The organism is Microbacterium sp. Marseille-Q6965, assembly GCF_946151065.1.
Lineage (GTDB): Bacteria > Actinomycetota > Actinomycetes > Actinomycetales > Microbacteriaceae > Microbacterium.
The window spans coordinates 1,183,951-1,241,080 of record NZ_CAMGZA010000001.1 but is presented as its reverse complement, the minus strand read 5'-3'; the positions used below and the strand labels follow the sequence as shown (position 1 = coordinate 1,241,080).

General features: G+C 71.9%; 48 protein-coding genes and 1 tRNA gene. 27 read left to right on the top strand and 22 right to left on the bottom strand.

All coding sequences use genetic code 11. The features are described from left to right. The first annotated feature begins 115 nt into the window (after positions 1-115). Positions 116-7,849, top strand: a complete 7,734-nt coding sequence (locus N8N77_RS05885; protein WP_261165378.1) for a DUF11 domain-containing protein — start codon at positions 116-118, stop codon at positions 7,847-7,849. A gap of 113 nt (positions 7,850-7,962) precedes the next feature. Here the strand turns inward: N8N77_RS05885 and N8N77_RS05880 are convergent, their stop codons facing one another. Then, positions 7,963-8,859 carry an isoprenylcysteine carboxylmethyltransferase family protein gene (locus tag N8N77_RS05880; RefSeq protein ID WP_261165376.1) on the bottom strand — a complete coding sequence of 299 codons (897 nt, stop codon included), beginning with the start codon at positions 8,857-8,859 and terminating at the stop codon, positions 7,963-7,965. A 100-nt stretch (positions 8,860-8,959) separates the two neighbouring features. After that, the gene (locus N8N77_RS05875) at positions 8,960-9,799 is read right to left on the bottom strand and encodes an AAA family ATPase (protein WP_261165374.1); all 840 of its coding nucleotides are present in this window, start codon (positions 9,797-9,799) and stop codon (positions 8,960-8,962) included. 901 nt (positions 9,800-10,700) lie between these two features. Between N8N77_RS05875 and N8N77_RS05870 the strand changes: the two genes are divergently transcribed. The 3 genes from N8N77_RS05870 to N8N77_RS05860 all read left to right on the top strand — a co-directional run bounded on the left by N8N77_RS05870 (position 10,701) and on the right by N8N77_RS05860 (position 12,937). Then, a complete protein-coding gene (locus N8N77_RS05870; RefSeq protein ID WP_396652803.1) occupies positions 10,701-12,134 on the top strand; it encodes a glyceraldehyde-3-phosphate dehydrogenase in 1,434 nt (477 codons plus the stop codon). A gap of 78 nt (positions 12,135-12,212) precedes the next feature. After that, on the top strand, positions 12,213-12,806 hold the full coding sequence (locus N8N77_RS05865; protein WP_261165370.1) for an asparagine synthase: 594 nt from the start codon (positions 12,213-12,215) through the stop codon (positions 12,804-12,806). 58 nt (positions 12,807-12,864) lie between these two features. Next, a tRNA-Arg gene (locus N8N77_RS05860) sits at positions 12,865-12,937 on the top strand. A gap of 140 nt (positions 12,938-13,077) precedes the next feature. Here N8N77_RS05860 and N8N77_RS05855 read toward each other — a convergent pair. After that, positions 13,078-13,509, bottom strand: coding sequence for a MarR family winged helix-turn-helix transcriptional regulator (locus tag N8N77_RS05855; RefSeq protein ID WP_261165368.1), 432 nt, complete (start codon positions 13,507-13,509; stop codon positions 13,078-13,080). A 117-nt stretch (positions 13,510-13,626) separates the two neighbouring features. Here N8N77_RS05855 and N8N77_RS05850 point away from each other — a divergent pair, with 117 nt between their 5' ends. Beyond that, entirely contained in the window at positions 13,627-15,438 is a 1,812-nt protein-coding gene (locus tag N8N77_RS05850) for a DUF2207 domain-containing protein (RefSeq protein WP_261165365.1), read from the top strand. A 217-nt stretch (positions 15,439-15,655) separates the two neighbouring features. Here N8N77_RS05850 and N8N77_RS05845 read toward each other — a convergent pair whose 3' ends face one another. The 4 genes from N8N77_RS05845 to N8N77_RS05830 all read right to left on the bottom strand — a co-directional run bounded on the left by N8N77_RS05845 (position 15,656) and on the right by N8N77_RS05830 (position 18,230). Next, positions 15,656-15,850 (bottom strand): hypothetical protein, encoded by a 195-nt coding sequence (locus N8N77_RS05845; protein ID WP_261165363.1) that lies wholly within the window; start codon positions 15,848-15,850, stop codon positions 15,656-15,658. A gap of 79 nt (positions 15,851-15,929) precedes the next feature. Continuing rightward, the gene (locus N8N77_RS05840; protein WP_261165361.1) at positions 15,930-16,757 is read right to left on the bottom strand and encodes an NAD(P)-dependent oxidoreductase; all 828 of its coding nucleotides are present in this window, start codon (positions 16,755-16,757) and stop codon (positions 15,930-15,932) included. A 71-nt stretch (positions 16,758-16,828) separates the two neighbouring features. Further along, on the bottom strand, positions 16,829-17,416 hold the full coding sequence (locus tag N8N77_RS05835; protein WP_261165360.1) for an RraA family protein: 588 nt from the start codon (positions 17,414-17,416) through the stop codon (positions 16,829-16,831). A 34-nt stretch (positions 17,417-17,450) separates the two neighbouring features. After that, the gene (locus tag N8N77_RS05830) at positions 17,451-18,230 is read right to left on the bottom strand and encodes an IclR family transcriptional regulator (RefSeq protein ID WP_261165357.1); all 780 of its coding nucleotides are present in this window, start codon (positions 18,228-18,230) and stop codon (positions 17,451-17,453) included. A 123-nt stretch (positions 18,231-18,353) separates the two neighbouring features. Here N8N77_RS05830 and N8N77_RS05825 point away from each other — a divergent pair, with 123 nt between their 5' ends. The 7 genes from N8N77_RS05825 to N8N77_RS05795 all read left to right on the top strand — a co-directional run bounded on the left by N8N77_RS05825 (position 18,354) and on the right by N8N77_RS05795 (position 26,262). Beyond that, positions 18,354-19,340 carry a tripartite tricarboxylate transporter substrate binding protein gene (locus N8N77_RS05825; protein ID WP_261165355.1) on the top strand — a complete coding sequence of 329 codons (987 nt, stop codon included), beginning with the start codon at positions 18,354-18,356 and terminating at the stop codon, positions 19,338-19,340. After that, positions 19,337-19,978 carry a tripartite tricarboxylate transporter TctB family protein gene (locus N8N77_RS05820; protein WP_261165353.1) on the top strand — a complete coding sequence of 214 codons (642 nt, stop codon included), beginning with the start codon at positions 19,337-19,339 and terminating at the stop codon, positions 19,976-19,978. Before N8N77_RS05825 ends, N8N77_RS05820 begins: the two co-directional genes overlap by 4 nt. Next, positions 19,978-21,486, top strand: a complete 1,509-nt coding sequence (locus tag N8N77_RS05815; RefSeq protein ID WP_261165351.1) for a tripartite tricarboxylate transporter permease — start codon at positions 19,978-19,980, stop codon at positions 21,484-21,486. The genes N8N77_RS05820 and N8N77_RS05815 overlap by 1 nt, the downstream gene beginning before the upstream one ends. 2 nt (positions 21,487-21,488) lie before the next feature. Further along, positions 21,489-22,697 (top strand): CaiB/BaiF CoA-transferase family protein, encoded by a 1,209-nt coding sequence (locus N8N77_RS05810; RefSeq protein WP_261165633.1) that lies wholly within the window; start codon positions 21,489-21,491, stop codon positions 22,695-22,697. Then, positions 22,694-23,509, top strand: a complete 816-nt coding sequence (locus tag N8N77_RS05805) for a citryl-CoA lyase (protein ID WP_261165349.1) — start codon at positions 22,694-22,696, stop codon at positions 23,507-23,509. Before N8N77_RS05810 ends, N8N77_RS05805 begins: the two co-directional genes overlap by 4 nt. A 123-nt stretch (positions 23,510-23,632) precedes the next feature. Next, positions 23,633-24,598 carry a TIGR03885 family FMN-dependent LLM class oxidoreductase gene (locus N8N77_RS05800; protein WP_261165347.1) on the top strand — a complete coding sequence of 322 codons (966 nt, stop codon included), beginning with the start codon at positions 23,633-23,635 and terminating at the stop codon, positions 24,596-24,598. Continuing rightward, on the top strand, positions 24,595-26,262 hold the full coding sequence (locus N8N77_RS05795; protein WP_261165345.1) for an alpha-amylase family protein: 1,668 nt from the start codon (positions 24,595-24,597) through the stop codon (positions 26,260-26,262). The genes N8N77_RS05800 and N8N77_RS05795 overlap by 4 nt, the downstream gene beginning before the upstream one ends. A 15-nt stretch (positions 26,263-26,277) precedes the next feature. On the opposite strand, the gene N8N77_RS05790 is transcribed toward N8N77_RS05795, so the two are convergent. Then, a complete protein-coding gene (locus N8N77_RS05790; RefSeq protein WP_261165343.1) occupies positions 26,278-26,868 on the bottom strand; it encodes a DUF1992 domain-containing protein in 591 nt (196 codons plus the stop codon). A gap of 57 nt (positions 26,869-26,925) precedes the next feature. Here N8N77_RS05790 and N8N77_RS05785 point away from each other — a divergent pair, with 57 nt between their 5' ends. Further along, positions 26,926-27,762 carry an aldo/keto reductase gene (locus tag N8N77_RS05785; protein ID WP_261165341.1) on the top strand — a complete coding sequence of 279 codons (837 nt, stop codon included), beginning with the start codon at positions 26,926-26,928 and terminating at the stop codon, positions 27,760-27,762. 27 nt (positions 27,763-27,789) lie between these two features. Here the strand turns inward: N8N77_RS05785 and N8N77_RS05780 are convergent, their stop codons facing one another. After that, complete coding sequence (locus N8N77_RS05780; RefSeq protein WP_261165339.1) at positions 27,790-28,587, bottom strand: siderophore-interacting protein; 798 nt, start codon at positions 28,585-28,587, stop codon at positions 27,790-27,792. Positions 28,588-28,703: 116 nt separating this feature from the next. On the opposite strand from N8N77_RS05780, the gene N8N77_RS05775 reads away from it, so the two are divergent. The 4 genes from N8N77_RS05775 to N8N77_RS05760 are packed head-to-tail and all read left to right on the top strand — an operon-like array spanning position 28,704 to position 32,537. Continuing rightward, positions 28,704-29,726 (top strand): siderophore ABC transporter substrate-binding protein, encoded by a 1,023-nt coding sequence (locus tag N8N77_RS05775; protein ID WP_261165337.1) that lies wholly within the window; start codon positions 28,704-28,706, stop codon positions 29,724-29,726. A gap of 30 nt (positions 29,727-29,756) precedes the next feature. Continuing rightward, positions 29,757-30,779, top strand: a complete 1,023-nt coding sequence (locus N8N77_RS05770) for an ABC transporter permease (protein WP_261165335.1) — start codon at positions 29,757-29,759, stop codon at positions 30,777-30,779. Beyond that, the gene (locus tag N8N77_RS05765; protein WP_261165333.1) at positions 30,769-31,785 is read left to right on the top strand and encodes an iron chelate uptake ABC transporter family permease subunit; all 1,017 of its coding nucleotides are present in this window, start codon (positions 30,769-30,771) and stop codon (positions 31,783-31,785) included. Before N8N77_RS05770 ends, N8N77_RS05765 begins: the two co-directional genes overlap by 11 nt. After that, positions 31,782-32,537: an ABC transporter ATP-binding protein gene (locus N8N77_RS05760; protein ID WP_261165331.1), complete on the top strand. Its 756-nt coding sequence runs from the start codon at positions 31,782-31,784 to the stop codon at positions 32,535-32,537. Before N8N77_RS05765 ends, N8N77_RS05760 begins: the two co-directional genes overlap by 4 nt. A 107-nt stretch (positions 32,538-32,644) precedes the next feature. Here N8N77_RS05760 and N8N77_RS05755 read toward each other — a convergent pair whose 3' ends face one another. The 4 genes from N8N77_RS05755 to N8N77_RS05740 form a co-directional block, all read right to left on the bottom strand. After that, complete coding sequence (locus tag N8N77_RS05755) at positions 32,645-33,505, bottom strand: phospholipase (protein ID WP_261165330.1); 861 nt, start codon at positions 33,503-33,505, stop codon at positions 32,645-32,647. A gap of 347 nt (positions 33,506-33,852) precedes the next feature. Beyond that, positions 33,853-34,047: a hypothetical protein gene (locus tag N8N77_RS05750; protein ID WP_261165328.1), complete on the bottom strand. Its 195-nt coding sequence runs from the start codon at positions 34,045-34,047 to the stop codon at positions 33,853-33,855. A gap of 37 nt (positions 34,048-34,084) precedes the next feature. Next, a complete protein-coding gene (locus N8N77_RS05745; RefSeq protein WP_261165326.1) occupies positions 34,085-35,053 on the bottom strand; it encodes a DNA-3-methyladenine glycosylase in 969 nt (322 codons plus the stop codon). 53 nt (positions 35,054-35,106) lie between these two features. Beyond that, a complete protein-coding gene (locus N8N77_RS05740; protein WP_261165324.1) occupies positions 35,107-35,799 on the bottom strand; it encodes a winged helix-turn-helix domain-containing protein in 693 nt (230 codons plus the stop codon). Positions 35,800-36,185: 386 nt separating this feature from the next. Here N8N77_RS05740 and N8N77_RS05735 point away from each other — a divergent pair, with 386 nt between their 5' ends. Together N8N77_RS05735 and N8N77_RS05730 are read left to right on the top strand one after the other, a co-directional pair. After that, the gene (locus N8N77_RS05735) at positions 36,186-36,476 is read left to right on the top strand and encodes a GNAT family N-acetyltransferase (protein WP_261165322.1); all 291 of its coding nucleotides are present in this window, start codon (positions 36,186-36,188) and stop codon (positions 36,474-36,476) included. Positions 36,477-36,522: 46 nt separating this feature from the next. Beyond that, positions 36,523-37,239, top strand: a complete 717-nt coding sequence (locus N8N77_RS05730; RefSeq protein WP_261165320.1) for an alpha/beta fold hydrolase — start codon at positions 36,523-36,525, stop codon at positions 37,237-37,239. A gap of 8 nt (positions 37,240-37,247) precedes the next feature. Here N8N77_RS05730 and N8N77_RS05725 read toward each other — a convergent pair whose 3' ends face one another. From N8N77_RS05725 to N8N77_RS05715, 3 genes are read right to left on the bottom strand one after another with little or no spacing between them, the layout of a single operon-like run. After that, positions 37,248-38,033, bottom strand: a complete 786-nt coding sequence (locus N8N77_RS05725) for an SseB family protein (protein WP_261165319.1) — start codon at positions 38,031-38,033, stop codon at positions 37,248-37,250. A 9-nt stretch (positions 38,034-38,042) separates the two neighbouring features. Then, on the bottom strand, positions 38,043-38,822 hold the full coding sequence (locus N8N77_RS05720) for an alpha/beta fold hydrolase (protein ID WP_261165318.1): 780 nt from the start codon (positions 38,820-38,822) through the stop codon (positions 38,043-38,045). A 54-nt stretch (positions 38,823-38,876) separates the two neighbouring features. Further along, a complete protein-coding gene (locus tag N8N77_RS05715; RefSeq protein ID WP_261165316.1) occupies positions 38,877-39,182 on the bottom strand; it encodes a DUF1905 domain-containing protein in 306 nt (101 codons plus the stop codon). Positions 39,183-39,266: 84 nt separating this feature from the next. Here N8N77_RS05715 and N8N77_RS05710 point away from each other — a divergent pair, with 84 nt between their 5' ends. The 5 genes from N8N77_RS05710 (at position 39,267) to N8N77_RS05690 (ending at position 44,918) form a co-directional block, all read left to right on the top strand. Further along, a complete protein-coding gene (locus N8N77_RS05710) occupies positions 39,267-40,445 on the top strand; it encodes an exonuclease SbcCD subunit D (RefSeq protein WP_261165314.1) in 1,179 nt (392 codons plus the stop codon). Then, positions 40,442-43,429 (top strand): SMC family ATPase, encoded by a 2,988-nt coding sequence (locus tag N8N77_RS05705; protein ID WP_261165312.1) that lies wholly within the window; start codon positions 40,442-40,444, stop codon positions 43,427-43,429. Before N8N77_RS05710 ends, N8N77_RS05705 begins: the two co-directional genes overlap by 4 nt. 27 nt (positions 43,430-43,456) lie before the next feature. Then, complete coding sequence (locus tag N8N77_RS05700) at positions 43,457-43,636, top strand: hypothetical protein (protein WP_261165310.1); 180 nt, start codon at positions 43,457-43,459, stop codon at positions 43,634-43,636. Between the two features lie 8 nt (positions 43,637-43,644). Beyond that, on the top strand, positions 43,645-44,256 hold the full coding sequence (locus tag N8N77_RS05695) for a nucleoside deaminase (RefSeq protein ID WP_261165308.1): 612 nt from the start codon (positions 43,645-43,647) through the stop codon (positions 44,254-44,256). A 101-nt stretch (positions 44,257-44,357) separates the two neighbouring features. Next, a complete protein-coding gene (locus N8N77_RS05690) occupies positions 44,358-44,918 on the top strand; it encodes a hypothetical protein (protein ID WP_261165307.1) in 561 nt (186 codons plus the stop codon). Between the two features lie 3 nt (positions 44,919-44,921). Here N8N77_RS05690 and N8N77_RS05685 read toward each other — a convergent pair whose 3' ends face one another. Beyond that, positions 44,922-46,394, bottom strand: a complete 1,473-nt coding sequence (locus N8N77_RS05685) for a lipase maturation factor family protein (protein WP_261165304.1) — start codon at positions 46,392-46,394, stop codon at positions 44,922-44,924. A gap of 40 nt (positions 46,395-46,434) precedes the next feature. After that, positions 46,435-48,498 carry an NAD(+) synthase gene (locus N8N77_RS05680; protein WP_261165303.1) on the bottom strand — a complete coding sequence of 688 codons (2,064 nt, stop codon included), beginning with the start codon at positions 48,496-48,498 and terminating at the stop codon, positions 46,435-46,437. A gap of 67 nt (positions 48,499-48,565) precedes the next feature. Here N8N77_RS05680 and N8N77_RS05675 point away from each other — a divergent pair, with 67 nt between their 5' ends. After that, entirely contained in the window at positions 48,566-52,186 is a 3,621-nt protein-coding gene (locus tag N8N77_RS05675; RefSeq protein ID WP_261165301.1) for a bifunctional RecB family nuclease/DEAD/DEAH box helicase, read from the top strand. Positions 52,187-52,236: 50 nt separating this feature from the next. Here the strand turns inward: N8N77_RS05675 and N8N77_RS05670 are convergent, their stop codons facing one another. Together N8N77_RS05670 and upp are read right to left on the bottom strand one after the other, a co-directional pair. Then, positions 52,237-52,443, bottom strand: a complete 207-nt coding sequence (locus tag N8N77_RS05670; RefSeq protein ID WP_261165300.1) for a hypothetical protein — start codon at positions 52,441-52,443, stop codon at positions 52,237-52,239. A 1-nt stretch (position 52,444) separates the two neighbouring features. Next, entirely contained in the window at positions 52,445-53,083 is a 639-nt protein-coding gene (upp, locus tag N8N77_RS05665) for a uracil phosphoribosyltransferase (RefSeq protein ID WP_261165299.1), read from the bottom strand. A gap of 85 nt (positions 53,084-53,168) precedes the next feature. On the opposite strand from upp, the gene N8N77_RS05660 reads away from it, so the two are divergent. Together N8N77_RS05660 and N8N77_RS05655 are read left to right on the top strand one after the other, a co-directional pair. Further along, positions 53,169-54,212 (top strand): NAD(P)-dependent alcohol dehydrogenase, encoded by a 1,044-nt coding sequence (locus tag N8N77_RS05660; RefSeq protein ID WP_261165297.1) that lies wholly within the window; start codon positions 53,169-53,171, stop codon positions 54,210-54,212. A 53-nt stretch (positions 54,213-54,265) separates the two neighbouring features. Continuing rightward, complete coding sequence (locus N8N77_RS05655; protein ID WP_261165295.1) at positions 54,266-54,727, top strand: nucleoside deaminase; 462 nt, start codon at positions 54,266-54,268, stop codon at positions 54,725-54,727. A 26-nt stretch (positions 54,728-54,753) separates the two neighbouring features. On the opposite strand, the gene N8N77_RS05650 is transcribed toward N8N77_RS05655, so the two are convergent. After that, positions 54,754-55,686, bottom strand: coding sequence for an LLM class F420-dependent oxidoreductase (locus N8N77_RS05650; RefSeq protein ID WP_261165293.1), 933 nt, complete (start codon positions 55,684-55,686; stop codon positions 54,754-54,756). 20 nt (positions 55,687-55,706) lie between these two features. After that, on the bottom strand, positions 55,707-56,894 hold the full coding sequence (locus tag N8N77_RS05645) for a class I SAM-dependent methyltransferase (RefSeq protein WP_261165292.1): 1,188 nt from the start codon (positions 56,892-56,894) through the stop codon (positions 55,707-55,709). Positions 56,895-57,130: the final 236 nt, after the last annotated feature.

Sequence of the window (57,130 nt, the reverse complement as noted above, 5' to 3'; positions counted from 1 at the left end):
GGAGTGGACCGGAATTCTGGTAGGAAGACTTCAGAGGCGGCGCGCTCCCGGTTCGGGAGGCGCCGCTCGAGCTGTGTGAGGGCGCCAGGCGTCCCGCGTCTGGAGTGGGGGAAGTGTGAGTCGTTTCGGCTGGCTGCGCAAGGGCGGGAACTCGAGCGAGAGCGGGCGTCGCCGCGGCACTCGTCGCAGACTGGCGGCGCCGAATCCCGGCACCGCGGCGCTCGCCGTGGTCGCGGTGGTCGCGGGGCTCCTGACGCCGCTCGCCGCGGTGGCCATCGGCGAGCCGTCGCCGGCCGCCGCCGCGACCGCGCCCTCCCAGCAGTGGGTGACGAACGTGTCGACGGTCACAGGATCCGGCGTCGGTGCCACCAGGACCCTCACGTTCAACAGCGGAGTGACGGCCACGGAGAGGATCACCCAGCTCACGGGAAGCTGCAACCCGTTCGGCGCGGGAAGCGCCGGATGGAACAACGTGCCGGCGTTCCTCGAACCGGATGCTCCGGCCGAGGCCCGCGGAGCGGACGGCAACTGCGCCGGCCCGCCGTCGGGTGGGGGTTCCCGCACGTCATCCGTGGAGTTCAGCAAGCCGATCATCGCCCCGGTCATCCACGTGACGAACCTCGACGCGTCTCGCCTCGGTGTGACCGGAGGTGGCACGCTGACTCAGCTCGCCAAGAACAACGCCCTCGAGGTATCGGGCACCACGCTGAACTCCGGCCTCCAGGCGGCGCTGAACACCGGGTGCGCCGGAAACGACGGCAGCAACCCGAACGGAGGCTGCGGCTCCTTCCGCCTCACGTCGGCCAGCCCCATCACGACGTTCAACCTGGTCAACAACACCGCGAACAGTACGCTCACGGGCGCGGGACACAACGACTCGTGGAGCTACACGCTGTCGTACCCCACGGCCCCGCTGACGAAGGCGTTCAGCCCGGCCAGCATCACCGTCGGCCAGACCAGCCAGTTGACGTTCACGATCAGCAACCCGAACGAGCCCACCCAGCCCACGCTGACGCCGCTCGGATTCACCGACTCCCTGCCTGCAGGAGTCACCCTCGCCAACGGCACCGTGTCGAACAACGGCGCCTGTGGCGCTCCCACCGCGAATGCCACGCAGGGAGCCACGCAGTTCTCCGTGTCGGGCGTCAGCGTCGCTCCCGGCGCAACGTGCGAGATCACCATCAACGTCACGTCCGACGCCCCCGGCAGCTACACGAACGACACCAGCAACCTCACGACGACGGTCGCCAACCTCGTCCCCAACGCCAACACCACGCTCACCGTGACGGAGCCCGCGCCGTCCCCGTCGCTGTTCGTGTGCACGAGCGACCCGTACGGCTACCTGTTCCAGACTCCGTCGGGCGCCACCGCGACCGACGCCTTCGCCGTGAACCTCGTCACGGGGGAGTTCACCACTGAGGCAGAGGACTTCGCCGCCGTCTCGAACGCGTTCGGTTACAACCCGATCGACGACTACATGTACGCCATGTCGCTTTCGTCGGGCGAGTTCACCGTGACGCGCGTAGGAGCCAACTACGCCGTCGAATACATGGGGATGCCCGAGAACTGGGAAACGTTCCCTGGGATGCCCTCGCAACTGGTCTCCAGCCTTCCCACAACGGGTGAGTTCGACGCGGACGGCAACTACTGGGTGGCCATCAACTCGAACACGATGCCGTGGGCGAAGATCGACATGGACCCCGACTCGCCCACGTTCTTCCAGGTCGTGGCCGCCGGAACGGCGGCTCTTCCGAGCGGGGTGACCGCCGGAATGCCCGACTGGGCGTACAGCGTCGATGACGGCAACCTCTACGGGTTCGGCTCGGGGCCGGCAACGCAGTCTCCCCGGCAGTACTCCCTGCTGAGGTTCAACACCACGACCAACGCCGTCGAGCTGGTCGACGCCGTGGGGCCCATGCGGCACCCCAACGGCACCTACGCGTCCGTCGGGTTCGGTGCCACTTATGCGGATTCCGACGGATACATGTACGCGTCCGAGAACACGACCGGCGGCATCTGGCGGGTCGACATGTCGAACGGCGACGTGCAGTACTTCGCCGACGGGCCCGCGAGCGCCGGCAACGATGGTGCGCGCTGCTTCAACGCGCCGACGCCGATCGACTTCGGTGACGCGCCCGACGACTACGGCACGACACTCGCCTCCGACGGGCCCCGCCACGCGGTGCCCGGCTACGACGAGCCTGCGCAGACCGCGCCGGTGATGCTCGGTTCCTCGATCGACATCGAGACCGACGGCCAGCCGGGTCAGGCGGCGGACGGCGACGGCGCGGACGAGGATGGTGTGGCGTTCAACCCGGCGCTGGGGTACCCGAATTCGACGCTGCGGACGGGGCTGGACCCGGCGTCGCTGCAGGCGGTGCAGAACACGCTCGAGGTGGAGGCGTCGGCGGACGGCTTCGTGAGCGTGTGGGTGGACTGGAACCAGGACGGCGACTTCGCGGACGACGGCGAGCGGGTCGCGAACGCGCAGCCGGTGGTGGCCGGGGCGAACGATGTGACGTTCACGCAGGGCACGAACCCGGCGGGGATCTCGTCGTATGTGCGGGTGCGGTACTCGACCGACGCGGCGGCGATCGCCGAGCCGACCGGTGCCGCGCCGGACGGTGAGGTCGAGGACTACCGGGTGCTGTTCGAGCGCCTCGTGCAGTCCGACACCTGCACGACCACCGGGGCGGAGTACTACGCCTTCACGTTCGCTCAGCCGGTCGACTTGACGGGCACGGGCGGCATCGGATCGAGTGCCCGATATGAAAACGTGACAGTCGTCAATGGCGTTCCCGTTGACATGGTTGCCACAACAGTGGCGGGCGCGATGTACAACGGTGCGTGGCCCCCGAACGGGTATACCGTCCTCGAGGACGACGCAGCGTGGAACGTCAGGTTCAACGCAACGATCTCCTATGCGTTCTACGAAGCTGGTACGACAACGCCTGTCGAGGTGAACGCCGTATGGACAGTCAACGACATGGACGGGCCGCCTCTCACTCAGGAGCGCGCCACGTTCCAGGCGGCCGATCTTGCCGCATACAGCGTCGCCGAGGGCAGCCTCGTCGAGGTTGTGGCGTCTGACGACACGGTGGCGTTCAACGGAAACGGCAACAACAACGGAGACATGGCGAGCCGCTTCCAGGTCCTCATCGAGGACCGCAGCGCTCTCGACGTGGAGTGGGACGGATTCGGAAGCTCCGGCTTCGGCTTCGACGGCGACGGCGACCTCGGTATCCAGCCCCCCGCGTGCGAGGACTTCGGTGACGCACCGAACTCGTACAGCACCGACCGCGGAAGCGACGGTCCGCGGCACGCGATCTCTCCGGGGGTATATCTCGGCGAGACGGTCGATATCGACGCGGATGGCCAGCCGACAGCTGCGGCGGATGGCGACGACACCACGGGTGTCGCGGACGAGGATGGTGTGGCGTTCAACCCGGCGCTGGGGTACCCGAATTCGACGCTGCGGACGGGGCTGGACCCGGCGTCGCTGCAGGCGGTGCAGAACACGCTCGAGGTGGAGGCGTCGGCGGACGGCTTCGTGAGCGTGTGGGTGGACTGGAACCAGGACGGCGACTTCGCGGACGACGGCGAGCGGGTCGCGAACGCTCAGCCGGTGACGACCGGGGCGAACGATGTGACGTTCACGCAGGGCACGAACCCGGCGGGGATCTCGTCGTATGTGCGGGTGCGGTACTCGACGGACGCGGCGGCGATCACCGAGCCGACCGGTGCGGCGCCGGACGGTGAGGTCGAGGACTACCGGGTGCTGTTCGAGCGCCTCGTGCAGTCCGACACCTGCACGACCACGGGGGCGGAGTACTACGCCTTTACGTTCGCTCAGCCTGCTGCGGCCGACCTCACGGGAACGGGCGGCGTCGGATCGACGGCGCGCTATCGCAACGTGACGGTCGTGGGCGGCGTGGCGGTCGACATGTTCGTCCGGGTCGCCGCCGGCGACATGCGTGAGGCCGGAGGCGGCGGCGCGCCGCCGAACGGCTTCCACGTCTTCGGCGACGACGCGGCATGGCAGATCGACCCGGCCGCGACGCTGCAGTACTCGTTCTACGAGGCGGGCACGACGACGCCCGTCGAGATCAACGGCGTCTTCACCGTGAGCGACATGGACCGGAGCGCCGACGGGACCATCACGGAGCGCGCGATCTTCGACGCTGACGACCTGGCCGCCTACGGCGTGAGCCAGGAGAGCTCGGTCACCATCACGCAGACCGGCGGCAACATCGTCTTCACCGGCACCGAGCCGGCCAACAGCGACCCCTGGAGCCGCTTCCAGGTCGTTCTCGAGGGGAAGAGCTCCTTCGAGGTCCGCTGGGAAGGCGGAGCGGGCTCCGGCTTCGGCTTCGACGGCGACGGCGACCTCGGCATCCAGCCCCCCGCGTGCGAGGACTTCGGCGACGCGCCGAACTCGTACCGCACGGACCTCGCGACCGACGGCCCGCGTCACACCATCGTGCAGGGCCTGACCATCGGCACGGCGATCGACTTCGATCCGGACGGGCAGCCCGCGTCCGGCGCCGACGGCGACGATCTCAACCGCATCGCGGACGAGGACGGCATCGCGGAGCCGATCGTCGTGACGGTCGGCGACGAGACGACGGTCACGGTGTCGGCGACGAACGCCACCGCCGCGGCGGCGACCCTCGCCGGCTGGATCGATCTGGACGGCAGCGGCACCTTCGACGCCGGCGAGCTCGTCACCGTCGCCGTACCCGCGAACTCGGGAACCGCCCCGTACGAGCTCACCTTCCCGGCGGGCACGGTCACGGCCGACACGTTTGCGCGCTTCCGCCTCTTCCCGGCCGACGTGACGACGTTCGCCCCGACCGGCGCGGCAACGGCCGGCGAGGTGGAGGACCACCCCGTGACGGTGACGGCGCGTCAGCTCGCCGTGACCAAGACCTCCGACGCGACCGCCGACTCGCGCCAGGGCGACACGATCACGTACACGGTCACGGCCGAGAACACCGGCACGGCCGACTACACCGACGATCACCCGGCCGTGGTGCTCGACGACCTCTCCGGCGTGCTCGACGACGCGCGGTTCAACGGCGACGCCGAGGCCTCGGTCGGGCCGGCGCCGTTGTTCGCCGAGCCGATCCTGAGCTGGGCCGGTGCCCTTGAGGCCGGCGAGACGGTGACGATCACGTACTCGGTCACCCTCGCCGCGGGCGGCGACGGTGTCGTGCGCAACGTGGCGTTCGGTCCGGACTGTGACCCGGCCGACGCCGAGTGTGACACGACCACGCCGTCGTGCGACCCGCCGGTCGACGGCATCGATCCCGACACCGGCCGGCCCTGCGCCACGACCGAGCTGCTGCTGCCGCGCCTCACGCACACCAAGGTCGCCGACACCACCGAGCTGCCCGTCGACGGCGGCACGGTGACGTACACGGTCACGGTGGAGAACGTCGGCCCGGGCGACTTCACGGCCACGGCGCCGGGCGCGTTCACCGACGACCTCGGAGCGGTGCTCGACGACGCCACCTACAACGACGACGCCAGCGCGGACGTCGGGACGGTGACGTTCGACGAGGACGGCCAGACGCTGGAGTGGTCGGGCGCACTCCCGGCGGGCGAGGCCGCGATCGTGACGTACTCGGTGAGGTACGACGCGTCGACCGGAGACAACGTGCTGCTGAACGTGGCGTGCCTGCCCGCGGAGCTGGCGGCCGATCCGGCCGACCCGTGCCGCTCGGTGCAGATTCCGGGTTCGGCGCTGCAGGACCGCAAGTCGGTGAGCCCGGCCTCCGGCACCTCGGTGGTCGCCGGGCAGGAGGTCACCTACACGCTGTACTTCGAGAACACCGGTCAGGCGGATGCCACCGTGGACACCTTCGACGATCTGTCGGCGGTGCTCGACGACGCCACGCTCACGGGCGGGCCGACGACCTCGAACCCGGCGCTGACGGCGGTGCTCAACGGCACGCAGCTCGACATCGACGGAACGGTGCCGGCGGACGAGATCTACACCGTGTCGTACACGGTGACGGTGAACCCGTTCGATCAGCAGGGCGATCACATCCTCGCCAACGTGCTCGGCGGCGAGGACGGCTGCCACCCCGACGACCCGACCTGCCGCACGCAGAACCCGATCCGTCATGTGTCGGTGGAGAAGACGTCCGACGCCGTCGCGGGCGTCAACACCGGCGACGAGGTGACGTACACCGTCACGATCGAGAACGACGGCAAGGGCGACTACACGGCCGAGACGCCGGCGAGGGTGAGCGACGACCTGTCGGGCGTGCTGGATGACGCGGTGTTCAACGACGACGCGGAGGCGTCGGCGGGCGAGGTGTCGTTCGAGGCGCCGACCCTGGCGTGGTGGGGCGCGCTGGCCGCCGGCGAGCGGGTGACGCTGACCTACTCGGTGACCGTGACGAACGCGGGCGATCACGTGCTCGAGAACGTGGCCGGCGCCGTGTGCGCCAGCCCGGAGGTGTGCGAGCCGCCGGTGACGGTGACGACGCCGCTGCCGCACATCGTCCCGGCGAAGACGTCCGACCCTGCATCGGGGGAGGCCCTGCAGGCGGGTGATGTGGTCACCTACACGCTGTCGTGGACCAACGACGGCCAGGCCGCCGGCGCACTGGACTCGACCGACGACCTGTCGGACGTGCTGGACGACGCCGAGGTGACGGGCGAGCCGGTGCCGTCGGACGCCGCCGTGACGGCGGTGCGCGAGGGCGAGCGCATCCGCGTGACGGGCACCATCCAGCCCGACCAGACAATCACGGTGACGTACCAGGTCACGATCCGGGCGGACGGCGACCGCGGCGACAACGTCGCGTCGAACATCCTGACCCCCGACGTGCCGCCCCAGGAATGCGACGACTGCGACCCGTTCGAGCCGCCGACGACCACGCACCCCATCGGGGAGCTGGACGACTGGAAGACCGTGGACCCCGCCTCGGGAACGACGGTGCGACCGGGACAGGAGGTCACGTACACCCTGCACTTCGAGAACATCGGCGAGGCCGACGTCGACGTGGCGCGGGATGACGTGCTCACGCAGGTGCTGGACGACGCGACGGTGAGCGCGCAGCCGGTCGCCTCGGACGATGCGCTGGCCGCGTCGACCGTGGAGGACGAGCGGTTCTCGGTCACGGGCACCCTCGCGCCGGGGCAGCGGGTGACGGTCACGTACACGGTCACCGTCAACGAGGACGGCCAGCGCGGCGACGACCGCCTCGGCAACGCGCTCGTGCCGGCCGGGACAGACCCCGCAGACCACTGCGCCCCGGTCGATCCGCAGCGTTCGGACTGCACGGTGAACCCCGTGTCGAACGTCGTGGCATCGAAGTCCGCCGACCCGGCGTCGGGCACGACGCTGCAGCCGGGCCGCCAGGTGACGTACACGCTGACGTTCGAGAACGTCTCGACCAACGCGGAGGCCGCCGACGCGGAGATCGACTACACCGACCACCTGGTCGATGTGCTCGATGACGCCACGGTGACGGACGAGCCCCGGTCGTCGGATGCGTCGGTGACCGCCGTGCGTGAAGGCGACACGATCCGCGTGACGGGCGCCGTCTCGTCCGGCGAGACCGTGACGGTCGTCTACACGGTGACCGTGAAGTCGTACGACGAGCAGGGGGATCACCACCTCGGCAACGTCATCGCGGTCACGGGCGAGGAGCCCATCTGCGCCCCCGAGTCGTCGCTGTGCACGAGCCACGACCTCGCGGAGCCGCCGGGGCTGGCGGCCACGGGCGGCACGATCGCCTGGATCGCGGCGCTGGGAGCAGCGATCCTGCTGCTCGGGGGCGGGGCGATCCTGATCGCCCGCCGCCGCGCCAGGGACTCCGAGCCCGCCGCCTGATCCACCGCCGACCGTCCCACGCGCGGAAGAGCCCCCTCTCTCGGGAGGGGGCTCTTCCGCGTGGCGACCGCTCAGCGCCGTTGCGGCACGGCCTCCGCGCTGCTGCCGGTGATCTACAGAGCGGAAACGGATGTCTCGTCGGCGCCGCGGTCGGCGCGGGCGGAGGTGAGACGAGCGGGACGACGTCGCCATACCGGCCACCAGCACCTCACCGCGCTTCGGTAGTGGCGGTACTCGTCACCGAACCGCGCCTCGAGGTCCGACTCCTCCAGGGGGCGGACGAAGACGTGCCAGAGCACAGCGCCGCACAGCGCGTAGGTGACCGTCAGCCACGACGACAGGAGCAACCCGACGGCGACACCCTGCAGGATGCCCGCAACGGCCATCGGGTTGCGCACGAGGCGGTAGGGACCCGCCACGACGAGTCGGTTCGGCATGGCCGAGGGCAGCGGAGTGCCGTCGCCGCGGGTTGCGATCGACCAGGCCGCCCAGAGCCCCAGGCCGCTGGCGAGCAGGAGCAGGGCGAGTCCCATGGGCGTCGCCACGGGCGCGAAGGCGGCGTCCAGGCCCCAGCGCCGTTCGATGAGCGCCACGGCGGGCGGAATGACGGCCAGGAAGAGCCCCCAGAAGCACACGGTCTGAGCGGCCGTCAGCGCAAGGTGGCGCAGCGCACCCGCGCGCGGTCGTGCCGCGCGGAAGGCGAGGGGACCGCGCAGGAGCCGGTCGACGGGTACGCGCCCGAGCGTCGCCAGGCCGGCCGCCGCGCCGGACCCGCATGCCGCCGCGATCATCGCGAGGGCGCCCCAGCCTGCCAGGCCGGTTGCGGTGGCGTAGACGACCATCCCCGCCGCGACGAGACACGTCCAGCCGGTGGCGATCACCACCGCCACTCGTGAGCCCCCGGCCGCCGCGGCGGAGGCGAGCACGAACAACGGCACGTCGAGGATCGCGAGAAGCACCGGGTCGAGGTGCCCGAGGGTCGCCTCTCGAAGCCACGGCAGCGTCGCCACCGCCAGCCACCATGCGCCGCCGCCGGCCGCTTGGGCGGCGAAGTACCACCGCCCCAGTGACGCGCCGCGACCGATCCGCGGCGACGACGACGTGCGCGTCTCAGCCCCCGAGGCCGCGAGCGATCGCGGCGGCCGCCGCCAGCCAGGCGCGCTGCGTGTCGGGTCGCAGCACGCGGTAGTGGAGCTGTGCCGCGCCCATGCCGGGGTCGTAGGGGATGCGCACGACCTCGCGCACCAGCTCGCTGTAGCCGTCCTCGATCCGGCGGATCTCGGACGCCGTGGCCTTCTCGTCCGATTGGCTCACGATGGCCACGGCGTTGCGCGAGAGGGCGGCGGAGCGCTCGTCGCGCTCGGCGAGCGCCTCGAGCAGCAGGGCCCCGGCCTCGGCGTGCTCGGCGCGTGACGAGGTGGCAACGACCAGCTGATCGGTGTGGTCGATCATGCGCAGCCACATCGGGTCGGACTCGTCGTTGCCGGAGTCCATGACGATGAGACGGTAGTACTTGGCCGCCACCGCGTGGATGCGGTCGACGTCCTCCGACGAGACGCGCTGCTGGCTGGCCAACACCATCGGCTGCGAACGGAGCACGTCGTAGCGGTCGCGCGACTGGTGGTGCACGAAGCGCGCCAGCTCGGCGGACTGCGCGTTCGTCGACAGCAGTCGCTCGGTCTCGGGCAGCAGGTCGTGCAGCGTGGCCTCGTGCGGGCCCTGCTCGGTGCGCCAGCCCAGCGTGCCGCGCGTCTGGTTGTTGTCCCACGCGAGCACGCCCGCGCCGCCGTAGCGGGCGAAGACCGCCGAGAGCAGGATCGTCGTGGGCGTCTTGTTCGCGCCCCCCTTGCCGTTGACGACGGCGATCGTGCGGGGGCCGGGCCAGTGCTGGGAGACCGCGGCCTGGTCCTCGCGCTCGGCGCGCTCGGCCGCGCTCGGCGGCACGCGCATCCCGGCGCGGGCGAGCGCACCGCGGAAGCCGCGCGTGGCCGGTTCCTCGAGGCGCTCGGGCGCGATGAAGGAGCGGCGCGTCTGCGGCGTGATCTGGCGGGCTGCAGGGATGCCCGGGGCGGGCGGCGCGGCGCTCGCCGGGGTGGGCAGCGGCAGCGGGGCGGGCTGAGCGCGGGCGACGTCGGCCGAGGCCGGGGCGGCAAGGTCGGTTGCCGTGACGGGTGCGGCCGGCTCGATCGGGCTGCCGGCTTCGGCGCCCTCCCCGGCTTCGGCGGGGGGGGCCCCCGAAGGGGGGGGGGGGCCCGTGGCTCGAGCGGCGGGGGCCTGCGAACGCGGTCGCCGCGGGCTCGGTGTCCGCAGCGACCGGGGCCGGGGCCGGCTGGTCGGAGGTCTCCTCCGCGGCGTCGACCCTGCCGTCGGGGTGGACGATGAGGGGCCAGGTCGCGTCGGGCTCCTCCACCGTGACACGCACGGGCCGCTGGAGGCGCTGAGCCGTCTCGGCGCAGAAGCGCACGACCTCGCGCCGGGCGTTCTCGGCGGAGTCGGTGGCGATGGGGTGCTCGGCGTCGTTCATGAGGAGCACGCCGTTCCCGTCCGCGTCGATGCGTGCGGAGATGACCGGCCACGTGGGTACGTACTGCATGCTGATCCCCCTCGGACGCGACCCGCGAACGGGGTCTGGCGATGTCCTCCAAGCCTACGGCGTCGCTCCCCGGGCACCGGAAGCGCACGACTTGCGCGCGGCGAAAGATCGCCGATTCTTGCGCTCGTTCGGCGCGATAAGACCGCCCCCGACGTTCCTAGGCTGGCAACGCGGAGTCGCCACAAGCGAAGGAGTGACGTGGGCCAGTACGAAGAGCAGCAGTCGGCGTGGACCGCTCGCGAGGAACTCGCAGAGCGGATGATCCCGGTCATCGGCCGGCTGTATCGCGAGCACGGGATCGTGCCGTCGATCCACGGCCGTCGCCTGGTGGGCGGCTCGCCCATCGACATCCTCAAGGCGCACCGCTTCGCGCGGCAGACGGCGGACGAGGCCCTCGACCCGGCCAAGACGCTCGCGGTGCTCGAGACGCTCGAGAGCCTCGACCTCGGGGCCGCGTCCGTCGACATCGCCCGCCTCATCGGACGCTTCGACGCGCAGGGCGGCACCTACGAGCGTGCCGAGCTGGCCGACTTCCTGCGCTCCGAGCTCGCCGAGGTGGTCGGAGCGGAGGCGCCGGCACCCACCGACGTGGTGCTTTACGGCTTCGGGCGCATCGGCCGCCTTATCGCCCGCATCCTCATCGCGCACGCCGGCCGGGGATCGGGGCTGCGCCTGCGTGCCATCGTCGTTCGCCGGGGAGGCGAGAACGACCTGCGCAAGCGGGCGAGCCTGCTGCGCCGCGACTCGGTGCACGGCGCGTTCCAGGGGTCGATCGAAGTGGACGAGCAAAACCAGACGATCCTCGCCAACGGCACGCTCATTCAGGTGATCCACTCGGACGACCCCGCCGCCATCGACTACACCCGGTACGGGATCAGCGACGCCATCGTGGTCGACAACACCGGGCGCTGGCGCGACGAGGAGGGGCTCGGCCAGCACCTGCGCTCGAAGGGCGTGGCGCGCGTGCTGCTCACCGCCCCCGGGAAGGGCGCGATCAAGAACATCGTCTACGGCGTCAACGGCGACGACATCGCGCCGGGCGATGCGATCCTGTCGGCCGCCTCGTGCACGACGAACGCCATCACTCCGGTGCTCGCGGCGCTCGACGAGGCCTACGGCGTCGAGCGCGGGCACGTCGAGACCGTGCACTCGTTCACGAACGACCAGAACCTCATCGACAACTTCCACAAGGGGGACCGGCGCGGCCGGGCTGCCACCCTCAACATGGTCATCACCGAGACGGGCGCGGCCAAGGCCGTCGCCAAGGCGCTGCCCCAGCTGAAGGGCCGGCTCACCGGCTCCGCGATCCGCGTGCCCACCCCCGACGTGTCGCTCGCCATCCTCAACCTGCGGCTGGGTCGAGCGGTGACGCGCGACGAGATCAACGGCTACCTGCGGCGGACGTCGCTCACCTCGCCCCTGCGCCAGCAGATCGACTACGTCGAATCGCCCGAGGTCGTCTCGACCGACTTTGTCGGCAGCAACCGCGCCGGCGTCGTGGACGGCTTGGCGACGATCGCCGACGGCGACGAGAACGTCGTGCTCTACGTCTGGTACGACAACGAGTTCGGCTACTCCTGCCAGGTGGTGCGCGTGCTGGAGCGGATGGCCGGCGCACATCCGATCGTCCTGCCCGAGCACGAGCCGGTGGCCGTGGAGGCGGTTCCGGCGCCCGTCTCGGCCGTGGTCTGACGTCGCCGCGGGAGAGGCCGGTTCCCGGTGGGCGCGAGGGCGCTCTCGACTACCCTGGGAGGGGATAGGGGAGGGCTCGTGGGACGCAATGCGGATGCCATCGCCGAGGGCGTGGCGATCGCGCTTGCCGCGGCGCGGCTGCAGGTGAAGAACCGCATTCTCGTCAGCACCATCTCGCTCGGCGAGAACTTCGATCCGGATCACTTCGCACCGGTGGCGCGCGAGGCGCTCTCGCAGCTCGCCGATGAGCAGGAGCAGGTGTCGGAGTCGATGACGGCGGCGCGCAAGCGTGCCTGGGGTCGGCACTCGCAGCCGCACGGGACCCACGACTACCGCGACCGCGACGTGCGCAATCTGCGCCGCCGTGCCAAGCAGGCCGCGGGCGTGGCCAAGCGGCTGCGCGATCGGATGGACGACCCTGCGCAGCTTCGCGAGCTCGTCGAGGCCGCTCGCGACGCCGCCTGGGGCGACGTGCAGCAGAACCTCGATCGGCGGTTGCAGATCGAGGGGATGCGCCCCGACCAGGATCCCGACTACGCCCGCATGCGCGATGCCCGCATGCAGGCGCTGCGTCTCGTCGATTTGCAGCGACTGTCGGCCGACGCGCGCGCCCGGCGCCGCGCCGACCAGCAGGAGCAGCCCGCGCAGGAGGGGGCGGCGGAGTCGTCCTGATTTCGCGTGGCGCCGCAGCGTGATGTACTATGGACAGGTTGCTTCGGCAGCGGAAACTGCGCCCGTAGCTCAATGGATAGAGCATCTGACTACGGATCAGAAGGTTAGGGGTTCGAGTCCCTTCGGGCGCGCACTGTGTTGAGACAGTAGGCAAGGCCCGGTTCCTCAGGAACCGGGCCTTCGTCGTTCCGGCGCACAGAACGACCCGCGGCATCTCGCCGTCACCGGCGTTTCGGGCGGGCGAGGCGGGGCGCGGGCGAGGTCGAGGGGCTCAGAGCGCGTCGCGCAGCTTCTGCGTGAGGGTCTTGAGCGTCCTCAGCTCGTCCGTGCTGAGCGCGCCCATGCGGTCGGCGATGTGCTTGCCGTGGCGAGTCGCGATCGCGCGGAAGGCGCGCTCGCCGTTCTCGGTGGCGGTGACGAGCGCGCCGCGCCCGTCCTCCGGGTCGGCCGTCTTCGTCACGAGGCCCCGCGTGACCATCCGGTCAACGAGGCGCGAGACGCTCGGCTGGCTGATGAGCATGTTCGCCGTCACCTCCCGAAGCCGGGCGGTGCGCTCGGGCGCGCGGACGACGGTGAGGAGCACGTCGTACTCGGGCTGGCTGAGCGCGGCATCGTCGAAGTCGGCCTGGAGCCGCTCGAAGATCTCGTGCTGCGCCCGGAAGAGGTTCTCCCACGCCTCGACGGCGAGCCTACGGTCAGCCATGTATTCAACTGTATCCACGTGGGGCGCCCGCGGCCCCGCGACGCGGCCCTGGCGAAGGCCGCGGGTGACCACTCGATAGGGTGGCCGGGTGGAGAGCACGGGGGATTCGTGCGCCGGATGAGGGCGTGGTCGCGGCGCTGTGCGGCGGTGGCCGGGGTGGTGCTCGCGCTCGCTCTGGGGGCCGCCGTGCCGGCCTCGGCGCACGGGGGCTCGCCGGGCGCGGCACCGGGCATCGCGCGCGCCGACGTGAACGACTTCGCCTTCGACAGCCTGCACGTGGAGTACCGGCTCTCGCGCACTGCCGAGGGCGCCGGCGTCGCGGTGGTGACCGAGACGTTCGTCGCCGACTTCCCTCCCGAGCAGAACCGCGGCATGCAGCGGCGGATTCCGGACGGGAACCTCGGGGCGCCCATCCACCCGCAGCTGCGCTCGGTGACCGACGACACGGGCGCCGCGCGACCGTACGAGGTCGAGCATGATGACGGCGCCCTCGTCATCACCTCCGCGGTGCCGGAGGGGGAGCACGCCGAGGGCCACCAGACGTACGTGTTCACCTATGGGCTCGAGAACGTCGTGGCCCCCATGGACAACGGGTTCGACGAGTTCTACTGGGACATCAACGGCGAGGAATGGCCGCAGGCCTTCCGCGAGGTGACCGCGACGGTCATCATCGACGCGGAGATCGCCCCGGAGCTCACGGGCAGCGCCCGCTGCTACATCGGCCGTGACGGCGAGTGCGGGATCACGCGCACGGACGAGGCGGACGGGTCCGTGCGGTTCGACACGGCGCCCGTCGCGGCGGCGCCCTACGAGAGCGCCTCCGTCGCGATCGGTTTCGATCCGGGGGCGTTCGCCGACTACGACGCGTCGTACCTCGCGTCACCGTGGGGGTGGGCGCAGGCGGTCGCCGCGGCGGGGGCGCTCGGATTCCTCGTGTGGGCCATCGTCGTACGGGTGACGAGGCTCCGCGACGACGACGGGCGGCCGACCGTCGTGGCCGAGTTCGAGCCCCCCGACGGCGTGGACGCCCTCACCGCCGCGGTGCTGCTCGGGCGACGAAGCGCCGCGATTCCCGCCGAGGTGTTGGAGCAGGCGGTGCGCGGGTCGCTGCGGATCGTCGAGCAGCCCGGCATGTTCCGCCCCAGGCTTGCCGCCGAGCTGGTGGACCCCGACCGGGCCGACGCGAACGGTCGCCGCATGCTCAAGGGCATGTTCGGCCACCGGCTCACGGCGGGCAGCACCTTCCGATTCGGCACCCGGAGCCCTCGCCTGGCGAAATCGGCGCGCGGCCTGCTGTCCGCGACGTCCCGGCGGGTGGATCGTGCCTGGCGGCGTCGTGAGAAGCCGGAGTGGGCGATCGTCGCTCCCGGCCTCCTCGGAGCCGTCTTCGGCGTCGCAACCTTCCTTCTCGGCATCGCCGCGGTCACGAGCTACGTCGAGCCGTTCCCCGCCGTGCCCCTGCTCATCGCGGGGCTGGCGGCGGCCTTCGTCGACGTCATCCTCGTGGCGCGGAAGCCGCTCAATGCACGCGGCGCCGAGATCCGCGACCACCTCAGGGGGCTGAAGCTGTTCATCGAGTGGGCCGAGGAGGACCGGATCCGACTGCTGCAGTCGCCGCACGGCGCCGAGCGGGTGCGCGTCGACACGTCGTCGCTACACGAGATGCTCGTGCTGTACGAGCGATTGCTGCCCTTCGCCGTGGTGTTCGGGCAGGAGAAGCAGTGGGCCGATCGGCTCGCGGTGATGTACGGGTCGGATTCGCCGGGCTGGTGGGCGGGCTCGGGCGCGTTCAACGCCGCGGCCTTCGCCAGCGGTGTGGGGTCGGTGTCGGCGGCGACCGCCAGCAGCACCTCGAGTTCCGCGGGCGGCTCGACGGGTGGCGGCTACGGCGGCGGCGGAGGCGGCGGTGGCGGAGGAGGCGGCGTCTGAACCGTGCCTCGTCTCGGACGTCGCCGGAGAGATGCGGAAAGGGCCGGTCGGTGAGGATCCGACCGGCCCCTTGTCCCTTGCACCAAGAGTGTCCTGCAATCACATGCGGTCACCGCCACAGCAAACGGTTTCCGTGCTGAGCACTCTATAACGGAAACGTAACGGAGGGAAGGGCCGACGTTACTTTTCCGTGATCTTCATCGGGTGTTCACCCGACTCAGTGCGGCGGCAGGTTCGCGACACCGTGGCGTGCCGGCTCGTCCGGCTCCGCGGCCGTCTCGGGGGAGACTCCCGAGTCGCCGGTCGGCGCCTCCGTGTCGGGGTACTCGGGCTGGTCGACCTCGCTGTCCCCGCGTTCCTCCTTCGGGGGCAGGTGGTCGAGGGGCTGCTTCACATCGTCTCGATCACTCATGCCCCCAGGCTGCGCGATCCTCGTCGCGGGGTGGAGAGGGTTGCGATCGACGGGGGCTCGTGCTCCGTCGAGGCGCGGATCAGCCGAGTTCCTCTCTGAGGGCGGCCGCGGCCTCGAGGGCGACGCGGCGCATCGCCTCGACCGTCTGCCCGCCCACGTGCGGTGTCACGATGACGCGGGGGTGATGGCGCAGGGGGTGGTCCTCGGGCAGCGGCTCGATCGCGGTCACATCGAGCCCGGCGCCGGCGATGCGGCCGTCGTCGATCGCGTCCAGGAGGGCTGCCTCGTCGACGATGCCACCGCGGGAGGTGTTGATGATCACCGCGTGAGAGGGCATGCCCGCCATCCGCTCGCGCGACAGGATCCCACGCGTCTGGTCGGTGAGAGGCACGTGCACACTGACGGCGTCGGCGCGAGAGAGGAGCTCCTCCAAGCCGCACGGCTCCACACCGGACGCGCGGATCGCGGCCGGGTCTGCGAAAGGGTCGTGCGCGAGCACCGTCATGCGGAAGCCGCCGGCCCCGATGCGAGCGACCTCCTGCGCGATGCGGCCGAAGCCGATCAATCCGAGGACCGAGCCTCCCAGCTCGCGCCCGATCAACCGTTCACGCGGCTCGCCGCGCACCGCCGCGCCGATTCCGCGTCGCGTGGCAAGAAGCAGCGCAACGGCGTGCTCGGCCACGGCCGGTGCGTTCGCGCCGGGCGTCGTCGTCACCCGCACCCCGCGCTCCTGGGCCGCCGCGACATCGACCGAGTCGATCCCGGCGCCGTGCCGCGCAATGATGCGCAGTCGGGGCGCTCGTCGCATCATCGCCGCGTCGACGCGGTCCGTGCGCAGGAGGATCCCCTCGACGTCACCCGCCACCTCGTCGAAGTCGCTCGCGTCGTCGCCCCACCCCCGGCGCACGTCCGCCCAGGAGGCGAGGTCATCCAGTGCGTCTTGGTGTACAGGGCGAGGCACCCATACGACCGGCCGCGTCACGGCCGGGGCACCAGGCGGCGGTTGTCCTCGCGCCGCGACTGCTCGCCCGCCAGGAGGCGCTGGGCCTGTGCGATCGTCTCCGCGGCCCGTGCGCGCGGAACCACCGCCGCCCCGTCGTCGTCGCCCACGATCCAGTCTCCGGGCATCACCGGCACGCCGCCGATCGCGACGGGCTCCTGCAAGCGGAAGGGGCCGGTCTTCCACGGGCCGGCGGGCGTCACCGCGCGGGCGAAGACCGGCACCCCCACCGCCTGGAGTTCGACGACATCGCGCGCGGCGCCGTCCAGGACGATTCCCCCGACCTCGAGCGCCTTGGCCTTCTCGGCCACGAGCTCCCCGATGAGTGCCCGGCTCTCGTCCCCGCCGCCGGCCACGACGAGGATCTCACCCCTGCGGATCTGCTCGAACGCCGCGTGGATCCCCTGGTTGTCGCCGGGTCGGGTCCACACCGTGAAGGCCGGCCCCGAGACGCGTGCGCCCGGCCACAGCGGCCGCACCCCTGACGCGACGCCGAATCGATCCATGGCGTCGGAGAGCGTGGCGACGGGATAGGCGCCGGCGGGGGGCAGAGGGGAATCGGGCATCAGGCTCCTTCGGCTGGTGCGACGGCGTCGCGTCTCAGGTGACGTCGACGGCCGGCGGGAGACCGGCGCGTCGGATGTCCTCGGCCGCGCTCTGCAGGGCCGAGACGAACTCGGGAATGCGCTCGTCGGTGAAGCGCGTCGTGGGCCCGCCGATGGCCAGGACCACTGCGCGTGCCCCGCGCGCGAGCGGAACCGCGACGCCGCTGATGCCGGGTTCGCGCTCCCCGTGGGTGACGGCCCAGCCCCGAGCGCGCACGTCGGCGACCCGTGCGGCGAGTCGAGCCTCGTCCAGGGCAGCGGCGTCGGGATCCGAGCGCAATGCCGAAAGCGCCCGCGGCGCGGCGTCGGCTTCGTCCCCGGCGGCCAGGAGGACGAGCGCGGAGGCGCCCCGCCACAACGGCAGTCGATCGCCCACCTGCACCACGTGGCGGACGGCATGCGGCCCGGGCGCCTGTGCGAGGGCGAGGCGGCGGGTCCCCTCCCGCACGTACACGCTCACGGTCTCGCCGACCTCGGTCGCCAGCTGCGCCATCCGCTCCTGAGCGGCCGTCGGCATCGCCCATGCGGCCTGAGCGAACACCGCCCAGCGGGCCATGCGCGAGCCGACCGCCACGCCACCGTCGGGGAGCGATTCCAGCATCCGCTCCGCCACGAGGGTGTCCACCAGCCGCAGCACCGTCGTGCGCGGCAGGCCCACCCGGCGGACGAGCTCCGACAGGCCCATGCTCGCCTCGCCGGCGGTGGCGAACGCGTCGAGGACGGCGAGGGCGCGGCTGACCGACCGGACGGTCGCGGTCTGCGCGGTACCCGACATGGCTCCTCCTTGCGTCGGCCCGGTGCGAGTTGCACCCGAGCGCAGGGTCAGGCTACCGTCAGGCGGACATACTTGTCCACGTAGCGGACAGCAATCGCCATCGATCGTCACGAGGGAGTGACCGTGAAACGCAAACGCATACTGCTGGGCGGCGTCGGCATCGCCGCAACGGCGGTGCTGGCGGGGTTCGCCGCCGTCGACGCCAGCGGGTCCGACGCCGGCGCATCCCCGCGCTCATCGCTCACGCTGCTGGCGCCGGCCGCGCCGGGCGGTGGCTGGGACACGGCGTCGCGCGAGGCGCAGCAGGCGATGCGCGCGGAGTCGATCGTGAACAACGTGCAGGTGGTCAACGCCCCGGGCGCCGGCGGCGCGATCGGGCTCTCGCAGTTCGCCGACATGCCTGCCGACCCCACGCAGCTGATGATGACCGGCACGGTCATGCTCGGTGCGATCAACATGAACGCCTCGGACGCCGACCTGTCCGACACCACGCCCATCGCCCGACTGGCGGAGGACTACGAGGTGCTCATCGTCCCGGCCGACTCGCCGTACGAGGACTACGGGGACTTCCTGGAGGCCTGGATCGCCGACCCGCACGGCATGGCGGTGGGCGGCGGCGGCATGGGCGGGACGGACCACCTGCTGGCAGGGCTCATCGCGCGGGAGTCGGGGATCGACCCGACCGAGATGAACTACATCTCCTACGCCGGCGGTGGGGAGGTCCTCACGGCGCTGCTGTCGCACACCGTGGACGTGGGGATCAGCAGCTACAACGAGTTCCAGGACCAGATCGAGGCGGGCAATCTGCGTGCCCTTGCGCTCTCGGCCGAGGAGCCCGTGCCGGCCATCGACGTACCCACGCTCATCGAACAGGGCACCGATGTGGCGCTCCCGAACTGGCGCGGCCTCGTCGCGCGCGGGGGCATCACCGACGAGCAGCGAGAGGAGCTGATCGCCATCGTGGAGGAGCTCGTCGCGTCCGCGACATGGCAGGACGCGCTGGAGCGGAACAACTGGGTGCCGTCGGTGATCACGGGCGACGAGTTCGCCGCGTTCATCGAAGAGGATCAGGCCCGCGTCGACGCGATCATCGAGGAGCTGGGACTGTGACCGGTATCGTCCGCCTCGAGCCGCACGCCCGCGGCGGCATCCGGTCCGAGGGGTTCCTTCGCCGGCGCACGGCGCTGATCGTGCCCCTCGTGCTCGTCGTCTTCGCGCTCTTCCTCATCGTGGGAATCATCACGATGGAGATCCCCGCGGCCGTCGCCTTCCCCGGCCCCCAGGTGTTCCCCGGGATCGTCGCGGCGGGCTGCCTCGTCGTGGCCGCGCTGTTCACGATCGACGTGATCCGCCGCCCCGAGCCGGCGGACGTCGCGCCGCGCTCCGAGACGAGCCTCGACGTGGCGCGCGGGGGCGTGGAGCTCGACGACGAGGAGCGCGCGGTGCTCTCCGAGATCGAGGCCGAGGGCGCTCCGGCCCCGCATGACGAGCCCGTGCGCGTGCGCAGCAACCACCGGGCGCTCTTGAGCGTCGTGGCGGTGCTGGTCGTGTTCACCGCGGCGCTCACGCCGGTCGGATGGCTCCTCTCGGGCGCCTTCCTGTTCTGGGGCGTCGCCTGGTCGCTGGGCAGCCGACGACCGGTGTTCGACATCGTCGTCGCCATCGCCATCTCCTCGATCGTCCAGCTCGCCTTCTCGGCGGGCCTGGGCCTCAACCTTCCCCCCGGCATCCTGGCAGGAGTGTTCTGATGGACGCGTTGGCCAACCTCGGCGAGGGGTTCCTCGACGTCCTCACCCCCATGAACATGCTCTGGGTGGTGGTCGGGGCGCTGCTCGGCACCGCCGTGGGGGTGCTTCCCGGTCTCGGCAGTGCCATGGCCGTGGCACTGCTCCTGCCCGTCACCTTCTCGCTCGACCCGATCGGCGCCTTCATCATGTTCGCCGGTGTGCTGTTCGGCGGGCTCTTCGGCGATTCGATCGCCGGCATCCTGATGAACACCCCCGGCAACAGCACGGCGATCGCAGGATCGATCGAGGGGCACAGGATGGCGCGTAGTGGGCGCGCAGCCCAGGCGCTCGCGACCTCGGCGATCGGCGCGTTCATCGGCGGCATCATCGCCTCTGTCCTCGTGGTGTTCTTCGCACCGCGCCTCGCCGAACTGGCGACGCTGTTCGGGCCGGCGGAGTACTTCGCGCTGACGGTCTTCGCCTTCGTCGCCATCTCGGCCGTCGTCAGCGACTCCGTCATCCGGGGCCTGGCGTCGCTCGCGATGGGACTGGTCATCGCGATGATCGGCATCGACAGCATCTCGGGGGCGATTCGCTTCACCGGGGGCGTGCCGGAACTGTTCGACGGGATCGACATCGTCGTCGTCACGGTGGGCCTGCTCGCCCTCGGCGAGGTTCTCGCCGTCGCGGCGCGCCGCGGCACCCGGGACGACCTGGGGGTCGTGCCGTCCTCCGGGCGGCTCTGGCTGTCGTGGTCCGAGCTGCGTCAGGCGGGCCCGGCGTGGCTGCGCGGCACTGCCATCGGCGTGCCGTTCGGCATCATCCCCGTCGGCGGCTCGGAGGTGCCCACGTTCCTCGCCTACGGCGCCGAGCGACGCCTCGACGCCCGCCGCAAGCGCCCGCTGTTCGGGCGCGGCGCGATCCAGGGTGTGGCCGGCCCGGAAGCGGCCGGCAACGCGACCGCCGGAACCGCCATGGGCGCCCTGCTCGCGCTCGGGCTGCCGACCTCCGCCACCGCAGCCATCATGCTCGCCGCGTTCCGGCAGTACGGGCTGCAGCCAGGGCCGCTCCTCTTCGACCGCGCACCCGACCTCGTCTGGGCGCTGCTCGCGAGCTTCTTCGTCGGCATGGTGGTGCTCCTCATCCTGAACCTGCCCTTCGCACCGCTGTGGGCGAAGCTGCTGAAGGTGCCCAAGCACTATCTCTACGCGGGGATCTCGGTCTTCGCCATGCTCGGCGTCTACGCCACGAGCAGCCGCATCCTCGACCTCGTGCTGGTGCTCGCGCTCGCCGCGCTGGCGTTCATGATGCGCCGGTACGGGATGCCCGTGGCGCCGATGATCATCGGCGTCATCCTCGGGCCGCTCGCCGAAACGGAGTTCCGTCGGGCGCTCGCCGTGAGCGAGGGCGACCCCGGCATCCTCGTGTCGAGCCCGATCACGGTCGGCCTCTATGTCGTCCTGCTCGCGGTGGTGGCGTTCGTCATCGGTCAGCGCGTGATGGCGAAGCGCCGGGGAGTGCGGGCGTGACGATGGGCGGTGACCGTCCCCTCGAGGGGATCCGCGTGCTCGACATGACGAACGTGCTCGCGGGTCCCTTCGCGGGGTACCAGCTCGCGCTGCTCGGTGCGGAGGTCATCAAGATCGAGGCGCCCGGCGGCGGAGATCTCGCGCGCAAGCTGGGCACCTCTGCGGAACTGAACGGCCGCAACCTCGGGATCTCCTTCCTCGCCCAGAACGCGCAGAAGCGCTCGATCACGGTCGATCTGAAGCGGGAGTCCGGTCGTGAGGTCTTCGCGCGGCTGGTCGCCGACGCCGACGTGCTCTGCGAGAACTTCCGGCCGGGCGTGCTCGAGCGCCTCGGCTTCTCTTGGGAGCGCCTGCGCGCCCTCAACCCGGGGCTCGTCTACTGCGCGATCTCGGGCTTCGGGCAGACGGGGCCGCTGCGCTCGAAGCCCGCGTACGACCAGATCATCCAGGGAATGTCGGGGATGATGAGCGTGACCGGCGACGGCGACACCTCCCCCCTGCGTGCCGGGTATCCGATCGCCGACACGCTGGGCGGGCTGGCGGCGGCGTTCGCGATCAGCTCGGCGCTCGTCGGCCGCGCGCGCACGGGCGCGGGCTGCGCCATCGACGTCTCGATGCTTGAGACCGCGGTCACCGCGATGGGCTGGGTGGTGTCCAACTACCTCGTCGGCGGCACCGAGCCGCTCGCGCTCGGCAATGACAACGGCACGGCGGCCCCCTCCGGGACGTTCCGTACCGCAGGCGGCGCGCTCAACATCGCCGCCAACAAGCAGGAGCAGTTCGAAACACTGTGCCGTCTCATCGGCCGCCCCGACCTCCTCGCCGACGAGCGTTTCGTCGAACGCGAGTCGCGAAAGCGCCATCGCGCCGCCCTCACGAGCGAGATCGAGGCGGCGCTGGTCGCGCACGACGCCGACCACTGGGCGGACGCGCTCAGCGAGGCGGGTGTGCCGGCCGCCCCCGTCCTCACCGTGCCGCAGATGCTCGAGAGTCCCCAGATCCGAGAGCGTGAGCTGGTGCACGAGCTGCCGTTCCCCGGCGACTCCGAACGCACGCTCCCCGTGCTGGGGCACGGGATCCGGATCGACGGTCGTGCGAGCGCCCCGGTGGACCCGCCGCCCCTGCTCGGCGAGCACACGCGCGAGATCCTTCGAGGCCTGGGCTACTCGGACGACGAGATCCACGAGTTGGAGAAGGAGGGCGCCGTATGACCGACGGTGACAGGACCGTGGCCGACACCACGGCATGGTGGGCGACCGGCGTGACTCGCATCGCTCCGGGAGAGATCGGCTACCGCGGCTACGCGGTGCAGGACCTCATCGCCGAGAGCGACTTCGTGAGCACGATCTGGCTGCTCACCCGAGGTGAGCTGCCGGATGCCACGACCCGCCGGCTGCTCGACGCGGTGCTGGTGGCGAGCGCCGACCACGGCCCGCAGGCGCCGTCGATCGCGAGCGCGAGAATGGCGATCACGTGCGGCGTCGGCGTCAACTCCGCCGTGGCCAACGGTGTGAACGTGCTCGGCGACACGCACGGTGGAGCCGGGCAGCAGTGCGTCGCCCTGCTGCAGCGCCTCGTTGCGGCGGAGCGCGAGGGCCGCGACATCGACGAGCTCGCGATCGATGCCGTGGCCGACCATCGCGCGCGCGGCGCGTTCGTGCCCGGATTCGGGCATCGCTTCCATCCGCGTGACCCACGCCGTGACCCGATCCTTGCCCTCGTCGAGCGGGCGGTCGCGGGCGGTGAGCTCGAGGGGGCGGCGCTGCGGGCGGGGCTCGCGCTGGAACGCGCCCTGGCCGCGCGCGGCCGGCCGATCCCCATGAACATCGACGGCATCTCGGCGATCGTGTACGCCGAGCTCGGGGTGGAGCCCGAGCTCGCCCGCGGACTGTTCGTGCTCTCGCGATCGGTGGGCATCCTGGCACATGCGTGGGAGGAGGCCGGCACGGGGCGGCGCATCAAGGGCCCGCTTCCCCCGCCGCTGCTCGCCGACTACACCGGCCCGCAGGCGCGGCCCCTCTGAGCCTGGGCGCGCGTTTCCCCCGCCGCACACCGCACGGGCCGGCCCTCGTGGCCGGATAGCGCATCCGCGGTGGCGCGCGAAAGGGGGTTCCGGGCACGCGCGTGCCCGCGGGAGGCTGAGGCCATGGTGTTCATCGGATTCCATGCCTCGCACGAGCAGATCGCGCCGAGCGCGCTGCTCGACGACGTGCGCCGTGCGGAGGAGGTCGGCTTCGACGGCGCGATGTGCTCGGATCACCTCGCCCCCTGGAGCCCGCGGCAGGGGCAGTCGGGGTTCGCGTGGAGCTGGCTCGGCGCCGCCCTCGCGCAGACCCGCTTCCCCTTCGGCGTGGTGACCGCCCCGGGGCAGCGCTACCACCCGGTGGTGCTCGGCCAGGCGATCGGCACCCTCGCCGAGATGTTTCCCGGCCGGTTCTGGGCGGCGCTCGGCAGCGGCGAGGCCATGAACGAGCACGTCACCGGCGACCCCTGGCCGCCGAAGAGCGAGCGCAATGAGCGACTGCGCGAGAGCGCGGATGTGATGCGGCGGCTGCTGGCGGGGGAGGAGGTCACCCACGAGGGGCGCGTCACCGTGCATCGCGCCCGCGTGTGGAGCCGTCCGGAGGTCGCGCCGCCCTTCCTCGCGGCCGCCACGAGCCCCGAGACCGCGGGCTGGGCAGCCGCCTGGGCGGACGGACTGGCCACGGTGGCCCAGGAACCCGCGGCGCTGCAGAGGGTCGTCGACGCCTACCGATCGGCCGGGGGGTCCGGACCGTGCGTGCTCCAGGTGCACGTGAGCTGGGGCGAATCCGACGGCGAGGCCTTCGCGATCGCCCGGGATCAGTGGCGCAACGGGCTCGTATCGCCGCCGCGCTGCTGGGACATCGAGCAGCCCGAGGATTTCGACGCGGAGGTGGGCGAGGTCGACGAGGAGGCGCTGCGCAAGGCGGTGATCGTCGCCAGCGACGCCCGTGACCTTGCCGAACGCGTCGCCGAGCTCGCGCGGATCGGCTTCGACCGCGTCTACCTGCATCACGTGGGGCAGGATCAGTCGGCCTTCCTCGCGGCGGCCGAGGCCGACATCCTTCCCCTGATCCGGGAGCGGGCATGAGGCTCACCGACACGAGCGATCTGTGGTGGAAGTCCGCCGTCATCTACTGCCTCGACGTCGAGAAGTTCTTCGACTCGGATGGCGATGGGGTGGGCGACCTGCAGGGGCTGGCGGCCCGCATCGACTATCTCGCGCAGATCGGCGTCACGTGCCTGTGGCTCATGCCGATCTATCCGAGCCCGCGCCGCGACGACGGCTATGACGTCACGGACTTCTACGGGATCGACCCGCGCCTGGGCACCCACGGCGACTTCGTCGAGGTGGTGCGCACGGCCAAGGATCGCGGCATGCGAGTGATCGTCGACCTCGTCATCAATCACACCTCAGACCGCCACCCATGGTTCGTCTCGGCCAAGCGCAGCGTCGACTCGCCCTTCCGCGACTTCTACGTCTGGCGTGACGATCCCCCACCCAAGGGGCAGGCGAACCCCGTCTTCCCCGGCGAGGCCGACGGGGTGTGGACCCGGGACGAGAAGTCGGGGCAGTGGTATCTGCACAGCTTCTACGAGCATCAACCCGACCTCAACGTCGCCAACCCGCGCGTGCGCGACGAAATCGCGAAGACGGTCGGCTTCTGGCTCGAGCTGGGCGTGTCGGGCTTCCGGGTCGACGCCGTGCCGTTCCTGCTCGAAGTGCCCGAGGGGGCCGACATGGCCAACCCCCACGACTTCCTGCGCGACATCCGCCGCTTCCTGCAGCGCCGCTCCAGCGAGGCGATGCTGCTCGGGGAGGTCAACCTGCCGTACGACCAGCAGGTGGCGTACTTCGGCGCGCAGGACGACGGCCAGGAGCTGACGATGCAGTTCGACTTCGCGGCGATGCAGCGCCTGTATCTGTCGCTCGTCCGCCACGATCCGGCCCCGCTGGTCGAGACGCTGAACACACGCCCGCAGCTGCCGGTGGAGACGCAGTGGGCGAACTTTCTGCGCAACCACGACGAGCTGACGCTGGATCAGCTTGCGCAGGACGAGCGCCAGGAGGTGTTCGAGGCGCTCGCGCCCGACGAACGGCAGCGCGTGTACGGTCGCGGCATCGTGCGCCGGCTGCCGCCCATGCTGCAGGGCGACCCCCGGCGCATACGGATGGCGTACAGCCTGCTGTTCACGCTGCCGGGAACTCCCGTGCTCTTCTACGGCGAGGAGATCGGGATGGGTGAGAATCCCGAGATGCCCGGGCGGCATGCCGTGCGCACGCCCATGCAGTGGTCGCGCGAGCGCAACGGCGGATTCTCCGACGCGCCGTCCCGGCGGCTCGCCTCACGCCCGCCCGAGGGAGGTTACGGTCCGCAGCACGTGAGCGTGGCCGACCAGCTGGAGGATCCGGGGTCGCTCCTGCACTTCTTCCGCGACCTCATCTCGCGCTACCGCATGTCTCCCGAACTGGGGTGGGGTCGCTTCGAGGTCCTTCCTCAGGACGCGCCCGCCGTGCTCGTGCACTCGCTGACGGCGGACGTGGGTCGCATGATCGCCGTGCACAACTTCGCCGATGCCCCCACCGTCACCCGGTTCCGCCTCGAGGGTGAGCCCGACGGCGTCTCGCTGGTCGACCTGCTCTCGCCGCAGCGGATCGAGGTGGGGGAGGGGCGCGAGGTCGAGCTCGAGCTGCCCGCGTACGGGTATCGCTGGCTGCGCGTCTCGCGACCCGGCGACGGCCGCCTCACCTAGCGCGGCCGGTCACCGTCAGCGGCGCCGCCACCAGCGGCGCGGCGGCTGCGGCTCCTGCTCCCGCGCGCGGGCGGCGGCGCGGGCGCGCGCCGCGCGGCGCTCCCGCCAAGCGGCGAGCTCGGCCTCGACGTCGTGCTCCGGCGTGACCACGGGCGGCCCGCCCAGCAGCTGCAGGCGCGCCTGCCGCACCCGGGCGTTGAAGTCGTCGACGTACTCGCGTACGTCCCGTTCGTGGCTGAGCGCATCCAGACGCTCCGCGAACTCGGCGTGCTCGACCCGCAGCGCCAGCGCGGGCGGTCCGAGCCCGGTCAGCTGTTCGCGCTCGATCTTGCGTCGCACCCACCAGTCGGGATCGTGGCGCTCGCCCAGCCCCTCCAGCGGTTTTCCCGCCCCGGGCAGGTTGTCGAACTCGCCGCGGCGGATGGCCTGCTGAACCGCCTGCTCCACCACCGCCGCGCGCTCTTCTGCGGTCGACCACCGTGGTCCCTGTCGGGGTGCGTCCGCCTCATCCTCACGCGGCAGGACGCCGTCGCGTTCCAAGCGGTAGCGCGCCGCTGCCAGGCGCGGGTCCTCCGCGTCCCCCGTGACGTCGTCTCGCGCGGCCATGCCTCCACGGTACGACGGGCCGGGCCTCGGCGGCTCCGATCGGCGTAGGGTCGGACCATGCCCATCGACATCCCTCGCATCGCGCTCAACGACGGACGGCCCTTCGCGCAGATCGGCTTCGGCACCTACAAGCTCACGGGCGACGACGGCGTCGCCGCGATCGAAGCGGCCATCGCCAACGGTTATCGCGTGCTCGACACAGCCGTGAACTACGGAAACGAGCGCGAGGTCGGCGAGGCGGTGCGCCGCAGCGGGATCGACCGCGACGAGATCATCGTGACGACGAAGGTGCCCGGGCGGCACCACGGCTACGACGAGGCGATCGCCAGCGGTCGCGCCTCGAACGAGACGCTCGGTCTCGGCCGCGTCGACGTGCTGCTCATCCACTGGCCGAACCCCCGCGTGGACAAGTACGTCGACACGTTCCGCGGCATGATCGCGCTGCGCGATGAGGGCGTCGTCGGTTCGGTCGGAGTGTCCAACTTCACCATTCCCATGCTGGAGCGCCTCATCGCCGAGACCGGTGTGGTCCCGGCCGTCAACCAGGTGGAGCTGCACCCGTACTTCCCGCAGGCCGAGCTGCGCGCCTTCCACGCCGAGCACGGCATCCGCACCGAGAGCTGGAGCCCCCTCGGCCGCCGCAGCGACCTGCTGAGCGAGCCGGTGCTGCACGACATCGCCGCCGCGCACGGCGTCGGCCCCACGCAGGTGGTCGTCCGGTGGCACGTTCAGCTGGGTGCCACCCCGATCCCCAAGTCGGCCGATCCGGCCCGTCAGATCGAGAATGCCGACGTCTTCGGCTTCGAGTTGACCGACGGGGAGGTCGCGGCGATCTCGGCGCTCGAGCGCGGCCGCATCTGGGGCGGAGACCCCGACACGCACGAGGAGATGTAGGGCGCGGCCGGGCACGTGCCCGGTGGATCAGTGGGGCGCGTGGTAGCCGGCGTCGCCGCGCTTCCAGTAGCCCTTGACGACGATGTGCTCGGGGCTCAGGTCCCAGCGCTCGCAGAGCAGCGCGCGGCCGTGCTTCACGATCGCCTGCTCGGCGGCGACGAACCCGAAGATCGACCCCGTGGGGCGCTGCTCGGTGGTCACGGCGTCGAGGGCGGCCGCGAGGGCCCTGCCCTCAGCGGCGCCGTCGCGATGCACGTACTCCACGGGCACGGGGGCCTCGATCGGGATCTCGTGCCCGGCGTCCGCGACCTCCACGACGATGCGCGCGTCGGCGCCCGCGGGAATCAGCGCCGCGTAGCGACGGATCTGGGGGACGGCCGTCTCATCGCCCGCCAGGAACCAGGCGTCCGGCATGCCCTGGATGCGCATCGAACCGCGGGGCCCGCCGACGCCCGCGATCGCCCCGAGCGGGGCTGTCGCCGCCCAGACCCCGGCGACACCCTCGTCGCCGTGCACCGCGAACTCGAGGTCGAGCCAGTCCTCCCCCCACGCCAGTGGCGTGAACTCACGGCTGGGCAGCGCGCGCAGCTCGTCGACGGTGCCGAAGCGGGCCTCGGCGGTCTCGGGGCCGCCGAAGAAGACGCGGATGTGGTCGTCGTGCCCCGAGGGGCCGAAGCCGACGAGGTCGTCGCCCTGCAGGCGCACGCGGATGTAGTGGGGCGTGATGACCTCGCGGGAGACGAGACGCGTGGCACGGAACTTCAGCTCCTGCGGCTCGCGCTCGAGGGTGAAGGCCGACGCAGGGGCGGTGTTCGACAGCGTCATGAAAGTTAGGCTAACCTACCCAACGGCAGGTTAGGTGTGGCTTACCTGGGTCCCCGCCCGCCGATCCCCTTCACCGACGGAGACGCGGCTGATACCGCGCACCTCCGGATTGGAGCATGTCCATGAAGACGAACCGCCCGCTCGCGACGCTCTCGATCGTCGCCGCATCCGCTCTCGCGCTCGCCGGCTGCGCCGCGGCCGACGCCGCGGCGCCCGAGGGCACCCCGGAGCCTGGCACCGCCGAGCCGCTGGTGTGGGACTTCGCGTTCAACACGGCGGGCGAGGACGAGGAGCCGGCCTACGAGGACGTGAGCGTGGAGGTTCCCCGCGACCCCGAGAAGGTCGTGATCTTCGACATGGCGTCCTTCGACACGTGGACGAGCCTGGGCGGCGAGGTGGCCGGTGCGCCGCTCGACTCCGTGCCCGACTACCTCGCGGACGGCCTCGCCGCCGACGCGTTCAACGCCGGCACGCTTTTCGAGGCCGACGTGCTGGCGATCGCGGAGCAGGAGCCGGACCTCATCATCCTGGGCGGCCGTTCGGCGGCGCTCTATGACGAGCTGAAGGACATCGCGCCGACGATCGACATGTCGTCGCAGGGTTCCTTCGAGGAGACCCTCGAGCGCAACGTCACGTTCCTCGGGGAGGTGCTGGGTGCGCAGGACGAGGCGGCCGCGGCGCTCGAGGAGCTCGAGGCGGGCATCGCGGAGGCCCGGGAGGTCACGGCCGAGGCGGGCACGGGCCTCGGCGTCATGGTCTCGGGCGACGGCATCTCGGCGCTCAAGCCGTCGCTGGGTGACTACTCCGGTCGGAACCTGCGCGGCGGGCTCATCTACGACGTGTTCGGCGTGGAGCCGGCGGTCGACGACATCGAAGCGGCGACGCACGGCGAGCCGATCTCGTTCGAGTTCCTGCTCGAGACCAACCCCGACTACCTGTGGGTGATCGACCGCAACGCGGCCACGGGCGAGTCGAGCGAGTCGGCGGCCGCGATCCTCGACAACGACATCGTGAAGCAGACGACCGCGGCGCAGGAGGGGCACATCGTCTACCTCGACCCGGTGGCCTGGTACATCGTGTTCGGCGGCATCGAGACGACCCAGATCATGACCGACGACGTCATGCAGATCGCGGAGTAAGGCGCCAGCCCTCCCCATGCGGTTCCTCTGATGGCCGTCGCCCCGGCCACGTCGCTGACGAGCACCCCCACCCCCGCACGCCGCCCCCGGCGCGCGTGGGTGGGGGTGCTCATCGGCGTTCTCCTCGTGGCGCTGTCGGTGCTGAGCCTCTTCATCGGCGCGTCGAGCGACGTCTCCCTCGCGGGCGGCGTCAACACCGACGGCGACGGGGTCTTCCTGCTGCTGACGAGCCGCGTCCCCCGCACGGTGGCGCTCGTGCTCGTGGGCGCCTCGCTCGGCATCGCGGGCCTCATCATGCAGATGCTCGTGCGCAACAAGTTCGTCGAGCCCTCGACCACCGGCGTGACGGAGTTCGGCTCGCTCGGCATGCTGCTGATCCTGCTGCTGTGGCCCGGCATGCCGGTCATGCTGCAGATGCTCGTCGTCTCGGCGTTCGCGCTCGTCGGCACCTGGGTGTTCCTGCGGGTCATCCGCCGCGTGCCCGTGCGGCACCTCGTGCTCGTGCCGCTCGTGGGCATCATGCTGGGCGGTGTGGTGGGGGCGGTGACGACCTTCCTCGCCTACAGCCAGGACCTGTTGCAGTCGCTGGGCCAGTGGGCCCAGGGCAGCTTCGCGAGCGTCATGACCGGCCGGTACGAGCTCGTGTGGTGCGCCGCCGCCATGGTGGTCGTCGCGTGGTTCGCCGCCGACCGCTTCAGCGTCATCGGGATGGGCGAGGAGTTCGCCACCAACCTCGGGCTGAACTACCGCCGGATCGTGGCGATCGGCATGCTGGTGACGGCGGTCATCACCGCAGCGGTGCTCGTGACGGCCGGCATGCTGCCGTTCCTCGGCCTCGTCGTGCCCAACATCGTGAGCCTCATCATCGGCGACAACGTGCGCCGTTCGATCCCGTGGGTCGCCGGCCTCGGCGCGCTCTTCGTCGTCGCGTGCGACATCCTGGCCCGCACGTTGCGCCACCCCTACGAGATCCCGCTGTCGGTGATCGTGGGCGTCGTCGGCGCCGCGCTGTTCCTGTGGCTCCTGCTGAGGAGGCGATCCCGTGCTCACTGAGGCACCCGTGGCGGTCACCGCCGTGCCGGCGCGCGCGGCGCTGGCCGGGCTGTGGGCCCGCCCCGCCGTGCGACTCGGCGTGCTCGCCGCGGCCGTCGCCGCCGTGATCGCGTTCTACCTGTTGTGGGATCTGCCGCCCAGCGTGCTGCTGCTCGGCCTGCAGATCCGCGGGCTGTCGGTGCTGACCATGATCGTCGTGGCCTCGGCCGTGGGCGTGTCCACCGTCGTGTTCCACACGATCACACAGAACCGCATCCTCACGCCATCGATCATGGGGTTCGACTCGTTCTTCGGCCTCATCGTGACCCTCACGGTGTTCCTGTTCGGCTCCGTGGGGTTCCTGCGCGCCGACGGCTACGTGATGTGGACCATCCAGGTGGCGGTGATGGTCGGGTTCAGTGTGCTTCTGTTCACGTGGATGTTCGGCGGGAAGCGCCGTTCGATCCATCTCATGCTGCTCGTGGGCATCGTGCTGGGCACGTTCTTCCGCAGCTTCACGGAGTGGATGCAGCGGATGCTCGACCCGCTCGACTTCGATGTGGTGGCAGACGCGATGTTCGCCTCGCTGACCAAGCCCGATCCGACGCTGCTGCTGTTCACGGCGATCCTCGTCGCGGGTGGCGTGGCCGTGCTGCTGCCGATGATGCGCACGCTCGACGTGCTCACGCTCGGCGAGCACGTCGCCGTGGGCTTGGGCGTGAATCACCGGCGCACGGTGATGATCCTCTTCCTCGTCGTCTCGGTCATGATCGCGGCGTCGACGGCGCTCGTCGGGCCGATCCTCTTCTTCGGGCTCATCGTCGCGAACCTGGCCTACTCGTACGCAGGATCGTTCCGCCACGTGTGGACCGTGCCGGCCGCCGTGCTGCTGGGCGTGCTGTGCCTCGTCGGCGGCCAGCTCCTGCTGGAGCAGGTGCTCGACTTCGGTGCGACGCTGTCGACCATCATCGAGTTCGTCGGCGGCCTGTTCTTCCTCTTCCTCGTGCTGCGAAAGGGGGCGCGATGATCGCGCTCGATGGCGCCACCAAGCGCTACGGACACACGACCGTGCTCGACGACGTCACCATCTCCTTCGGCGAGACGGGTGTGACCGCCCTGATCGGGCCGAACGGCGCCGGCAAGTCGACGCTCTTCGGGCTCGTCGGCCGCCTGATCCGCCCCGATGCGGGCACGGTCACGGTCGACGGCAAGGACGTGACGAAGGCCGACTCGCGCGATCTCGCCCGCACCATCGCCGTTCTCCGCCAGGACAACCACGTCGCCGCGCGGCTCACGGTGGAGGACCTCGTGGAGTTCGGGCGTTTCCCGCACTCCGGCGGACGCCTCACGGTCGCCGACCGCGAGCACATCGAGCGCGCGATCGACGACCTCGATCTGCAGCCCTACCGGCACCGCTTTCTCGACGAGCTTTCGGGCGGGCAGCGGCAGCGGGCGTTCGTGGCGATGGCACTGGCCCAGGACACCGAGTACGTGCTGCTGGACGAGCCGCTGAACAATCTCGACCCGAAGCACGCCGTCGCCCTCATGAAGCTCATCGCCGACCTGGCGGATGACCGTGGCTTGAAGATCGTCGTCGTGATGCACGACATCAACATCGCCGCCCAGTTCGCCGACACGATCGTCGCGATGCGGGACGGCCGCGTGCTGCACCACGGCCCCGTCGAGGAAGTCGTCACCGTGCCGAAGCTCGTGGAGCTCTATGAGACGCCCGTGCGCGTGGAGCAGCTGAACGGCCGCCGGGTCGTTCTCTGGGACTGATCGCTCGCACGCGACGGGGCGTCGCCGACCGGCAATTGGCCCGTGAGACGCCGAAGCGCGCCGAGGCAGCGTATCGCCGCCCCGGCGCGCTTTCGGCCGACGGGGGATCAGTACCAGTTGGTCGCCTGCGAGTGACCCCACGCGGCACACGGGGTGCCGTAGGCGCGCGAGATGTAGTCGAGGCCCCAGCGGATCTGGGTGACGGGGTTGGTCTGCCAATCGGCGCCGACCGTCGCCATCTTCGAACCGGGCAGCGACTGGGGGATGCCGTAGGCGCCGCTGGAGGGGTTCATGGCCTGGTAGTTCCAGCCAGACTCCTTCATCCAGAGGCTCGAGAGGCAGCCGAACTGGTCGGCGCCCCAGCCGTAGTCGGCCGCGGCGATGTCGCGTGCCGCGGCCTGAGCGCCCTGCGGAGTGCTCGCGTTGGCGACGGCCTGGGCGGCGGCCGCCTCGGCGGCGGCGCGCTCGGCCGCCGCGGCCTGTTCGGCGGCGGCCTTCTCCTCGGCAGCGCGCTTCTCCTCCGCCGCCTGGCGGGCGGCATCGGCCTTGACCTGCGCGGTCTGCGCGACGACCTCCTGCGCCTCCTGCGCCGCGGCGTCGACGAGGCCCACGACCTTCACCTGGGGCATCGTGTCGTAGTTGCTGAGCTTGTGCACGTAGTCGCGCAGTTCGCCCGTGTCGACGCCCTCGACGGCCGTATCGAGCACGGCGTTCGCCTCGGCGATCGTCGACTTCGCCTCGTTGACCACGGCGTCCGGGATGGACAGCTCGGGCGCGGTGGCGGCGGAGGCTGCGGTGGCGTGGGTGGCGCTCTCGGTCTCCGCCTGCGCGGCGATGGCGGAGCCGGTGACGAGGAGCGCGGCCCCGAGCGCGGCCGTCGCGATGAAGCGACCGCGGCGTGCGGGGCGAGTGTGGCGTGGGGTGTGGACGGGTGTGGCGTGCGGAAGCGTGTGAAGCATCAAATCCATGGGTGTTCGGTGCACCCGCGTCGAGCGTCCGGGCGGTTTCGGGTCCCGCCCGGACGGTGGCCGCGCTCGGGTTGGCGGCCCCGCGCGGTCAGCACGCGGGCGATCGGGTAGACCGAAAGACCTTGCCACCCGCAACCTGAGCGCCACCCGGCGTTTACCTGGGCGTCGCGTGAAAGCGGAACTCCTGGTCGCATGGCGATTCTTGCGCCGCGTCGGCTGGCAGAGGGGCCGCGATCGGCGTCAGCATGCGGATCGCGGGGCAGCCGGTATCTTGCATAACGAGGGGGTAACGGCCCGCCGGAATCGATCACCTCCGAGTTCCCTGAGAGGCGCGTTCCGGCCCGGTTTCAGAGCTCGATGCCCCGGTCCTCGTCGTTCACGCCGGCATTTCGGCCCCGCCGGCTCTCGAAGGCGAGGAAGATGCCGAGGGCCGCGAGAAGGCCGAGCAGCAGGCCGAGCCCGACGTTCTGCAGGATCACGCCGATGAGGGCGCCGAGGGCCAGCACGCCGAGCGCGAGGAGCAGACTGCGTGAGCGGGTCATGGCACTCACCCTACGGGCTGCGTGCACGCCGCCGGCCTCAGCGCTGGCGGTGGTCCTCCATGTGCAGCCGCGGTCCGCGCCGCGGTTCGGCCCGCCCGGCGGCGTAGATGAGCCGGATGACCCGCTGGCGGTGTCCGCGCCAGGGCTCGAGCAGCTCGACCATGCCGGCGTCGTCCGTGCGGGTTCCGGTGAGGGCATAGCCCACGTGATGGGCGAGGTGGAAGTCGCCCACGCTGACCGCGTCGGGATCGCCGAGCGCGCGGATCCGCGTCTCGGCGATCGTCCACGCCCCGACGCCGCGCAGGCTCTGGAGCGCGGCATCCAGTCGACCGCCGGCTGCGGCTCGCTCGAGCGAGGCGGCGCGGGAGGCCGCCTCGACGATCGTGCGCGCCTGGGGTGGTTCGAGCCCGGCGCGGTGCCACGCCCAGGAGGGCACGCGCCGCCAGCCTTCCGGGGTGGGCGGCGCGAACAGCGGCACCGGCGTCGGCCCGGGCGCGCGCTCGCCGAACCAGCTCACCATCCGGCGCCAGGCGCCGAAGGCCTGCCGCAGGGTCACCTTCTGCTCGGTGATCGCCTGCGCAAGGGCGTCGAACAGCAGGTCGGTGCGGCTCATGCGCAGGCCGGGGTGACGGCGGTGCGCCTCGGCGATCCAGGGGAGGCGCGGTTCGAAGGAGGACGGGTCGTCCCCGGCGCCGCACAGCCCCGGGGCCTGCCCGAGCGCCCATTCCCGACCCGGACCCCACGCCGCGAGGAGCACGACGCCGTCCGCCCGCTGCCGCAGTGCGAGGGTGGCGACACCCTGAGGGGTGCGCGTGGCGCGCCAGATGACCGGACCGTGAATGGTCTGCGTGGGGTCGCCCGGGCCGCGCTGCAGCCCGGCGACGGTGGCGACGAGGTCGAGGTCGCCACGGGGCCGGTACTCGCTCTCGATCCGCGGCCCCGGGTCCGGCCGCGGATCGCGCACGCGCGTCGGATGACGCGGTGCGAGCGCGGCGGCGGGAATCATCCCTCCACGCTACGCCGGGCCGCCGACAGGAACGGTGTGACCGGCGCGACGGGTCAGAAGCGGTCGGGCGAGGGGGTGCCCGTGCTGTAGCGGATGGCGACGTCGGCGTGGCGATCGAAGCGGTAGCCGACCCCGCGCACCGTGCGCACGATCTCCTCGTACCGTCCGAGCTTGGCGCGCAGGCGCCGCACGTGCACGTCGATCGTGCGCTCGCCGGGCGCGCCGGCGTCGTCGGCGTCCCACAGCGACTCGACCAGCTCGCCGCGCGCGATCGTGCGGCCCTCCCGCAGCACCAGGTACTGCAGCAGCTCGAACTCCTTGAAGGTGAGGGGAGCGGTCTCGCCGTCGATCACGATGCGCTTGCGCGACAGGTCGACGACCACACCGGTCTCGGCGTCCGGCTTCGCCACCTCCTGCTTCGTGCGGGCGATGGCGCCCGGCTCCTTGAGCGCGAGGCGCACGACGTCCACGTCGCGGCCGCCCGCCGACTGCGGGGCGAGGGCGACGGCGGCGTAGGTCTCGGCGCTCGGCGCCAGCTCGGCGATGGTGCGGCGCAGCGCCTCGACGAGCGTGGGCAGGCTCACCCCGTCGATCGCGGCCTTGACCTCGTCGAGGCCCACGTACAGGGCGAAGCCGCGGGGCGAGGTGCCGGCGGGAAGGTTGGCGGCGGAGGAGCGGATCGACGAATCGGCCGGCGCCGGTGCGGGGGTCGAAGCGGGGCGGTCGAGGTAGGCGGTGTTCGACATGAGGAGGTCCTTCGGCTGTCACCCGATGCGGGTGTGCGTCGTTGCCGCATCGGTGCGATGCGGCGGGGCCGCGGATCCGAGAGGATGCGGCGGGAACGGCTCCCGAGGGAGCGCGAGCTCAGCGACCGTGAGAGCGGCGCGAGCGGTGCAGCGAGGAACGAATTCGACTCAGCGGCACATTCGACAGCACATGCCAACGCGACCGGGCATCATCATCCCGGCAACTCCATTCGCCTCCTGGGCGGACAGAATCGTGGCGTTGGCAGACATGCCGCCGATTATTGCCCGCGGTGACGCCGCGTGTCAAACCGCGTCGGCATGTGACGGAACATGACGCCGAACGGCGACTCGGCGCCGGTGTCCGCGGACGCGCGTACCCTGTTCGGGTGACCGATCTCACGTTCGCGAATGACGTCGCAGCCTCCCGCTACACGCTGCACCGCGGAGACGACCTGGTGAGCGTGCTGGACTACCGCGACAACGGCAAGACCGTCGCGCTCACGCGCGCCTTCACCGTGCCCACCTTCCGCGGGCACGGCTACGCCGCCGAGATCACCGAACGGGCCGTCGCCGACATCGAGTCGCGCGGCGATCGCGAGGTGCTGCCGGTGTGCTGGTACGTGGCCGACTGGTTCGCCGCCCACCCCGAGCGCGCGGGCGTGCTCGCCGCCCGCTGACGCGCGGGGTGTTCCGGATGTCGGTGGCCCGGTCTAGCGTCGGGTCATGGACATCATTCTCATCCCCGGCTTCTGGCTCGACGGCTCCTCGTGGTCGGCGCAGGTCCCGGCCCTGGAAGCCGCGGGGCACCGCGTGCACACGCCCACCCTGCCCGGCCTTGCCCCGGGCGACAGCAAGGACGTGGGGCTGCAGGATCAGATCGACGCCGTCGTGGCGCTGATCGACGAGATCGACGGTCCGGTCGTGCTGGCCGGTCACTCGGGCGGTGGCAACGTGGCATGGGGAGCGGCCGATGCGCGGGCGGAGCGCGTGGCACACGTCGTGTTCGTCGACGCGTTCCCGCCCCCGGACGGCATGTCCGTCAACGACGAGCTGCCGGTGGTGGAAGGGGTCATCCCGTTCCCGCGCGAGCGCGACGAGTACTTCGACGCCGCGGAGTTCGCCGATTTCACCGACACCCAGCTCGAGGAGTTCGTCGCGAACGCGATCCCGCAGCCGGCGCGAGTGGCGACCGATCCGATCCATCTGCACGACGAGGCCCGTCACCGTATCCCGGTGACGATCTTCGCCACCGCGTTTCCGAAGGAGCAGATCGAGCAGTTGATCGAGGCCGGCCACCCCATGACCACCGAGCTCGACGCCGCGGCGGAGCTCACGATCATCGGTCTGCCCACGAGCCACTGGCCGCAGCTGACCAAGCCGGTCGAGACCGCGCAGGTGCTCGTCGAGGCAGCGGATCGCGCCGCCGAGGACAGCGAGTAGCGGTCGGGTCACTCGGCTCGATCGAACCACGCCAGGTCGAGTTCGGCGCTCGGACCGACGGGGTTCACGACCAGCCCGGCCATGCCGTCCTGGCGTGCGCTCGCGACGATCCGATCGATGGTCGTTGGCTGGGCCATGGCGTCCGGCGCCCACGCCCACAGCTCGGCCGGGCTCGTGAACACGGCGTGCAGGACGCTCCCGTCCGGGCGGGTGGCGGTGGCGATGCGGTAGCCCGCCACCTCACCGTCCTCGCCCGGCACGGGGATTCCGCCCACGTAGACGACGGCGTCGCGCAGCAGACGGAGGAACTCGTCAAGGGGCACGCCACCGTCGGTCATGGCGGACGCGAGTCGCGCCGCGTCGGCCGGGTTCGCCCCGAGGGCGCGGGAGATCTCGTCGCCGTACGCGATGAACGCGCCGTCGGTGCCCGCATCGATCACGATGCCCTCGTGCTGCGCGATGGCGTGCTCGAGCGTCGCCGCACCGGATTGCGCGAGGGAGCGGGGTTCCTCCGCCGAGGCGAAGGCGCGCAGGCGGTCGTTGTCGGTGAAGGCCAGCAGCAGGTCCTTGCCGTCCGCGTCGCGCACCGACGCCACCGCGAGCGTGTCGCCCTGCTGCATGGGGTTGTCGGGATCGGCGAACGTCGATGCGCTGATGTCGAGCAGCAGCTGCCCCGACATCGCGCGCCGCAGCGCGTCGCTGTGGGTCTGCGCGTCCTTCCGCTCGGCCCAGGCGTCGAGCGCCTGCTGGAGACGGGCGTGCTGCACGAGCGATGGCTGCGGGGCGTCGGTCATCCGGCCACGCTACGCGGACGCAGCACGATCCGCGACCCCGCTGGCCCCGGCGTCGGCGAGCCACGCGAGGATCCGATCCGCCGCCGGGCGCGGGTTGCGGATCATCGTCTCGTGCCCGCTGTCGGGGACCTCGCGCAGCTGCCCGAGCGGGAGGGCGTCGGCGACCGCGCGGCACCACGGGCGGGGTGCGACGAGGTCGTTCTGGCCCCGCAGGACGAGCGCCGGCTCGCCGACGCGGGGGAAGGCGAGCTCCGGCGCGTGCGTGAGCATGGCGCGCATCTTCTGTCGCAGGTGCGGCCCCGCACGCAGGTACTCGCGCGCCCCGATGAGCAGCACCTTGAGGCTCTCGTCGAGCAGGTCGGCGGCGAGCCGCCGCAGCTGGGTGAGCGCGCGTCGCTGGCCGATCTCGACGGTCGGGCCGATAAGCACGGGGCGCGCACGCAGGCCGGGGTGCCGCGCGGCGACCTCGACCGCGACCTGCGAGCCCATCGAGTGGCCGATCAGCACCGGCGCCTCGATCCCCTGCGAGCGCAGGAACGCGGCGACCAGGTCGGCCATGCGCTCGACGGTGAGCACCCGCGGCGGCTCGGGGGCCTCGCCGAAGCCGGGCAGGTCGACCGCGATGGTGCGGCCGTGCGCCCCGAGTTGTGCGCCCAGACCGCCGAAGACGCTCCGCCCCATCCCGATCCCGTGGATGAGCACGAACGTCGGCGCGCCCGCCCCGCGCTCCTCCCACACGAGCGTGGCGCCCCCGTGTGAGAACGGGCGGGCCGGCGGCTCGAGACGCATGAGTCGACCGTACCCGGGCGCGCGTACCGCCGCGAAGAAGTGGCGCGTGCTGGTTCAGCCGGCCACGACGCGCAGCCGGACGGTGACGTCGTCGCCGTCCGCGATCCCCTCGGCGGTGCGCACGGACTTCTTGATGGGCAGGACGTAGGTCTTCTGCTCGTTGCTCGGGAACACGCTCGTCCGCCAGGTCGTGGCGCCCACCGTCACCTCCACGGGCACGCTACCGAAACCGGCACCCGGGATCACGTGGCCCTCGACGACGTCGGAGACCTCGAAGGGCAGGCTCACGAACCACCAGCCGGATGCCTCGGTGCGCGCGGACCACTTCCACAGCGGCGCGGTGAAGGTGTGGGTCGACATCGCTCCATCATCACCTGCGGCCGGGTATCGCCGTTCGCGGCGGTGTGCCGCGGGAATGTCGGCGCCCGTCCTTACCGTGGGGGTATGCGCATCCTGCACACCTCGGACTGGCACATCGGGCGGTCGTTCCACGGGAACTCGACGCTCGATGCGCTGCGCGGTGTGCTCGCGACCCTGACCGAGCAGGTGCGGGAGCATCGCGTGGACGTCGTCGTGGTCGCCGGCGACGTGTTCGACTCGGCGACGCCGGCGGCTTCCTGCTACACGATGCTCACCGACGTGCTGCGAGACATCAGCGACGCCGGCGCGCAGATCGTGCTCACCAGCGGCAACCACGACAACGCGGCGCGGCTCGGGTTCATGGCTCCGCTGCTGCGCGACGGCATCCACGTCGTCACCGATCCCGCGCGGGTGGGCACCCCGATCACGCTCACCGACGAGCACGGGCCCGTTCACTTCTACGGCATCCCCTACCTGGAGCCGATCGTCGTCCGCGGCGTCTGGGCCGGCGTCCCCCTCCGCACACAGGAGCAGGCGATCGCCCACGCGATGTCTCTCGTGCACGCGGATCGCGCGGTGCGCGGCGGCCGCTCGGTGGCCGTGTCACACTGCTTCGCCGCGGGGGTGGAGGCCAGCCCGGGCGTCGAGCGCGAGATCCGCACCGACCTGCGGCAGGGCTCGCTCGACGTGGTGCCGCTGTCGGCCTTCGACGGCCCCGACTACGTCGCCCTCGGCCACATCCACGGCCGGTCCCGGCTGGGCGAGCACGTGCGCTACAGCGGCGCGCCGCTGCACTACAGCTTCAGCGAGGCCGGCAAGCCGCGCGGGTCGTGGCTCGTCGACCTCGACGCCGACGGCCTCGCCCGCGTCGAGTGGTTGGAGCTGCCGGTGCCGCGGCCCCTCGTCACCCTGCGCGGCACGCTCGACGAGCTGCTCTCGGATGCCTCGCACGAGGCCCACATCGACGCGTGGGTGTGCGCGGTACTGACCGATGCGACGCCGCAGCCCGAGCCGATGCGTCGCCTGCAGCAGCGCTTCCCGCACTGCGCCACCATCCAGCTCGATCCGCAGGGGCGGGTGGAGGACGACGGGCGGAGCTACCGCGCTCGCGTGGTGGCGGCCCGCAGCGACGGCGAGCTCATCGACACCTTCCTCACGCATGTGCGCGAGGGTGAGGGTGCGTCGGCCGATGAGCACGAGATGTTGGCCGACGTCATCGCGTCGCGCGCGGCGGCGGCGCACGAGGCGACGGTGCCGGCATGAGGATCCATCGCATCGAGATCGAGGGGTTCGGGCCGTTCCGCACCCGCCAGACGGTGGATCTCGACGCCTATGCCGCCGACGGCATCTTTCTCATCGGCGGGCGCACGGGCGCCGGCAAGTCGAGCATTCTCGACGCCGTGTGCTTCGCCCTGTACGGGTCGGCGCCTCGCTACGAGGATGGCGACAAGCGTCTGCGCAGCGACCACGCCGAGCCGGATGACCGCACCGAGGTGGCGCTCGAGTTCACGACCGGGGGGCGGATGTGGCGGATCGAGCGCTCGCCCGACTACATGCGCCCGAAGAAGCGCGGCGACGGGTTCACCCCTCAAAAGGCCGAGGCGCGCATGTTCGAGCGGGTCGGCGAGGAGTGGATCGGCCGCGCCGCGCGGCCCGTCGACGTCGCGCAGCTCGTGGACGAGGTCATCGGTCTCACACAGCAACAGTTCCTCCAGGTGATCCTGCTGGCGCAGGGTCGCTTCGCGCGCTTCCTGCTCGCCAAGAACGACGAACGCCAGGCGCTGCTGCGCACCCTGTTCGGCACCCAGCGCTTCGAGGATTACGAGAAGACGCTCGACGAGCGGCGCAAGGACGCCCTCGCCCGGGTCGAGAGCGAGAGCCAGGCCCTGACGGCGCGGCTCGAGCACGCGGAGGCGATCGCGGGCGACCTCCTCGATCCGCTCGGCGAGACCGCGGGGCTCGACGACCGCATCGCCTGGGCCGGGCGCGCGGCGCTGCGCGCGCGACACCTGGCGGAAGAGGCCGACGCGGTCCTGCAGCAGGCGACCCGGCGGCTCGAGGTCGCCGAGTCCCGGCACGCCGAGCGCACCGCTCAGCGCGACAAGCAGCAGCGCCGCGACACCGCCCGGGCGTCCCTCGCGGCGCTCGAGGGGCGCGCCGACGAGATCGCCGGCCTGCGGGCGGAGCGCGACGCCGCGCAGCGGGCCGAGCCCGTGCGCGCGGCGAGGGACGCCGCCGCTCGGGCGCTGGCCTCCCTCGAGGCCGCGGGGGCTCGGCTCGAGGAGGCCGGCCGCGCGTGGCATGACGCCCGCGGCGACCACGACGCCGGCGCGGACGCCGACGCCCTCGCCGAAATCGTCGCCGCGGCGCAACAGCGCATCGGCTCCTGGCGCCCGCTGGGCGACCTCGAGGCACGCCTCGCGGCCGACGAGACGGCGCTCGCCGAGCTGCGGGCCCGCGCCGAGCGCGCCGCCGAACGTGCCGACGCCCTCGCCGAGCGCGTGCGTGACCTGCCCGCCGAGCGGGAGCGGATCCGCAACGCCCTCGGGCAGGCCGACGTCGCGGCCGCGACCCTCGACGCGCTCCGGCAGGCCGTCGACGCCGCCGAGTCCCGGCTCGGCGCGGCGCGGTCGCTCGCGGAACTCTCCGACGCACAGCGGGCCGCCTTCGAGGCGCTGCAGCAGGCCAAGAAGGCCAAGGACCACGCCGAGGCGCACCTGGCCGATCTGCAGGCACGCCGATTCGCGGGCATGGCGGGGGAGCTCGCCGCCGGACTCGTCGACGGGGAGGCGTGCGCGGTGTGCGGATCCACCAGCCACCCCGCTCCCGCCGCGCGCGGCGACGACGCCGTCACCGTCGACGACATCGAGCACGCCGACGTCTCCCGCCGCGAGGCGACCGCCGCCTACGAGGCCGCGAACACGGCGCTGGCCGAGGCGGACCGCGCGCATGCCGACGCACAGAAGGACGCCGGCGGACGGGGCGTGGACGAGCTCGAGATCGAGCTGACCGCGAAGCGGCAGGAACTGGCGGCCGCGGAGGCCGCCGCCGCCGAAAGGGATCGGCTGGCGGCGGAGCGCCTCGCGCTCGAGGCCGAGGCCGAGCGCGCCGACGCCGAGCAGGCGGCGCTCATCGCCGAGCGCAGCGACCTCGACGCCCGCATCGCGGCGGCCGAGACCGCGCTCACGCAGAACCGCGCCGCCGTCGCGGAGGCACGCGGTTCCGCCGACTCGGTCGCCGCCCGGATCGACGCGGAACAGCGCCTCGTGGTCGCGGCGACCGCGTACGCCGACGCGCAGCGGGAATCGGCTCGGGCGGAGCGCGCCGCCGCCGACGCGGCGGACGCGCTGCAGGCGGCGGTCGAGGAAGCGCGCTTCGCCGACGCCGAGACGGCGTTCGCGGCGCTGCGCGAGGCGCGCCAGCGCGAGGCGCTGGAGGCCCGTGTCCACGAGTACGACGCCGCGCTCGCCGGCGCCCGGTCCGCCCTGCTCGAGCTGGAGCTCGAGGCGCTGCCCGAGGAGCCGGTCGACACCGCGGGCAGCGCCGACGACGTCGCCCTCGCCAAGGAGACGTGGGCGGAGGCCGTGAAGCGGCACACCACGGCGACCGAGCGCGTCCGCGCGCTCGAGGAGGCGGCGGAGCGGATCGGCTCCGCGCACGCGCAGATCGCCGACCTTGCCGCCGAGGCCGCCGCGATCCGGCGCCTCGCCGACACGGTCGCGGGGCGGGCGCCGAACGCCAAGCGCATGAAGCTCGAGACGTTCGTCCTGGCCGCCGAGCTGGAGGAGATCGTCACCGCCGCGAATCTCCGTCTGTCCGAGATGTCGGACGACCGCTACCGCCTGCAGCACAGCGACGCGCTCGCGGCGCGGGGCGCGGCGAGCGGACTGGGGCTCGAGGTGATGGACCGGTTCACCGGTCGCACCCGCCCCCCGCACTCGCTCTCGGGGGGCGAGACCTTCCTCGCCTCCCTGGCCCTCGCCCTGGGCCTCGCCGAGGTCGTCACAAACCGCGCCGGTGGCATCCGCCTCGACACGCTGTTCATCGACGAGGGGTTCGGATCCCTCGATGCCGAAACCCTCGATGTCGCCATGCGCACCCTGGACGAGTTGCGCCAGGGGGGCCGCACCGTCGGCATCATCAGCCACGTCGAGGCGATGAAGGAGCAGATCCCCGCCCAGCTCCGGGTCGAGCAGACGCCGCAGGGGTGGAGCGTCATCCGGCAGGACATCTCGGCCTTCGTCTGAAACGGCTCTGGCACGTAGGCTGGGCACGTGAACAAGAGCAGCGTCTGGACCTGGATCGGCGTCATCGTCGCCGTCGTCATCGCCTGGTTCGTTATCGAGCTGCTCTTCTCGCTGATGTGGTTCGTGGCCAAGCTCATCGCCGTCGCGGTCGTCGCGGTGATCGTCTTCGTCGCCCTGCGCCTGGTGTTCGGCCGCAGCGAAGAGTGACGGCCGCCATGGACGTCCCGCCGCTCGTCGCGAGCTTCACGATCGCGCTGCCCGACTGGGTCCGCGACGAGCTCGCCGGCGTGCCCGAGGAGATCCCGTCGGTCGAGGACCGCATGGCCCTGGCCCACCGCCTCGCCGACCGGAACTGGCGCGAAGGAACCGGCGGGCCGTTCGCCGCCCTCGTCTGTGAGCGCGGCACGGGCCGCATCGTCTCGGTCGGAGTGAACGCGGTGCTCGGCAGCGGTGTGTCCTCCGCGCACGCAGAGGTCGTCGCGCTCGGTCTCGCCCAGACCCGCCTGCGCGGCTGGGACCTCGGTGGCGAAGGCCTTCCCGAGCACGAGATCGTCGTCAACGCCCGCCCGTGCGTGCAGTGCTACGGCGCCGTGCTGTGGTCGGGCGTCCGCTCGCTCGTCATCGGCGTGGACGGACCCGAGGTCGAGGAGATCACGACCTTCGACGAGGGTCCGCTCGTGCCGGACTGGGCCGCGCAGTTCGAGATCCGCGGCATCAGCGTGACGCAGGGTCTGCTGCACGACGAGGGCGTGGCCGTGCTGCGCGCGTACCGCGACGCCGTCGACGCCGGCGACGTCACGGTCTACAACGCGCGCTCCGGCGCGTAGGCCCAGCCCGCCGGTCGCGCGACGAGCGGGACCCACACCCGGCCGGGCAGTCGGCGTCCGAGGCCTTGTCAGCGCCCCGGTGCATCGCCCTACAGTGGGGCATGGAGAACACGACCGGAACCATCGTGGCCGTCGTCGGATCCGCGTCCGACGAGGTCCTCGCCCACCTCGACGGCATCGACGGGGTCGAGACCCTGGCCCTGCGCGACACCGAGCCGGCGCTCGCCGCCCGCCGTATCAGCGCGAGCAGCCGGCCATGGATCGTGCACGACGCCGACCCGCTCGAACACGTGGGAGCCGCGTGGGTGGAGCTGTTCGAGGAGCGCGCGACCCTCGGCACGCTGGAGCTCGAGATCGAGCAGGCGCTGGCACACTTCGAGCGCGGCGCCGTCATGCCCGACTACTACATCGTCCTCGAGCCCGAGACGGCGCCCGAGACGTGGCGTCACTGGTGGTGTGGCGCGCTCGGGTACCGTGCGCCGCGGCGGATCCTGCCCGCGCCGAGTGCCGAGGCACCCCGTGACGCCGCGGTGCGGCAGTTGCTGCGCGCCCTGCCCGCCTCGCGGCCGTGGCCGAAGCCCTCGAGCTGGTTGCCCGGACTGGCCATGGAGATCCCCGACCGGATCGGGCTGCGCGACCGCGTCGAGAGCGACCCGGCCTGAGCGTCACGGCGCCAGGTCGGCAAGGGCCACCGGTCGCACCATCCGGTACTGCTCCTCCCGCACCCATCGCAGGCCGTCGCGGCGGTGCTCCGCGCGTGTGGCGAAGCGGTAGCGGTACATCGTGACCCGGATCCAGCGGGGGCGGCGGCCGTCGAACGGATCCCGGCGCAGGAGGCGAAGGGTGGCGCGGTCGGCCTCGAGCAGTCGCAGCAGGAAGACCTCGAACCAGGGCTCCAGGCGGCCCAGGGCAAGGAACCACATGAGCCAGTCCAGCCGAAGATGATAGGGCGCGACCTGGGGCGGCAGACGCCGCGGATCGCCCGGCTTGCCCTTGAACTCGTACTCGCGCCACCGGGCGGTGCGCGGATCCTCATCCTCGGTCCCCTCGACGACGACCTCGTCGCGCACGCGCGTGACGGTGCCGAACGCCCCGTATGTGTTGCCGAGGTTCCAGCGGTTGAAGCTCGCGTTCATCAGCTGTCGCCGCGAGGCCAGGTTGCGGGCGGCCGGCCAGCTCAGCGCCGCGTACCCGACCGCCACCACGGTCGTGATGACGAGCCACCAGAGCGGCAGCTCGGCCGACGCGGAGGGCAGCCACGCCAGGGCGTTCGGGGGAACCGCGATGGCGGAGGCCGCCAGCACGATCGGCGACCAGTTCAGCCAGGCGAAGTTGCCGGTCGCCACCAACCACAGTTGGGTGAGGATCACCACGATCGCGCCGGCGGTGCCGAGCGCATAGGGAATCGCGTCGGGCAGCACGAGGGCGAGCGCCGGCGCGAACAGCAGCCACGGCGCGACGAGCTGCGCGAGGTGGTTGCCGATCACCTCGAGCTTGTGGAACCAGCGCGGCAACAGGTGCGCCTGCCTGCTGAGCGGCCCGGGCATCGGCTGCGTCTCGTGGTGGAACGTCATGGCGGTGAGGTCGCGCCACTCGCGCCCGCCGCGGATCTTGATCATGCCGGCGCCGAACTCGAGCCGGAACAGCAGCCACCAGTACAGCACGATGATGAGGGTGGGCGGGGGCTGGTCGTTCGACCCGAGGAACGCGGCGAGGAACCCCATCTCGAGCAGCAGCATCTCCCAGCCGAAGCCGTAGAACGTCTGCCCGATCGAGACGACGGACATGTAGCCGAACCAGAGGGCGAGGAAGCAGACCATCGGCAGCCACGGCGGGCCCAGCTGCGGCACGCCCGCCACGAGCAGCGCCGCAACGACGATCCCCGCCACGCAGAGGGCGACCAGTCGACGATCGGTGTAGCGGATCCACCGGAACAGCGTCGGCCGCAGCATGCGGCCCGCGCGATCGGAGGAGCGCGCCCATTCCAGCAGCTCGGGCGCGGGCAGCAGCCCGTGTTCCCCGAGCAACGGGCGGAACTGATTCAGGCTCGAGACGAACGCGATGAGATACAGCGCCGCGGTGCCTCGCTGCAGCACCTGCCGCGCGAACTCGAAGTCGACCGCCGCGAAGCCGTCCATGCGTCACACCCTAGAGCGGCTCGCGGGGTACGTCAGGGCCCTAGTCGACGAGATCCGGAAGCGCCTGCTTCAGCTCGGCGAGCCATGCACGCGCGTTGCCGTCGGAGGGTGCGCGCCAGTCGCCCCGCGGCGACAGCGAACCGGTCGGCGAGACCTTCGGCCCGTTCGGGATCGCGGAGCGCTTGAACTGGGCGAACCCGAAGAAGCGCTTCAGGAACACCTGCAACCACTTCGCGATCGTGGGCAGGTCGTAGCCGAATCGATCCTCCTCCGGGAAGCCCGGGGGCCAGGATCCGGCGTGCGGGTCGGCCCAGGCATGCTGCGCAAGGAATGCGATCTTCGAGGGCCGCATGCCGTGGCGCAGGATGTGGTGCAGAGCGAAGTCGTGCAGCGCGTAGGGGCCGATCGTCGACTCGGTCGACTGCACCTCGCCGTCCTGCCCCGCCGGCACGAGTTCGGGGCTGATCTCGGTGTCGAGGACGGCCTGCAGCACGCGGGCCTCCTCGGCCGAGACGCCCTGCTCGTCGCCATGCGCGATCACCCAGCGGATCAGGTGCTGGATGAGCGTCTTCGGCACGCCGGAGTTGACCCCGTAGTGGCTCATCTGGTCGCCCACCCCGTAGGTCGACCAGCCGAGCGCGATCTCCGAGAGGTCTCCGGTGCCCACCACCATGCCGCGGTGGTGGTTGGCCAGGCGGAAGAGGTAATCGGTGCGCAGCCCGGCCTGCACGTTCTCGAACGTGACGTCGTACACGGGCTCGCCCGAGGCGAAGGGGTGGCCCATTTGCCGCAGCATCTCGGTCGCGGCGGGGCGGATGTCGATGGTCTCGATCGTCGCGCCCACCGACTCGGCCAGCGCGATCGCGTTCGACTTGGTGTGATCGCTCGTCGCGAAGCCCGGCATGGTGTACGCGAGGATGTCGCTGCGGGGGCGCCCCATACGATCCATCGCCCGCGCGATCACCAGGAGCGCGTGCGTGGAGTCCAAACCACCCGAGACGCCGATGACCGGCTTCGGGTCGCCGATGGAGCGCATCCGCTGCACGAGTCCGGAGACCTGGATGTTGAACGCCTCGTAGCAGTCCTGCGCGAGGCGCTCGGGGTCGTCCGGCACGAAGGGGAAGCGGTCGAGCGAACGGCGCAGGCCCACGTCTCCCGTGGGCGGATCGAGCCGGAAGCGCACCGTGCGGAAGGTCATGCGGTCCTGGAAGGCGCGCCGGTTGTCGTCGAGCGTGCCCTGCCGCATCCGGTCCTGGCGCAGGCGATCCAGATCGATGTCGGCGACGGCGTGGCGTGGGCCGTCGGGGAAGCGCTCCGTCTCGGCGAGCAGCGTGCCCGCCTCGTAGATCATCGTCTGCCCGTCCCAGGAGACGTCGTTCGTCGACTCTCCCATGCCGGCTGCGGCATACGCGTACGCCGAGAGGTTCCGTGCCGAGGCCGACTGCGCGAGCAGCCGGCGATCGTCGGCGCGGGCGATCGTGATGGGGCTGCCCGAGAGGTTCAGCTGCACGGTCGCCCCCGCGAGTGCGGCCAGCGACGACGGCGGGATCGGCACCCAGTAGTCCTCGCACACCTCCGCGTGGACGACGAGACCCGGGATGTCGGACGCCTCGAACAGCAGGTCGGGGCCGAAGGGCACGGCGCGCCCGCCCAGCTCGATCTCGCCGCGCGCGTCGTCTCCCGGCGCGTACCAGCGGCGCTCGTAGAACTCGCGATACGTGGGCAGGTACGACTTGGGCGCCACGCCGAGAACCGACCCTCGGTGGATGACGACGGCGCAGTTGTAGATGCGGTTGCCCCTGGCCAGCGGGGCGCCCACGACGAGCAGCGGCATGAGGTCGGTCGACGCCGCGGCGATGCGCTCGATCGCCTCGCGCACCGCATCGAGCAGGGGGTCCTGCATCACGAGGTCCTCGATCGAGTACCCCGAGAGGCACAGCTCGGGGAACACGGCCACGGCGACGGCCTGCTCGTGCAGCTCGCGCGCGGTGGCGAGCACGGCGTCGGCGTTGGCGGCGGGATCGGCGAGGGCGAGGGGGGTCGTGCAGGCCGCCACCCGCGCGAACCCGTGCCCGTACGCGCTGTCGAACTCGAAGTCGCTCACGCGTTCAGTCTGTCACGCGAGGGCCGGGGCGGCCGGGGATGTCGCACCCCGCGGATAGCCTCGAACGGTGAGATACATCCCGTCCCAGCAGCGCGTCGTCTGGAGCGCGAGCGACCTCAAGGCCGCCGCGGAGTGCGAGTTCGCGTGGCTGCGGGCGCTGGATGCCCGGCTCGGTCGCGTGCCCGAGGTGGACGAGCCCGAGGACGAGATGCTCGAGCGGGCCGCGCGGCTCGGCGACGCCCACGAGGAGCGGGTGCTCGGCCGCTACCGGCGCGACTTCGGGCCCGCGGTGATCGAGATCGACCGGCAGCGCTCGAGCGATGATGCGGGCATGGCCCGGGCCGTCGAAGAGACGTGGGCGGCGCTGACCGGAGCGGACGCGCGCGTGGTGTTCCAGGCGGCGTTCCAGACCGACGAGTTCGTCGGGTTCGCCGACTTCCTGCTGCGGGAGGCGGACGGGTCCTGGCGGGTGCAGGATTCGAAGCTCGCGCGTCGCGCGAAGGTGACGGCGCTCATGCAGCTGGCGGCGTACGTCGACCAGCTCGACCGGCTCGGCATCCCGCGCTCCGCCGAGGTGGACCTGCTGCTCGGCGACGGCTCGACGAGCACCCATCGGGTCGACGATCTGCTGCCGCTGTTCCGCGTGCGCCGCCGGCGCCTCCGCGATCTCATCGCCGACCGGCGGGTGGACCTGGGTGTCGCGGGAGAGCCCATCGCGTGGGGCGATGCCCGCGGCGACCTGGGCGTGGTCGCCTGCGGGCGCTGCGCCACGTGCGAGCAGGAGGCTGTCGCTCAGCGCGACGTGCTGCTCGTGGCCGGCATGCGCCCCGTGCAGCGCGAGCGGCTGCGCGCCGCCGGCATCGCGACCATCGACGAGCTGGCCGCGGCGCCCGAGGCGCCGTACGGCATGAACCCTGAGGTGTTCGCGGGGCTGCGCACCCAGGCACGCCTGCAGATCGAGAGTCCGGCGGGGGTGCCCGCGGTCGAGACCGCGGCGGAGGAACACCCCGTCCCCGCCTACGAGGTCGTCCTGCCCGAGGCACTCGCGACCATGCCCCGCCCCGACCGCGGCGACATCTTCTTCGACTTCGAGGGTGACCCCCTCTACAGCGAGGAGGACGGAGAGGGTCACGAGGAGTGGGGCATCGACTACCTCTTCGGCTGGGTCGACATGCAGGAGCGATACACGCCGCTGTGGGCGCACGACCTGGCCGCCGAGCGCGAGGCGCTGGAACGGTTCTGCGACTTCATCGCCGCGCGCCGCGCGGCCCACCCCGACATGCACATCTACCACTACGCCCCGTACGAGCCCACCCACCTGGCGGCGATGGCCGCCCGGCACGGCGTGCGCGAGGCCGACGTCGACCGGATGCTGCGCGATGAGCTGTTCGTCGACCTGTACCCGATCGTGCGCCGGGCGGTGCGGGTGGGATCGCGCTCGTACTCCATCAAGAAGCTCGAGCCGCTGTACATGGGCGACGAGGTGCGCACGCAGGACGTGCAGCAGGGCGGCGACTCGATCCTGCGCTACGTGGAGGCGCGAGCGCTGCGGGACGAGGGGCGCACGGCGGAGGCGCAGGAGATCCTCGATGACCTTGCGGCGTACAACGCCTACGACTGCGTCTCGACGCGGCGCCTGCGGGACTGGCTCGTCGATCGTGCCCGCGAGGCGGGGGTGCTGCCCGCTCCGCCGGAGCGCAACGAGGCCACCGCCTACGAGCCCTCGCCGCTCGCTGAGGCGCTGCGGCTGCGCGCCGCCGCGGGCGAGGCGGACGATCCCGACACCGTGGCGCTGCGGCTGGGGGCCGCCGCCATCGATTACTACCCCCGCGAGGCGAAGAGCTTCTGGCAGGGGCACTTCCAGCGCCTGCGCGAGCCCCTCTCGCTGTGGGCCGACACGCGCGACGTCGTGGCGGTCGACGTGTCGCGCAGCCGGATCGTCGAGGACTGGCACGTGCCCGAGGAGGGGCGCCGCGCCGAGCGCCGCCTCGTCGCGCTGCGCGGCGACGTCGCCCCCGGCACGCGTATCCGCGAGGGGGCCGAGCCGTTCGTGCTCTACGCGCGGCCCGCGCCGTTCCCCGCGGAGGTGTCGCCGCGGTGGATCCATGTGCCGCGCAGCGTGCGCGTCGTCGAGGAGCTCGAGGACGGCGTCGTCGTGGAGGAGACGGCGATCGGCGGCATGACGTGGAGCGAGCTGCCCGTGGCCGTCGCGCCGTCACCCCCGCCGCGCGCCGGGAACCAGCAGAAGGCGATCGAGGCATGGGCGGACGCGGTGCTGTCGGCGGCCGACGCGCCGCTCGACACCGCGCGGATGGGCGAGCGGCACGCCGCGGCCGCGCTCGCCGGCGTGCCCACCGCCGCCCCGCGCGGCGGCGCCACGGGGGCGGCCGTGGCCCCCCTCTTCCCGGCCGATCCGGCCACCGACCTGGTGCGCCGGCTTCCCCCGCGGGTGCGGGGCGGCCTCACCCCGAGCAGGGGCGACGACGTCGCGGCGATCACCGCCTCCCTTCGCGCTCTCGACCGCGGCTACCTCGCGGTGCAGGGCCCGCCCGGCACGGGGAAGACCTATGTCGGCTCCCACGTCATCGCGCGCCTCGTCGCCGAGCACGGCTTCAAGGTCGGCGTCGTCGCACAGTCCCATGCCGTCGTCGAGCACATGCTTGATCGCATCGTCGCCGCCGGGCTGTCGCCCGCGCGCGTGGCCAAGGCCCCCAAGGACGGCGGAGCTGCGGCGTCCTTCACCGTGATCCCGAAGAACGGCGTCGCGGCCTTCACCGCCGAGCACCCCGATGGGTATGTCATCGGCGGCACGGCGTGGGACTTCGCGCACGAGCAGCGCGTGCCGCGGGGCAGCCTCGACCTGCTCGTGATCGACGAGGCGGGGCAGTTCTCGCTGGCCTCCACGATCGCGGTCTCGCTGGCCGCGCAGCGTTTGCTGCTGCTCGGCGACCCGCAGCAGCTGCCGCAGGTGAGTCAGGGCACGCACCCGGAGCCGGTCGACACCTCGGCGCTCGGCTGGGTGATGGACGGCGAGCAGGTGATCCCGCCCACCCACGGGTACTTCCTGGCCCGGTCCGTGCGCATGCACCCCGCCGTGGCCGAGGTCGTCTCCGCCCTCTCCTACGCCGGCAGGCTCGCGTCGCGCGAGGGTGCCGAGCTGCGCTCGGTGGCAGGCGTCGAGCCGGGCCTGCACGCCGTGCCCGTGCGGCACCGCGGGAACGCGACCGAATCGCCTCAGGAGGCGGCGGAGGTCGTCCGGATCGCGCGCGACATCGTCGGGCGTGCCTTCACCGATATCCGGATCGAGGACGACGGCACGGCGGTCCCGTGCGCTCCGCGCCCGGTGACGGCCGCCGACGTCATCGTCGTCGCCCCCTACAACGCGCAGGTGCTGTGCGTCGAGCGCGCACTCGCCGAGGCGGGACTCGGCGACGTGCGGGTGGGCACCGTCGACCGGTTCCAGGGGCAGGAGGCGGCGGTGTCGATCGTGACGCTCGCGGCCTCGTCCGGGCGCGACGCGCCGCGCGGCAGCGACTTCCTGCTGCTGCAGAACCGCCTCAACGTCGCCGTGTCCCGCGCGATGGTGGCCGCCTACCTCGTCCACTCGCCGGCGCTGCTCGACGATCTGCCGCACAGCGCCGACGGCGTGGTGCGGATGAGCGCCTTCGCGCGCCTCGTGGGGGCGTGAGCGCCGAGGGCCCGCAGGGCGCTTCCGCCCGGCGCGCCCGGTGGCCCGGTTCAGCCGTGGTCGTCGTCCACCGGTCGCGGCGGGCCCGGCCGTGAAGAGCCGCGCCGGATCATCCAGGCGCCCACCGCGCACGCCGCGAGGTTGTACACGAGCAGCCACGATCCGCGGCCGCCGAGGTCACCGACGATCGTGCCCATCGAGGTGATCAGGCCCCACAGCCCCAGCCCGACGAGCGTGTAGCCGCCGGAGACGAGCACCTCAGTAGCCGGCGGAGCCGTAAAGGCGGTCGCCCGCGTCGCCGAGGCCCGGCACGATGTAGCCCCGCTCGTCCAGCTTCTCATCGAGCGCGCCGAGCACGAGCGTCACCTCGCGGCCCGCCGTCTGCTTCTCGATGTGCGCCACGCCCTCGGGCGCGCCGAGCAGGCAGATCGCGGTGACGTCCACGGCGCCGCGGTCGAACAGGAACTCGATGGCCGCGCCCAGCGAACCGCCCGTGGCCAGCATCGGGTCGAGGACGAAGCACTGGCGGTGGCTGAGGTCGTCGGGAAGGCGCTCGGCGTACGTGGTGGGCTCGAGGGTCTCGTGGTCACGCACCATGCCGAGGAACCCGACCTCGGCGGTGGGCACAAGCTTCACCATGCCCTCGAGCATGCCGAGGCCCGCGCGCAGGATCGGCACGACGAGCGGCTTCGGGTCGCTGATCTCCACCCCGACGGTCGTCGTGACGGGGGTCTGGATCTCGCGCGGCGAGACCCGCACGTTGCGGGTGGCCTCATACGCCAGGAGCGTGACGAGCTCCTCGGTGAGCTGACGGAACACCGGCGAGGGCGTCTTCTCGTTGCGGAGGACGGTCAGCTTGTGGGTGATGAGCGGGTGGTCCGCAACGTGCAGGCGCATGGATCCAGGCTACCGGCGCGCACCTGCGGAGAGACAATGAGGCGAGCGGGGTGCCGCGCGGGCACCCGCGGAAAGGGGTCTCACCATGAAGGCACTGCAGTACGTCGAAGTCGGGAAGGCGCCGGTCGTCGTCGACGTCCCCACCCCCGAGCCGGGGCCGGGCCAGGTGCGTCTGAAGGTCACGGCCGCAGGCGCCTGCCACTCCGACTCGTTCGTCATGGGGCTCAGCGAGGAGCAGTACGCCCAGTTCGGCTACCCCCTGCCCATGACGCTCGGCCACGAGGGCGCTGGCGTGGTCGACAAGCTCGGCGAGGGGGTCACGAGCGTCGCCGTCGGAGACGCCGTGGCGGTGTATGGCCCGTGGGGCTGCGGCACCTGCTACCAGTGCGCCCAGGGCAAGGAGAACTACTGCGAGCGCGCCGCGGAGCTCGGCATCACCCCGCCCGGACTCGGTCACGACGGATCCATGGCCGAGTACATGATCATCGACGACCCTCGCCACCTCGTTCCGCTGGGAGACCTCGACCCGGTCGAGAACGTCGCCCTCACCGACGCGGGCCTCACCCCTTATCACGCCATCAAGGGCTCGCTGCCGAAGCTCGGCGCGGGCAGCACGGCCGTCGTCATCGGCACCGGCGGCCTCGGTCACGTCGCGATCCAGATCCTGCGCGCCCTCACGCCCGCCACGGTCATCGCCCTCGACGTCAACGACGAGAAGCTCGCACTCGCGAAGGACGTGGGGGCGCACCACGCGTTCCTCTCGAACGACGACGCCCCGGCCGCGATCGAGAAGGTCACAGGGCGTCGTGCGGTCACCGCCGTCTTCGACTTCGTCGCGATCCAGCCCACCATCGATCTCGGCGCCGCCCTTTCGGGCGTCGAGACCGACCAGGTGATCGTGGGCGTCGGCGCCGCCAAGACCGACGTGGGCATGCTCGCCAAGCCGTACGACTCGAGCATCCGTTCGCCGTACTGGGGCTCGCGCTCCGAGCTCATCGAGGTGCTGAACCTCGCCCGCGCCGGCCTCATCCACGTCGAGACCGAGCGCTTCTCGCTCGACGACGCGCCGGAGGCATACCACCGCCTGCACGAGGGCACCCTGCGCGGTCGCGCGGTCATCACGCCGTGATCGCCGCGCGCGGCCGATCCGTTCCCGGCCGGCCGCGCGCGTACGCTCGAACCATGACCCCGCACCCGGCCGATGCCGCGGCCATGGATCGTGCGCTCGCGCTCGCGGCCGAGGCCGCCGCCGCGGGGGAGATCCCCGTCGGCGCCGTCGTGCTCGACCTCGACGGGCGCGTCATCGGCGAGGGACGCAACCTGCGCGAGGAGCGCCACGACCCGTCCGCGCACGCCGAGGTGGTGGCGCTGCGGCAGGCGGCCGAGGCGATCGGATCGTGGAACCTCGAGGGACGCACCCTCGTGGTCACGCTGGAGCCGTGCCTCATGTGCGCGGGCGCGGTGCTGCAGGCCCGGATCGGCCGGCTGGTCTTCGGTGCGTGGGACGACAAGGCGGGCGCCGCCGGCTCGCAGTACGACGTCGTGCGCGACCGGCGGCTGCCCTATCGCGCCGAGGTCATCGGCGGCGTGCGGGAGGAGGAGTCGCAGCGGCTGTTGCGCGGCTTCTTCGAACCGCGGCGCTGACCGGCCCCCTCCCTGCGCCGGCCACGTCAGCGCGGCAGCTGGGGCAGCACCTCCTCGCCCACATAGGCGAGGTGGTCGAGGTCGGTCATGTCGATCATCTGGAAGTAGATGCGCTCCGCGCCGAGCTCCCGCAGGCGTCCGACACGGTCGACGATCTCGCCCGCCGACCCGCAGAAGGTGAAGTCCGCGCGGAACTGCGCAAGGTCCACCCCCGTGTTCGCCGCGCGTCGCGCGAGGTCCGCCTCGGTGGCGCCCGCGAGCAGGGTGAGCCCCACGGTGCGCTTGAGGGTGGCGGGGTCGCGGCCGATCGCCTCGCATGCCGCGGCGACGCGGGCGAGCCGGTCCGCGATGACGTCCTCCGCCTGGAAGACGATGTTGAACTCCGTGGCGTACCGCGCCGCCAGCGCCGGGGTGCGGCTCGGTCCGGCGCCGCCCACGATGAGCGACATCGGGTTCTGTACGGGCTTGGGAAGCGCGGGGGAGTCTTCCAGGCGGTAGTGCGCGCCGTCGAACGAGAAGGTCTCGCCGACCGGCGTGCCCCACAGGCCTGTGAGGATCTGCAGCTGCTCCTCGAGCAGGTCGAAGCGCTTGGCCGGGAAGGGCATGCCGTAGGCGCGGTGCTCGGCCTCGTACCAGCCGGTGCCGAGGCCCAGCTCGAATCGGCCGCCCGACATGGCGTCCAGCTGCGCCGCCTGGATCGCGAGGAGCCCGGGGTGGCGGTAGGTGACCGAGGAGACGAGCGTGCCGAGGCGGATCCGCGACGTCTCGCGGGCCAGGCCGGCGAGCGTCGTGAGGGCGTCGGTGGGTCCGGGCAGGCCGTCGAAGAAGTCGCCCATCTTGAGGAAGTGGTCCGAGCGGAAGAACCCGTCGAAGCCGTGGCGCTCGGCGGTCTGCGCGAAGGCGAGCTGGGTGTCGTAATCGGCGCCCTGCTGGGGCTCGGTGAAGACGCAGTACTCCATGTCGTCAGTCTGCCGCACGATCAGACGCGGTCGGCGAGGATCGCCAGCCGGCGCCCGCCGACGCGGGTGAGCAGCAGGGTGGCCGACTCGTCGCCGCGCAGCGCCAGCTTGCGGCGGAACGCGGCCGGATCCACATCGACGCCGCGCTTCTTGATCTCCAGGACGCCGATGCCGCGGGCGCGCAGCGCCTTGCCGAGGCCCTTCGCATCGGCGGGCAGCGTCTCGCGGACCCGGAAGCTCGACACGAAGGGACTCGTCAGGGGGGCCTCGCCCGTGAGGTAAGCGATCCCGGGCGCGATCGGCCCGGCGTCGAGCGCGCGGGCGACGTCGCCGATGAGGCGGGCGCGGATGACGGCGCCCTCCGGTTCGTGCAGGAACGCACCGAGCGGGCGCACCGGCTCATCGGGCGCGTCCGCGGGAGCAGTGAGCTCGTGCGCGGAGCCGTCGCGCAGCACGAGCGCCGAGCGGCGCACGCCGTCGCGGGCCAGCGCGCCCGACCAGAGCACGAGCTCCACGGTCGACCCGTCCGCGCTCACCCATTGCGCCTCGGCGTCGTCCGGAAGGGCGTCGCGGTCGTGGGCGGGGCCGAGCTTGATGCCGGTCGGCACGCGCGCCGCGAGGGCGAACGCCCAGTCCAGCGGCGGGGAGTACTCCGCCGCCGCCACCCGGGACGTCTCGGTGTGTCCGGCCGTGCGCCGGGCCGGATCGAGCCACACGGCGTCGACCGCCGAGAGGTCCGTCTCCTCGGCGCGCCCGTGCGTCACCGTGGTGCCCGGGCGGAACGGAGCGAGGTTGTAGGCGGCGAGCGCCGCCGTGACCTCGTCCGCCTCGACCGCCGTGACATCGAGCCCCAGCCCCGCGAACGCGAGCGCGTCGCCGCCGATCCCGCAGCCGAGGTCGGCCACCCGCGTCAGGCCGGCGCGGCGCAGGCGCTCGGCGTGGTGGGTCGCAACGGCCAGGCGCGTGGCCTGCTCGAGGCCGGCGCGCGTGAAGAGCATCCGCTCGGCGAGCGTGCCGAACTTCGCGGCGGCACGCCGGCGCAGGCGAGCCTGACCGACCACGGCCGACACCAGCTCGGGGGAGTGCCCCGCCGCACGCAGCCGCGACACCGCGCGGGCGGCATCGTCGGTCGACTCGATCGGTCCGGTCTCGTCGAGCAGCCGCAGGCCTTCGGGCGTGAGCAGTGCGGTGAGTTCGCCGATCTCCATCCCTCCACCCTACGGACGGCCCGCACCGCCCCCGTTGCCGCGCAGGGTGAGTGACTGGGGTGCCCCGATGCGTGCTCCGAATCCCTCCCGGACACCCGTGCCCGTGCCCCCTGCCCGACCCCCGAAATACCCCCTATCGCGGATAGGGAGTCCGGGAGGCATCCCCGATGTGCGGGCAGGGCGGCGATTCCTAATGTGAAGCCATCACCAGCGCGATGGGGCCGAGACCCCGGGAT

Bases quoted from the DNA above. Each gene is read 5' to 3' on its own strand.
- N8N77_RS05875 (WP_261165374.1), bottom strand. From the start codon at position 9,799: ATGCGCGTGCCGCCGAGCGCGGCCGAGCGCGCCGAGCGCGAGGACCAG.
- N8N77_RS05870 (WP_396652803.1), top strand. From the start codon at position 10,701: ATGATCCCGGTCATCGGCCGGCTGTATCGCGAGCACGGGATCGTGCCG.
- N8N77_RS05855 (WP_261165368.1), bottom strand. From the start codon at position 13,509: ATGGCTGACCGTAGGCTCGCCGTCGAGGCGTGGGAGAACCTCTTCCGG.
- N8N77_RS05850 (WP_261165365.1), top strand. From the start codon at position 13,627: ATGAGGGCGTGGTCGCGGCGCTGTGCGGCGGTGGCCGGGGTGGTGCTC.
- N8N77_RS05845 (WP_261165363.1), bottom strand. From the start codon at position 15,850: ATGAGTGATCGAGACGATGTGAAGCAGCCCCTCGACCACCTGCCCCCG.
- N8N77_RS05835 (WP_261165360.1), bottom strand. From the start codon at position 17,416: ATGCCCGATTCCCCTCTGCCCCCCGCCGGCGCCTATCCCGTCGCCACG.
- N8N77_RS05830 (WP_261165357.1), bottom strand. From the start codon at position 18,230: ATGTCGGGTACCGCGCAGACCGCGACCGTCCGGTCGGTCAGCCGCGCC.
- N8N77_RS05815 (WP_261165351.1), top strand. From the start codon at position 19,978: ATGGACGCGTTGGCCAACCTCGGCGAGGGGTTCCTCGACGTCCTCACC.
- N8N77_RS05810 (WP_261165633.1), top strand. From the start codon at position 21,489: ATGGGCGGTGACCGTCCCCTCGAGGGGATCCGCGTGCTCGACATGACG.
- N8N77_RS05805 (WP_261165349.1), top strand. From the start codon at position 22,694: ATGACCGACGGTGACAGGACCGTGGCCGACACCACGGCATGGTGGGCG.
- N8N77_RS05800 (WP_261165347.1), top strand. From the start codon at position 23,633: ATGGTGTTCATCGGATTCCATGCCTCGCACGAGCAGATCGCGCCGAGC.
- N8N77_RS05795 (WP_261165345.1), top strand. From the start codon at position 24,595: ATGAGGCTCACCGACACGAGCGATCTGTGGTGGAAGTCCGCCGTCATC.
- N8N77_RS05790 (WP_261165343.1), bottom strand. From the start codon at position 26,868: ATGGCCGCGCGAGACGACGTCACGGGGGACGCGGAGGACCCGCGCCTG.
- N8N77_RS05785 (WP_261165341.1), top strand. From the start codon at position 26,926: ATGCCCATCGACATCCCTCGCATCGCGCTCAACGACGGACGGCCCTTC.
- N8N77_RS05780 (WP_261165339.1), bottom strand. From the start codon at position 28,587: ATGACGCTGTCGAACACCGCCCCTGCGTCGGCCTTCACCCTCGAGCGC.
- N8N77_RS05775 (WP_261165337.1), top strand. From the start codon at position 28,704: ATGTCCATGAAGACGAACCGCCCGCTCGCGACGCTCTCGATCGTCGCC.
- N8N77_RS05770 (WP_261165335.1), top strand. From the start codon at position 29,757: ATGGCCGTCGCCCCGGCCACGTCGCTGACGAGCACCCCCACCCCCGCA.
- N8N77_RS05760 (WP_261165331.1), top strand. From the start codon at position 31,782: ATGATCGCGCTCGATGGCGCCACCAAGCGCTACGGACACACGACCGTG.
- N8N77_RS05755 (WP_261165330.1), bottom strand. From the start codon at position 33,505: ATGGATTTGATGCTTCACACGCTTCCGCACGCCACACCCGTCCACACC.
- N8N77_RS05750 (WP_261165328.1), bottom strand. From the start codon at position 34,047: ATGACCCGCTCACGCAGTCTGCTCCTCGCGCTCGGCGTGCTGGCCCTC.
- N8N77_RS05745 (WP_261165326.1), bottom strand. From the start codon at position 35,053: ATGATTCCCGCCGCCGCGCTCGCACCGCGTCATCCGACGCGCGTGCGC.
- N8N77_RS05740 (WP_261165324.1), bottom strand. From the start codon at position 35,799: ATGTCGAACACCGCCTACCTCGACCGCCCCGCTTCGACCCCCGCACCG.
- N8N77_RS05730 (WP_261165320.1), top strand. From the start codon at position 36,523: ATGGACATCATTCTCATCCCCGGCTTCTGGCTCGACGGCTCCTCGTGG.
- N8N77_RS05725 (WP_261165319.1), bottom strand. From the start codon at position 38,033: ATGACCGACGCCCCGCAGCCATCGCTCGTGCAGCACGCCCGTCTCCAG.
- N8N77_RS05720 (WP_261165318.1), bottom strand. From the start codon at position 38,822: ATGCGTCTCGAGCCGCCGGCCCGCCCGTTCTCACACGGGGGCGCCACG.
- N8N77_RS05715 (WP_261165316.1), bottom strand. From the start codon at position 39,182: ATGTCGACCCACACCTTCACCGCGCCGCTGTGGAAGTGGTCCGCGCGC.
- N8N77_RS05710 (WP_261165314.1), top strand. From the start codon at position 39,267: ATGCGCATCCTGCACACCTCGGACTGGCACATCGGGCGGTCGTTCCAC.
- N8N77_RS05705 (WP_261165312.1), top strand. From the start codon at position 40,442: ATGAGGATCCATCGCATCGAGATCGAGGGGTTCGGGCCGTTCCGCACC.
- N8N77_RS05695 (WP_261165308.1), top strand. From the start codon at position 43,645: ATGGACGTCCCGCCGCTCGTCGCGAGCTTCACGATCGCGCTGCCCGAC.
- N8N77_RS05690 (WP_261165307.1), top strand. From the start codon at position 44,358: ATGGAGAACACGACCGGAACCATCGTGGCCGTCGTCGGATCCGCGTCC.
- N8N77_RS05685 (WP_261165304.1), bottom strand. From the start codon at position 46,394: ATGGACGGCTTCGCGGCGGTCGACTTCGAGTTCGCGCGGCAGGTGCTG.
- upp (WP_261165299.1), bottom strand. From the start codon at position 53,083: ATGCGCCTGCACGTTGCGGACCACCCGCTCATCACCCACAAGCTGACC.
- N8N77_RS05660 (WP_261165297.1), top strand. From the start codon at position 53,169: ATGAAGGCACTGCAGTACGTCGAAGTCGGGAAGGCGCCGGTCGTCGTC.
- N8N77_RS05655 (WP_261165295.1), top strand. From the start codon at position 54,266: ATGACCCCGCACCCGGCCGATGCCGCGGCCATGGATCGTGCGCTCGCG.
- N8N77_RS05650 (WP_261165293.1), bottom strand. From the start codon at position 55,686: ATGGAGTACTGCGTCTTCACCGAGCCCCAGCAGGGCGCCGATTACGAC.
- N8N77_RS05645 (WP_261165292.1), bottom strand. From the start codon at position 56,894: ATGGAGATCGGCGAACTCACCGCACTGCTCACGCCCGAAGGCCTGCGG.